The 57,671-nt window shown below is 68.3% G+C and carries 43 protein-coding genes, 1 tRNA gene and 5 pseudogenes (1 of these 49 running past the window's edge); 23 read left to right on the top strand and 26 right to left on the bottom strand.

The genetic code is table 11. The annotated features are described in order from the left end of the window. From ETD86_RS12490 to ETD86_RS12475, 4 genes and pseudogenes are all read left to right on the top strand, one after another. A protein-coding gene (locus tag ETD86_RS12490; protein ID WP_138666293.1) for a LysR family transcriptional regulator crosses the window boundary here: on the top strand, positions 1–739 show its 3' portion. 191 nt of this gene lie to the left of the window's left edge; 739 of the gene's 930 nt are visible here — the last part of the coding sequence; the start codon falls outside the window, past its left edge; its stop codon occupies positions 737–739. Between the two features lie 83 nt (positions 740–822). Continuing rightward, complete coding sequence (locus ETD86_RS12485) at positions 823–2,280, top strand: S1 family peptidase (RefSeq protein WP_138666292.1); 1,458 nt, start codon at positions 823–825, stop codon at positions 2,278–2,280. Between the two features lie 239 nt (positions 2,281–2,519). Beyond that, a tRNA-Ile gene (locus tag ETD86_RS12480) sits at positions 2,520–2,593 on the top strand. 460 nt (positions 2,594–3,053) lie between these two features. Then, positions 3,054–3,420, top strand: a pseudogene (locus ETD86_RS12475) (transposase); the annotation flags it as partial. An 80-nt stretch (positions 3,421–3,500) separates the two neighbouring features. On the opposite strand, the gene ETD86_RS12470 reads toward ETD86_RS12475, so the two are convergent. From ETD86_RS12470 to ETD86_RS12435, 8 genes are all read right to left on the bottom strand, one after another. Continuing rightward, entirely contained in the window at positions 3,501–4,739 is a 1,239-nt protein-coding gene (locus ETD86_RS12470) for an iron-containing alcohol dehydrogenase (protein ID WP_138666290.1), read from the bottom strand. 50 nt (positions 4,740–4,789) lie between these two features. Further along, the gene (locus tag ETD86_RS12465; RefSeq protein WP_138666289.1) at positions 4,790–5,230 is read right to left on the bottom strand and encodes an Ldh family oxidoreductase; all 441 of its coding nucleotides are present in this window, start codon (positions 5,228–5,230) and stop codon (positions 4,790–4,792) included. Beyond that, on the bottom strand, positions 5,227–6,687 hold the full coding sequence (locus tag ETD86_RS12460; RefSeq protein ID WP_138666300.1) for an NAD-dependent succinate-semialdehyde dehydrogenase: 1,461 nt from the start codon (positions 6,685–6,687) through the stop codon (positions 5,227–5,229). Before ETD86_RS12460 ends, ETD86_RS12465 begins: the two co-directional genes overlap by 4 nt. A gap of 275 nt (positions 6,688–6,962) precedes the next feature. Beyond that, the gene (locus tag ETD86_RS12455) at positions 6,963–8,039 is read right to left on the bottom strand and encodes an ABC transporter ATP-binding protein (protein WP_138666288.1); all 1,077 of its coding nucleotides are present in this window, start codon (positions 8,037–8,039) and stop codon (positions 6,963–6,965) included. Continuing rightward, complete coding sequence (locus tag ETD86_RS12450) at positions 8,039–9,106, bottom strand: ABC transporter ATP-binding protein (RefSeq protein WP_138666287.1); 1,068 nt, start codon at positions 9,104–9,106, stop codon at positions 8,039–8,041. Before ETD86_RS12450 ends, ETD86_RS12455 begins: the two co-directional genes overlap by 1 nt. After that, positions 9,106–10,017 (bottom strand): carbohydrate ABC transporter permease, encoded by a 912-nt coding sequence (locus ETD86_RS12445; RefSeq protein ID WP_138666286.1) that lies wholly within the window; start codon positions 10,015–10,017, stop codon positions 9,106–9,108. Before ETD86_RS12445 ends, ETD86_RS12450 begins: the two co-directional genes overlap by 1 nt. After that, complete coding sequence (locus tag ETD86_RS12440) at positions 10,017–10,967, bottom strand: carbohydrate ABC transporter permease (protein WP_138666285.1); 951 nt, start codon at positions 10,965–10,967, stop codon at positions 10,017–10,019. Before ETD86_RS12440 ends, ETD86_RS12445 begins: the two co-directional genes overlap by 1 nt. After that, on the bottom strand, positions 10,964–12,313 hold the full coding sequence (locus ETD86_RS12435) for an extracellular solute-binding protein (RefSeq protein ID WP_211370001.1): 1,350 nt from the start codon (positions 12,311–12,313) through the stop codon (positions 10,964–10,966). Before ETD86_RS12435 ends, ETD86_RS12440 begins: the two co-directional genes overlap by 4 nt. Positions 12,314–12,773: 460 nt before the next feature. Between ETD86_RS12435 and ETD86_RS12430 the strand changes: the two genes are divergently transcribed. From ETD86_RS12430 to ETD86_RS12420, 3 genes are all read left to right on the top strand, one after another. Further along, positions 12,774–13,517 carry a GntR family transcriptional regulator gene (locus tag ETD86_RS12430; RefSeq protein ID WP_138666283.1) on the top strand — a complete coding sequence of 248 codons (744 nt, stop codon included), beginning with the start codon at positions 12,774–12,776 and terminating at the stop codon, positions 13,515–13,517. An 87-nt stretch (positions 13,518–13,604) separates the two neighbouring features. After that, on the top strand, positions 13,605–14,174 hold the full coding sequence (locus ETD86_RS12425; protein WP_138666282.1) for a DJ-1/PfpI family protein: 570 nt from the start codon (positions 13,605–13,607) through the stop codon (positions 14,172–14,174). Positions 14,175–14,193: 19 nt separating this feature from the next. Then, positions 14,194–15,015 carry an alpha/beta fold hydrolase gene (locus tag ETD86_RS12420; protein ID WP_138666281.1) on the top strand — a complete coding sequence of 274 codons (822 nt, stop codon included), beginning with the start codon at positions 14,194–14,196 and terminating at the stop codon, positions 15,013–15,015. A 56-nt stretch (positions 15,016–15,071) separates the two neighbouring features. Here the strand turns inward: ETD86_RS12420 and ETD86_RS12415 are convergent, their stop codons facing one another. From ETD86_RS12415 to ETD86_RS12390, 6 genes and pseudogenes are all read right to left on the bottom strand, one after another. After that, positions 15,072–15,377 (bottom strand): hypothetical protein, encoded by a 306-nt coding sequence (locus ETD86_RS12415; protein ID WP_138666280.1) that lies wholly within the window; start codon positions 15,375–15,377, stop codon positions 15,072–15,074. 201 nt (positions 15,378–15,578) lie between these two features. Beyond that, positions 15,579–15,869, bottom strand: coding sequence for a hypothetical protein (locus tag ETD86_RS12410; RefSeq protein ID WP_138666279.1), 291 nt, complete (start codon positions 15,867–15,869; stop codon positions 15,579–15,581). Positions 15,870–15,876: 7 nt separating this feature from the next. Continuing rightward, positions 15,877–17,028 (bottom strand): inositol-3-phosphate synthase, encoded by a 1,152-nt coding sequence (locus ETD86_RS12405; RefSeq protein ID WP_138666278.1) that lies wholly within the window; start codon positions 17,026–17,028, stop codon positions 15,877–15,879. A gap of 55 nt (positions 17,029–17,083) precedes the next feature. Next, positions 17,084–17,851: pseudogene (locus ETD86_RS12400) on the bottom strand (sugar phosphate isomerase/epimerase family protein); the annotation flags it as partial. 2 nt (positions 17,852–17,853) lie between these two features. Next, positions 17,854–18,033: pseudogene (locus ETD86_RS12395) on the bottom strand (ATP-binding cassette domain-containing protein); the annotation flags it as partial. A 388-nt stretch (positions 18,034–18,421) separates the two neighbouring features. Then, positions 18,422–19,744, bottom strand: a complete 1,323-nt coding sequence (locus ETD86_RS12390) for an ROK family transcriptional regulator (RefSeq protein ID WP_246147872.1) — start codon at positions 19,742–19,744, stop codon at positions 18,422–18,424. A 241-nt stretch (positions 19,745–19,985) separates the two neighbouring features. Between ETD86_RS12390 and ETD86_RS12385 the strand changes: the two genes are divergently transcribed. The 7 genes from ETD86_RS12385 (at position 19,986) to ETD86_RS12355 (ending at position 30,845) form a co-directional block, all read left to right on the top strand. Further along, a complete protein-coding gene (locus ETD86_RS12385) occupies positions 19,986–21,266 on the top strand; it encodes an ROK family transcriptional regulator (RefSeq protein ID WP_138666277.1) in 1,281 nt (426 codons plus the stop codon). A 212-nt stretch (positions 21,267–21,478) separates the two neighbouring features. Next, a complete protein-coding gene (locus ETD86_RS12380; RefSeq protein ID WP_211370000.1) occupies positions 21,479–26,677 on the top strand; it encodes a ThuA domain-containing protein in 5,199 nt (1,732 codons plus the stop codon). A 72-nt stretch (positions 26,678–26,749) separates the two neighbouring features. Beyond that, the gene (locus tag ETD86_RS12375) at positions 26,750–27,388 is read left to right on the top strand and encodes a hypothetical protein (protein WP_211369999.1); all 639 of its coding nucleotides are present in this window, start codon (positions 26,750–26,752) and stop codon (positions 27,386–27,388) included. A gap of 98 nt (positions 27,389–27,486) precedes the next feature. Next, on the top strand, positions 27,487–28,524 hold the full coding sequence (locus ETD86_RS12370) for a COG1470 family protein (protein ID WP_170223040.1): 1,038 nt from the start codon (positions 27,487–27,489) through the stop codon (positions 28,522–28,524). After that, positions 28,521–29,231, top strand: a complete 711-nt coding sequence (locus ETD86_RS12365) for a hypothetical protein (protein WP_138666274.1) — start codon at positions 28,521–28,523, stop codon at positions 29,229–29,231. Before ETD86_RS12370 ends, ETD86_RS12365 begins: the two co-directional genes overlap by 4 nt. Beyond that, the gene (locus tag ETD86_RS55015) at positions 29,228–29,809 is read left to right on the top strand and encodes an RAD23 family protein (protein ID WP_170223035.1); all 582 of its coding nucleotides are present in this window, start codon (positions 29,228–29,230) and stop codon (positions 29,807–29,809) included. The genes ETD86_RS12365 and ETD86_RS55015 overlap by 4 nt, the downstream gene beginning before the upstream one ends. 454 nt (positions 29,810–30,263) lie before the next feature. Further along, complete coding sequence (locus ETD86_RS12355; protein ID WP_211369998.1) at positions 30,264–30,845, top strand: DJ-1/PfpI family protein; 582 nt, start codon at positions 30,264–30,266, stop codon at positions 30,843–30,845. A gap of 506 nt (positions 30,846–31,351) precedes the next feature. Here the strand turns inward: ETD86_RS12355 and ETD86_RS12345 are convergent. The 4 genes from ETD86_RS12345 to ETD86_RS12330 form a co-directional block, all read right to left on the bottom strand. Further along, positions 31,352–33,565, bottom strand: a complete 2,214-nt coding sequence (locus ETD86_RS12345) for a xanthine dehydrogenase family protein molybdopterin-binding subunit (protein WP_138666271.1) — start codon at positions 33,563–33,565, stop codon at positions 31,352–31,354. Next, positions 33,562–34,542: an FAD binding domain-containing protein gene (locus ETD86_RS12340; RefSeq protein WP_138666270.1), complete on the bottom strand. Its 981-nt coding sequence runs from the start codon at positions 34,540–34,542 to the stop codon at positions 33,562–33,564. The genes ETD86_RS12345 and ETD86_RS12340 overlap by 4 nt, the downstream gene beginning before the upstream one ends. Positions 34,543–34,550: 8 nt before the next feature. Next, entirely contained in the window at positions 34,551–35,201 is a 651-nt protein-coding gene (locus tag ETD86_RS12335) for a (2Fe-2S)-binding protein (RefSeq protein ID WP_138666269.1), read from the bottom strand. Between the two features lie 207 nt (positions 35,202–35,408). Continuing rightward, complete coding sequence (locus ETD86_RS12330; RefSeq protein ID WP_138666268.1) at positions 35,409–36,239, bottom strand: SDR family oxidoreductase; 831 nt, start codon at positions 36,237–36,239, stop codon at positions 35,409–35,411. A 272-nt stretch (positions 36,240–36,511) separates the two neighbouring features. Here ETD86_RS12330 and ETD86_RS12325 point away from each other — a divergent pair, with 272 nt between their 5' ends. Both ETD86_RS12325 and ETD86_RS12320 read left to right on the top strand, forming a co-directional pair. Beyond that, a complete protein-coding gene (locus tag ETD86_RS12325) occupies positions 36,512–37,411 on the top strand; it encodes a helix-turn-helix transcriptional regulator (RefSeq protein WP_138666267.1) in 900 nt (299 codons plus the stop codon). 302 nt (positions 37,412–37,713) lie between these two features. Further along, positions 37,714–38,022: pseudogene (locus tag ETD86_RS12320) on the top strand (transposase family protein); the annotation flags it as partial. 164 nt (positions 38,023–38,186) lie between these two features. Here the strand turns inward: ETD86_RS12320 and ETD86_RS12315 are convergent. Further along, on the bottom strand, positions 38,187–38,591 hold the full coding sequence (locus tag ETD86_RS12315) for a nuclear transport factor 2 family protein (protein WP_211369997.1): 405 nt from the start codon (positions 38,589–38,591) through the stop codon (positions 38,187–38,189). Positions 38,592–38,741: 150 nt separating this feature from the next. Between ETD86_RS12315 and ETD86_RS12310 the strand changes: the two genes are divergently transcribed. After that, positions 38,742–39,293 carry a TetR/AcrR family transcriptional regulator gene (locus tag ETD86_RS12310; RefSeq protein ID WP_138666266.1) on the top strand — a complete coding sequence of 184 codons (552 nt, stop codon included), beginning with the start codon at positions 38,742–38,744 and terminating at the stop codon, positions 39,291–39,293. 147 nt (positions 39,294–39,440) lie between these two features. Here the strand turns inward: ETD86_RS12310 and ETD86_RS12305 are convergent. Next, positions 39,441–39,635, bottom strand: a pseudogene (locus ETD86_RS12305) (hypothetical protein); the annotation flags it as partial. Between the two features lie 648 nt (positions 39,636–40,283). On the opposite strand from ETD86_RS12305, the gene ETD86_RS59070 reads away from it, so the two are divergent. Next, a complete protein-coding gene (locus ETD86_RS59070; RefSeq protein WP_281286900.1) occupies positions 40,284–40,409 on the top strand; it encodes a hypothetical protein in 126 nt (41 codons plus the stop codon). A gap of 307 nt (positions 40,410–40,716) precedes the next feature. Here ETD86_RS59070 and ETD86_RS12295 read toward each other — a convergent pair whose 3' ends face one another. Together ETD86_RS12295 and ETD86_RS12290 are read right to left on the bottom strand one after the other, a co-directional pair. After that, positions 40,717–41,562 (bottom strand): helix-turn-helix transcriptional regulator, encoded by an 846-nt coding sequence (locus ETD86_RS12295; protein ID WP_138666265.1) that lies wholly within the window; start codon positions 41,560–41,562, stop codon positions 40,717–40,719. A 43-nt stretch (positions 41,563–41,605) separates the two neighbouring features. Next, entirely contained in the window at positions 41,606–42,070 is a 465-nt protein-coding gene (locus ETD86_RS12290) for a YybH family protein (protein ID WP_170223039.1), read from the bottom strand. Between the two features lie 535 nt (positions 42,071–42,605). Here ETD86_RS12290 and ETD86_RS12280 point away from each other — a divergent pair. Next, positions 42,606–42,983 carry a sensor histidine kinase gene (locus ETD86_RS12280; RefSeq protein ID WP_138666262.1) on the top strand — a complete coding sequence of 126 codons (378 nt, stop codon included), beginning with the start codon at positions 42,606–42,608 and terminating at the stop codon, positions 42,981–42,983. A gap of 6 nt (positions 42,984–42,989) precedes the next feature. On the opposite strand, the gene ETD86_RS12275 is transcribed toward ETD86_RS12280, so the two are convergent. Next, the gene (locus ETD86_RS12275) at positions 42,990–43,979 is read right to left on the bottom strand and encodes a carbohydrate kinase family protein (protein ID WP_138666261.1); all 990 of its coding nucleotides are present in this window, start codon (positions 43,977–43,979) and stop codon (positions 42,990–42,992) included. Then, the gene (locus tag ETD86_RS12270; protein WP_211369996.1) at positions 43,976–45,145 is read right to left on the bottom strand and encodes a hypothetical protein; all 1,170 of its coding nucleotides are present in this window, start codon (positions 45,143–45,145) and stop codon (positions 43,976–43,978) included. The genes ETD86_RS12275 and ETD86_RS12270 overlap by 4 nt, the downstream gene beginning before the upstream one ends. 302 nt (positions 45,146–45,447) lie before the next feature. Between ETD86_RS12270 and ETD86_RS12265 the strand changes: the two genes are divergently transcribed. After that, positions 45,448–48,588 carry an AfsR/SARP family transcriptional regulator gene (locus tag ETD86_RS12265; RefSeq protein WP_138666259.1) on the top strand — a complete coding sequence of 1,047 codons (3,141 nt, stop codon included), beginning with the start codon at positions 45,448–45,450 and terminating at the stop codon, positions 48,586–48,588. Positions 48,589–48,795: 207 nt separating this feature from the next. On the opposite strand, the gene ETD86_RS12260 is transcribed toward ETD86_RS12265, so the two are convergent. Continuing rightward, positions 48,796–50,919: a tetratricopeptide repeat protein gene (locus ETD86_RS12260; RefSeq protein ID WP_138666258.1), complete on the bottom strand. Its 2,124-nt coding sequence runs from the start codon at positions 50,917–50,919 to the stop codon at positions 48,796–48,798. 1,214 nt (positions 50,920–52,133) lie between these two features. On the opposite strand from ETD86_RS12260, the gene ETD86_RS12255 reads away from it, so the two are divergent. Further along, positions 52,134–53,705, top strand: a complete 1,572-nt coding sequence (locus tag ETD86_RS12255) for a CDP-glycerol glycerophosphotransferase family protein (RefSeq protein ID WP_138666257.1) — start codon at positions 52,134–52,136, stop codon at positions 53,703–53,705. Between the two features lie 32 nt (positions 53,706–53,737). Here ETD86_RS12255 and ETD86_RS12250 read toward each other — a convergent pair whose 3' ends face one another. Beyond that, positions 53,738–55,870 carry a tetratricopeptide repeat protein gene (locus tag ETD86_RS12250; protein ID WP_138666256.1) on the bottom strand — a complete coding sequence of 711 codons (2,133 nt, stop codon included), beginning with the start codon at positions 55,868–55,870 and terminating at the stop codon, positions 53,738–53,740. Positions 55,871–56,119: 249 nt separating this feature from the next. Between ETD86_RS12250 and ETD86_RS12245 the strand changes: the two genes are divergently transcribed. Then, positions 56,120–56,497: a hypothetical protein gene (locus ETD86_RS12245; RefSeq protein WP_138666255.1), complete on the top strand. Its 378-nt coding sequence runs from the start codon at positions 56,120–56,122 to the stop codon at positions 56,495–56,497. A 440-nt stretch (positions 56,498–56,937) separates the two neighbouring features. After that, complete coding sequence (locus tag ETD86_RS12240; protein WP_170223037.1) at positions 56,938–57,576, top strand: TetR/AcrR family transcriptional regulator; 639 nt, start codon at positions 56,938–56,940, stop codon at positions 57,574–57,576. Positions 57,577–57,671: the final 95 nt, after the last annotated feature.

Below are 57,671 nucleotides of genomic sequence, written 5' to 3'. Positions count from 1 at the left end.
ACTCGTGCTCGCCAGGGCACGGGTACTCCTCCCCGCTGCCAAAGAACTGCAGGAGGAAGCCGTACGATTCGCCCACGCCTCTCCCAGCTTCCGCATCGGCGCCACGAACGGGCCGATACTCGGCGGCCTGGTCGACCGGCTCGCCGCGGAGCGCCAGGTCAGCACGTACACGTCCTGGTCGGCCCACGAGCTGACCGGCATGGTCGAGCTCGGCCGCCTCGATTACGTGCTGACGGGCGCCTGCGGCGACTCCGGCACCCCCACCGGCACGCTCGTGTGGGAGACCATCAGCCTCGACCCCGTGTTCTGCCTGGTCGCCGAGGCTCATCCCGTCGCCAGGGAGAAAGAGGTGGAGCTGGCCGGCCTCGCCCGCGAACAGTGGGCGGTGACACCCGGCGACGGCTGCTTCGCGGACTGCTTCGCGATGGCGTGCGCCCGGGCCGGGTTCACGCCCGGCACGATCTACGAGACGGACGTTTCGACGTGCACGCACCTCGCGCAGGTCGGCCGCGCCGTGGTGCTCTGCCAGGCCACCCACCAGGCCGCCCAGGGGCTCGTCATGGTCCCGCTCGCGGGCGCGCCGCTGCGCTGGCGGCAACTCCTCGGCCGCCACCCCACCACACCCGACGCCACCTGGGTGGTGGCACAGGCCAAGGAGGCCCACAAGGACGTCGTCCGCCGGAGCCCGGTCTACCAGGATTGGCTGGTACGAAATCCGGGGTACGGCACCGCGCCATAACACGGCGATAGGAGCAAAGTAGTACTCCTCCACTCCAGGGTCCGCCGTTACCGTGACGGCACCCCCCAGCAGAGGAGACCACCATGCTCCGAACTCCAGCGCTGATCGCGATCGCGATCGGCGCGTTAGTCGTGACGGCCACCCCCGCCGTCTCCGCCCCCGTTTCCACCGCCGGAAAACCACCCTCCGGCGTCGTGGACGCCCTGCAACGCGACCTCGGTATCACCGAGGACCAGGCCGTCAACCGCCTGGCGAACGAGGCCCGCGGCAACTCCGTCGCACCCGGCCTGCGCAAGAAGCTCGGCGACCGTTACGCCGGCACCTGGTACGAGGGCGCAGAGAGCACCTTCGTCGTGGCCACCGTCGACCCGGCCGACGCCGGCGAGATCACCCGGGCGGGCGCCGTGGCCCGCATCGTGCCCCGGACCTTGGCGCAGCTGACCACCGTGAAGACCGGCCTGGACCGGACCGCACCGCCCGCCGCCGTACACAGCTGGGCCATCTCCCCCCAGGACAACTCGGTCATCGTGGCCGCGAGCGACGCCGCGGCGGCACAATCCTGGATCACCGCCAGCGGCGTGGACGCCGCGGCCGTCAAGGTCGAGCAGTCGGCCGAGCGCCCGCGCCTGTTCTACGACATCCGGGGCGGGGACGCGTACTACACCTCGGAGGGCTACCGCTGCTCGGTCGGCTTCGCCGCCAGGCGCGGCACCCAGCTCGGCTTCACCACCGCCGGCCACTGCGGCGCCACGGGCGTGACCACGACCGGTTACAACCGGGTGGCGCAGGGCACGTTCCAGATCTCCTCCTTCCCCGGCAACGACTACGCGTGGGTCGCCACCAACTCCCAGTGGACCGCCCCTGGCGTCGTGAACGGCTACAGCGCCGGAATCCTCCCGGTACGCGGCGCCACCGTCACCCAGCCGCAGGGCTCGGTCTGCCGCTCCGGCTCGACCACGCAGTGGCGCTGCGGCACGGTCACCGCCCTCAACGCCACCGTCAACTACCCGGAGGGCACCGTGACCGGCCTGACGCGAACCACGGTGTGCGCCGAGGGCGGCGACTCGGGCGGCTCGTTCATCTCGGGCGACCAGGCCCAGGGCATGACCTCGGGCGGCTCCGGCAACTGCACCGTGGGCGGGACCACGTACTTCCAGCCCGTGGGCGAGATCCTCTCCGCGGGCGGCCTGACCCTGGTCACCGCCGGCGGCACCGACCCACCGCCGACCGGCTGCCAGAGCTACGAGGAGACGTACAACGGGTCGCTGACCTCGAACGCGAGCGCGTACCAGCCGAACGGCTCCTACTACCAGGCAACGGTGTCCGGCAACCACGCCGCCTGCCTCGACGGCCCGAACGGTGCGGACTTCGACGTGTACCTCCAGAAGTGGAATGGCTCATCCTGGTCCGTGGTGGCCCAGGGCGACAGCCCGAACCCCGACGAGACGATCAGCTACAACGGCACCGCCGGTTACTACCGGTATCGCGTGCACGCCTACAGCGGGTCGGGCGCATACACGCTGGGCCTGAACCGCCCATGACGGCCACTGACTAGCCCGTCAACCGAGGCCGGGACGCTGACCACGTCCCGGTCTCGCCACAGCCTGGATACGATCGACTCAGGGGTCCACCAACGTCGCCGCGCATGGAATGATGTCCGCGGAGCCTTGTCTCCCGTCCGGCCGGGCACCACAACCGGATCCGATGCTCTAGCCTTAGCCATGCGCGGGGCTCAGCATGATCCGCTCGGCCTGCGCGGCACGTCACACAATTGAATCCAGGGGCGGTAGCTCAGCCGGTCAGAGCATCGGACTCATAATCCGTGGGTCGTGGGTTCAAGTCCCACCCGCCCTACTCACCAACTCACCAACACCGCGTTCGACCTGGGGTTTCTCGGTTCTCGTCAGCCTCTTGGCTCGCTGTTGATCACGTTTGATTACTCGGTGGTTGCTCTTGTGTACGGACTGTGTACGGTGGTAGATCATTTAGGCCGCCATTGTCAGTTCAGACCCCGGTGACGACCATCAGAAGATCAAGCCAGAAGGTGTGCGCAGTGTCCCCGGTCAGAGATGGGCTGATGAGCGGTCAAGCCTTGTTCAAGCCGCCTCGTTGTGCTCACCAGGCGTTTCTGACCAGCAGATAAAAGATCCGCTGCTTCTCGCAGCGATCCTCTCGGCCCCTTAATTGCAGCACGGGCTGAGGATTGATCGACTGCATCACCTGCATGACAGCGCTGAGAACAAAGACGCAGGCCCGCCGAAGGATCGGCGGGCCTGCTGGGTTCGGTGGTTCAGGGGGCGGGGTCTCCGGTGTGGTGTTGGAGCGGGTCCGGATCATCCGGCGTGGCCTGGGCCGTCCGCGCACACGCCCCTCACACGTGCTGGCCGACAAGGCCTACTCCTCCCGCGGCAACCGCGCCTACCTGCGGCGGCGCGGCATCAAGACGGTCATCCCGGTCAAGAAGGATCAGGAGGCCAACCGCCGCAAGCGGGGCCGCAAGGGTGGACGGCCGCCCGCCTTCGACGCCGAGCGCTACCGCGACAGGAACACCGCCGAACGGTGCGTGAACAAGCTCAGGGTTACCGGGCGGTGGCCTCACGAACCGACAAACGCCATGTCATCTACGAAGGCACCCCGATGTCGCCTCGATCAGGATCTGGCTCCGAGACCCCGTCAAATGATCCACAGGACACGCCCTAAGGCGTAGCCGACAATTGCGATACCCAGGGGGCAGCGAACTCGTCGTCATCTGAAAGGCCCGTCACTGTCTCTGCTCCGGCGTCAGGACGTGTCGGGTCCGGTCCCCGAGCCAGGCCGCTTCGAGGATCGCGGTCAGGCTGGCGGTGTCGGTCGGGCCTGGATGGTTCTGGATCAAGCGGGTGACGCCACCGGCCATCTCCGCGAAGCGCGGGAGGTCGGCGCGTGCCACGCCGATGTCCGCCAAGGTGGTAGGGATGCCGATGTCGGCAAGGAGCCCATCGAGCCAGGTGAGGAACGTATCTGCGGCCTCGGCATCCGAGGCGTCGGTCACGTCGAGCCCGCACACCCCGGCGAGGATGGCCAACCGGTCGCCGATGGCATCCCTGGCCGCGTCCAGCGCGTAGGGCAGCAGCAGCCCGACGCCCAGGCCGTGCGGTGTGTGGGTGGCTGCGCCGATGGGGTACTGGAGAGCGTGCGGAGCCGCGTTGCCTGCGTGGGAAAATGCGAGCCCGGCTAGCATGGACCCATAGGACATGTCCGCGCGCGCGTCCTTGTCGCCTCCGTCCCTGACGACATGGGGCAAGCTGCGGGCGATCCGCTCCGCGGCCAGGAGCGCGTAGTGATCGGTGATCGGGTTGCGGCCGAGGAAGACCTGCTCCACCGGGTCGCGCGGTCCGTGGGCCCGGGGTCGCGCGGTGTAGCTCTCCACCGCGTGACAAAACGCGTCGATGCCGGAGTGGGCAGTGACGGTCGCAGGGCAGGTGTAGGTGAGCTCGGGGTCGACGATGGCGAAGTCGGGCACGATGTGGACGCTGGAGACCCCCACCTTCAGCTCGCGGTCCGGGTCGGTCAACACCGAGACGGGCGTGAGCTCGGAGCCGGTGCCTGACGTCGTCGGGACCGCGACGAGAGGCATCGTCGGCCCCGGCACCTTCGACTCCCCGTAGAAGTCGCGCGGCGTCCCACCGTGGCACCGGATGACGCCGACGATTTTGGCGAGGTCGATCACCGTGCCACCCCCGATGGCGAGGATTGCGTCGGCGTCCACCTCCGCGGCGACCGAGACGGCCAGGGCGACATCGGTGAGTGGCACGTCCGGAGTCGCGTCGGCGAACACCCCGACGACTTCGACCCTCTCCCGCACGGCGGCCACGATCTCGGCCACGCCCGGCTGCCCCAGAAGAACCCGGTCGGTCACGACGAGGACTCGCGAGCCACACTCGGCCACCACTCGTGGGATGTTCTGCGCGACCCCTTCGCCCACTATCAGCTGGCGTGGTCCGCGGACGGTCTCAAGCATGTCAGTGCCTCTCTGGAACGTCGGCGGTGATTGCTGGGCGGGCGTCCAGGTCACCTGCGAGACCGGGACGGCGTCGGCAAGGTTGGCTGCCGGGTGGCGCAGGCGCGCGCGCCGGGCTCCCAGACTCGGTCGTGCCCGGGCGCCCTCGGGTCCATCGCGATGAAGACGTCGCCCTTGGTGGGCTGGTCAGTCGGGTCGAGGGTCCCGCGGACATCGTCGCCAAGGGCGGTACGAGTCAAGGTCGCGACCAGCACCTCGATCATGAGCCCGAGGGCGTAGCCTTTGGGACCGCCGAAAGGGCTGATCGCCCCATCCACCGCCGCGGCCGCGTCTGTGGCGCGCACACCGGCGGAGTCGACGGCGTCCCCTGGTGCCAGCGGATCCGGGCCGACCGTGGCCCGGGTCCCGCCCCACGGGTGGAGGCCGGTCAGGTCATGTGCGCACAGGGCGCGGTGATCCTCGGCGGGCACCCGGAGCAGCAGGCCGGTCACGGTAGGTCGATCGCCGCGTAGGTGACGTCGAGGTACTCAAGGATGCCCTCGTGCGACCCCTCCTTGCCGATCCCGGACTGCTTCACGCCTCCGAACGGAGCTGACGGGTCCGAGATCAGACCACGGTTGATGCCGAGCATCCCCGTCTCTAGCCCCTCGGCGAACCGGAGCGCCCGCTGGAGGTCACGGGTGAAGACGTATCCGGCCAGGCCGTGCTCGGTGTCGTTGGCCTTCGCCATCACCTCGTCGTCGGACGTGAACGAGATGATCGGGGCCACCGGGCCGAAGATTTCCGCCTCCAGCATCCGCGCGTCTTCGGGCACGTCGACGAGGACCGTAGGCGGGTAGAAGTGGCCCGGCCCATCCGGACGCTCGCCGCCCACCAAGACACGGGCTCCGCGATTGACCGCGTCGGCGACGAGCTCGTCGATCTTGGTGACCGAGGCCTCGTCGATCAACGCCCCGACGTCCACGCCGTCGTCGAGACCATGGCCCACCGAGAGCGCGCCCATTCGCTTGGCGAAGCGCGCCGTGAACTCTTCGCGCACCGGCTCCTCGACGTAGATTCGGTTGGCCGCGATGCAGGACTCCCCGATGTTGCGCATCTTGGCCACCATGGCACCGTCGAGCGCGACGTCCAGGTCCGCGTCGGCACACACGATCAAGGCCGCGTTGCCGCCCAGTTCCATGGAGGTGCGCAGCACGTTGTCCGCCGCCTGTCGTAGCAGCACGCGCCCGACCTCGGTCGACCCGGTGAACGAAAGCTTGCGGGTCCGACGGTCGGCCAGCAGTGCTGAGACCACCTCGCCGGCACGCTTGGTTGTCACGACGTTGACGACGCCCGGGGGAACGCCGACCTCCTCCATGATGCGGGCCAGGAACAGCATGGTGAGTGGCGTCTGGGCTGCTGGCTTGGTGATCGTCGTGCAGCCCGCCGCCAGCGCAGGAGCGATCTTGCGGGCACCCATGGCCAACGGAAAGTTCCAGGGCGTCACGAAGACGCACGGTCCGACCGGCCTCGGCACGGTGAGGATGCGATATCCACCAGCGGGAGCGGTGTTGTAGCGCCCCTCGACGCGAACCGCCTCCTCGGCGAACCAACGGAAGAACTCGGCGCCGTAGGCCACCTCTCCCCGAGCCTCCGCGAGCGGCTTGCCCATTTCGAGCGTTATCAGCCGGGCGACCTCCTCGGACCGCTCGGTCAGTGCCCGGTACGTCGCGGTCAACAACTCTGACCGTTTTCGCGGCGGGGTCGCCGCCCACTCCGCCATTGCCTTGCTCGCCACGTCCAGAGCGGCGAGCCCGTCAACGACGTCGGCGTCCGCCACCTCGGCGATGGTCTTGCCGGTGGCCGGGTCCTCGACGACAAAGGTGGCTCCGCTGGCGGCGTCGCGCCAGGCGTCGCCAATCCGGAGCCGCCGGTGCTCGGGGACCAGGACGTTCATCGGGTCACTCATGGCGTCGCCTCCTGTGATGTTCTTGGTGATGTCCAGCGTGACCTCAGCGATCGCGCCACGCGCGTTGACGAACGGGTCACACGACCTCGTCGGGGCCGAGGTTGCCGAGCGGGTCAATGTGGCCTTGGCCCTGGCTGCAGGGCGACGCCCCGCGCCACCGATCGCCTTCTCGGGCCAGGGCTGCTTCAGCGTCGTCAGGCCGTGCTCACCGGTGACGGTCCGCCGAGGCTCGATTGCCACGTGCCGGCGCATATTGACGTCGCCGCCCCGCGCGATTACCTCCCGGCCTCGGACAGCGCCAGCCCGGTGCGCGCATCGAACACGTGCGCACGGTCCAGGTCGACCGTGACAAGCAGCCGCTCGCCCGGCGTACCGCTAACGGTGGTTCGTGCCTTGACCTTGAGGATCTCTGTCCCCACTCGGACGTCGACCACCGTTCGGTCACCGAGCGGCTCAAGGCCGTAGAGCTCACCCGACAACGACGCGTCCCCACGCTGCTCGACGGACAGGTCCTCCGCGCGCAGGCCCAGCAGCAGCGGACGACCGTCCTCAGCCGTGGTCCAGTGGGGCCGCGGCAGCGTCCAGCCTTCCGCCCCGACCAGACGGTCTCCCTCGGCGTGGCAGGCGAGCAGGCTGATCGGCGGGCTCCCGACGAATCCCGCGACCCACTGGTTGGCTGGACGCTCGTACACCTCGGTCGGCGTTCCGACCTGTTGCACCTTCCCCTCCTTGAGTACCGCGACCTGGTCGGCCATGGACAGGGCCTCGACCTGGTCATTGGTCACGTAGACGAAGGTTGCTCCGAGGCTCCGGTGGATGCGGGTGAGCTCGGTGCGCATCTCGACGCGGAGCTTGAGGTCGAGGTTCGTCAGCGGCTCGTCCATGAGAAACGCGCGTGGGCGACGGACCAGTGCCCGGGCCAGGGCGACACGCTGCATCTCACCGCCCGACAACTGCGCCGGACGACGCTGCAGCAGACGTTCGATGTGCAGCAGGCTCGACATCTGCTCGACGGCAGCGGCGATCTCGCTCGGAGAACAGCGGCGTGCCCGCAGCGGCGAAGCGATGTTCTCGTACGCCGTGTGTCGCGGGTAGAGGGCGTAGCTCTGGAAAACCATGGCCAGGTCGCGTGCGGCCGGAGTGTCACCGGTCGCGTCCCTCCCGTCCAGATGCACCGACCCGGCGTCAAGCTTCTCAAGGCCGGCGATCGCTCGCAGGGTCGTCGTCTTGCCTGCCCCGGAGGGCCCGAGCACGACGAAGAACGAGCCGTCCGGCACGTCCAGCGTCACCCCGTCCAGGGCCTGGACTTTGCCGAAGGACTTGCGCAGCCCGTGCACCGCCACGGTTCCCATCAGGCCACCAGCTCTTCCGTGCTCGCGTCGTAGACCGGCGGGGGCCCGCCGGTGTGCCGCAGCCCGACCGGTGCGTCAGCAGCGAAACGGACAGTCGGTGGCATCCGAACCCGTACGTCGCGCTGGCCGCCGTGGTCGACCACGTAGATGATTTCGTCGCCCAGCCACTCCGCCGAGACCACGCGGGCCGGGACCGAACGTTCCGCCCCTGGTTCTGTGACTTCCAGCGCCTCCGGCCGGACGCCTGCGACCAGGCAACGGTCGCGCGGCAGGCTTGGCGGTGGCGTGAGGACCAGTCCGCTCTTACTGCGCAGCTTCCCATCGGCCACCTCCACCTCAATCAGGTTCATCGGCGGGGAGCCGATGAACGCGGCGCAGAAAAGACTCGCCGGACGTTCGTAGACTTCCAGCGGCGTGCCGATCTGCTCGACGCGGCCCTTGTTGAGGATGGCGATTCTGTGACCGAGCGACATCGCCTCGACTTGGTCGTGGGTGACGTAGACCATCGTCGTCCCCAGTTCCCCCTGCAGGTGCTTGATCTCCGTGCGCATGTCCGCCCTCAGCTCCGCGTCCAGATTGGTGAGAGGTTCGTCCATGAGGAATGCGCGCGGTCGTCGCACCAGGGCGCGAGCGAGCGCGACGCGCTGCTGCTCCCCGCCGGACAGCCGGTGCGGCCGCCGGTCCAGGAGCGGACCGAGCCGCATCAGCCGGGCGGCCTCGTCGACCCGCTCGCGCACCTCCGCCTTGGGCAGTCCCTCGGCCCGCAGTGGAAACGCCAGGTTGTCGCGGGTTCTCAGATGCGGGTAGAGAGCGTAGAACTGGAACACCATGGCGATGTCGCGCTCGGCCGGCGGCAGGTCGTTGACCAGCGTGTTGCCGATGCGGATGTCGCCCGTCGTCTGCCTCTCCAGGCCGGCTATGGCCCGCAGCGTGGTCGTCTTGCCGCAACCCGAAGGGCCGAGCATCACGAACAGCTCGCCGTCGCCGATGGACAGGTCCACGTGATCAACTGCGACCGTCCCGTCCGGGTAGCGCTTGTGCAGGGCGGTGACCTCGATGCCCGCCATCAGCGTCGCACCGCCCCGAGCGTCACACCGGCGATGAGGTGCTTGCGCACCAGGTAGGCGAAGACGAGCACCGGTAGGGCGAACACCACGGAGGCGGCGGCCACGAGACCCCAGTCCACAGTGGTTCCACCGATGAGGCCAGCGATGGCGGGTGGGGCCGTCCGCACGTCGTCGCTGGAGGTGAGGAAAATGGCGAACACGAACTCGTTCCACGAGAAGATGAGTGCGAAGACCGCCGTCGCGGCGATGCCGGGCAGGAGCAGGGGAAGGGTGAATCGCCAGAACGCCTGCAAGCGGGTGTAGCCGTCGAGCATGGCGGCATCCTCGTACTCTGCGGGCACCTCGTCGACGAACCCCTTCATCATCCAGATCGTGAACGGGACGTTGAACGCGGCGTAGATGAGGATCAGGCCGAGCTTGCTGTCGATGAGTCCGACTTGGCGGTACATGAGGAAGATCGGGATCACGACCACCACAGGCGGCATGAAGCGGGTGGACAGGATGAAGAACAACTGGTCCTTCTTGGCCTTCACGCCGAAGCGTGAGTAGGCCCAGGCCGCCGGGACCCCCAGCACGGTGGCCAGCACCGTGGAGACCCCGGCGACCACGACGGAGTTGAGGAACGAGACGGACAAGGCCGAGCGACCGCCGCCGGAGGCGACGAACACGTCCTTGAAGTGGTCCATAGTGACCTTGAAGTCGAAGAACTTGGCCGGGATGGCGTAGACGTCCCGGTTCTCCTTGATGGACGTCTCGATCATCCACAGCGCCGGAAAGAGCATCACGACGGCCAGCACCGTCAGCAGCGCGACCTCCAGCACGGAGCGGCCCCGGCCGCCAAGGCGGCGCGCGGGTCGCGTGTGATCCCGGACAGGACCTGTCGGCACGACCTCGTCGACGGAGACGGCCATCAGTCCTCCTTGAGCTTGTTGAGGTAGCGCAGGTAGAGCTGCGTGAGGACGATGACGACGAGGACCATGAGGATCCCGTACGCCGAGGCGGTTCCGGTGTTGAAGCCCAGGAACGCGACCTTGTAGACGTGGAACGACAACGTCTCGGTGGAGACCCCCGGACCTCCGCTGGTGAGGATGTAGACGAGGTCGAACAGCCGGAAGGCCTCGATGGCCCTGAACAACACGGCGATGAGGAGCAGCGGCCACACCAGCGGAAGAGTGATGGTGCGGAACCGGAACCACTCGGACGCCCGGTCGATCGAGGCGGCCTCGTACAAGTACTTGGGGACCGCGGTAAGGCCGGCAAGTGCGATGAGCATGATGAACGGCGTCCATTGCCAGGTGTCGACCACGATCAGGGAAATCAATGCCGTCTGCTGCCGGGTGAGCCACTCCACCTGGCCCAGGCCGAGCGAGCCGAGCATGCTGTTGATCACGCCGAATTGCGCATCGAGCATGAATCGCCAGAACAGCCCGACCACGACCGGCGACAGCATCATCGGAACCAGGAACAGAGTGGTCAGCAGTCCTCGCCCGTGCGTGCGCCGTGAGATCAGGTAGGCGATGGCGAAACCGAGCACGGTCTGCAGGGTGACCGCGCCGACCACGTAGATCAACGTCGTCAAGGCCCTCAGGTGGACCTGCGCCGAGGTCAGGATGGCGGTGTAGTTCTCGAACCAGACGAACTGGGCGGGCCCCCCGCGAGTGGCCGAGTAGTCGGTGAAAGACAGGTACAACGCCCACAGCAACGGAAACACCGACATTGCGAGCAACAGCAGCAACGCGGGGGAGATGAAGCCCACGGCGAGCCAGCGGTCGCTCAGGCGGCGGGACCGACCCGGTGCAGGCGGCGTCGCGGACGCCACCTGCCCGGGGTGGTCGGTCGTCAGAGGGACGAGGTCACTCACAGTCCGCCGCCGCCCTTGCGGTTGCTGGCGTTGAGCACGGCCTGCTGCTCCTTGGCGATGTCGTCGAGCGCGTCCTTCGGCGTCTTCGCGCCGTTGAGAGCCGCGTTCACGTTGGTGTTCTCAATGTCGACGAGGCGCGCGTACTCGGGCACATTCCACATGTCCCGCATCCGCGGAACCGAGTCGGTGTACACCTGGTTGAACGGCTGGGCATTGAGGAACTCGGGCGACTCCAGGGCGTCCGTACGCGAGGGCACGCCACCGGCCGCGGCCCACTTCTTCTGGATGTCAGCCTGCTCGAACCACTTCATGAAGTTCAGGGCCTCCGCCTGCTTCGCCTCGGGCGAGTAGGCCGACACGTGCATCCCCATGCCGCCGAGAGGCACCAGGTTCGTCTTCTGGCTCGGCAGGGTGGCGAAACCCAGCTTCTCGAGAATCTGCTCCCGCGTGGCGCCGAGCGTCGACTGCTTCGGGTCGAGCAGGCCGCCGCTCGCGGCGATCCAGTTGAACGCGATGCAGGCCTTGCCCTGGGCGACCGCCGCGTTCACCTCGTCGATGAACCAGTTGCCGGAGCCCTTGGCGGTCAGCGGCTTCATCTTGTTGACCAGGACGTCCATCGCCTGCTGGCCGGCAGCGTCGTTGAGTACGCCCTCGATCTTGCGCTTCTTGGAGTCCCAGAGGTTGCCGCCGTAGACGCCGTTCACCGTGTTGTAGGTGACGGCCGCGGCGTCGGAGCCGTTGGCCTGGTGGAAAGCCAGCCCGCTGACGCCAGGGTTGTCCGCCTGGCACTTCTCGGCGACTGAGATCATCTCGTCCCAGGTCTGCGGTGGTTTGTCGCCGATCAGGTCCTTGCGGTAGATCATCGTCCAGGTGTCGCCGAGCAGCGGCAGTCCGTACAGGCTGGCGTTCTCGTCGCGCTTCCCGGTCTCCGCCTGGGGGAACTGGCCGTAGGCCGCCAGGAGGTACGGGTTGTAGGCCTTGACGTCGATGTTCTTCTTGACGAAGTCGGTGATGTCGAGGATGTTGCCGTTCGTCACGGCCTCGCCGATGTGCTGCGAGTCCAGGATCGGGATGTCGAAGTCGGTCTTGTGCGCGGCGAACTGGGTGAACATCGCGTCGTGCCAGTTCGCGTTCGGCACGGTGTTGACCTTGATGGTCACGTTCGGCCGCTGCTTGGTGTACTCCGCGTTCGCGAAGGCTTCCAGGGCGTGGGCGGGGGGCCAGTCGAACCAGATGAAGCTGAGGGTCAGCGGGTCCTTGGTGAGCTCCGGGATGGTCGCCGGCGCCTTGGGGGCGCTGCCGTCCTGGCCGCCGCCGCAAGCCGCCACGGCCGTGGCCACTAACATGGCCGCCGTCGCCAGCCGCACCTTTCGACCGGGAACGGACAGTCGTCCTCTTCGCTGTGGATACCGCATCTTCTTGCCTGCTTTCTGGTGGGGACCTCTGGAGCCTTGCTGCGTGCTTCGCCGAGCAGTTGCTGGGTTGTTCAGGCGTGTTGCCGGCTGTCGCAGGGGCTGACCCGCAGACCGGCGTCACGGGTACCCCGCGACGTGATGGGACTTCGAGCAGTCGAGAGGTCCTTAGGTCCTTGCGCGGCCCGGTGGCGAATCGAGTAGGACGTCGAGCATGCTCATGGGAGCTCCAACTGATCGAAGCGGAGCGATGGCGGGCGGTTCCCCGATGGGTGAAGGATGGCCGGCATCCGTCACCTTTCCTATACGATCCGAGTGGGAGCGTCAACATCCCGCAGTGTTGCGACCGATGTCAACAGGTTCCTGAAAACGTAAGAAAGGACCTCACGTCACGATGGACGACGAAGCGATGATCGCGCGGCGCCGTGGGGCCATGACGGGCGGAACGCCGCCGGGAAGATCTCGCGGCCGGCTTGCCGACGAGGTGTACGACACGCTGCTCGGACAGCTCATGTCGCTACGGATCGAGCCTGGCTCCCGCGTCACGATCGACGTCCTGGCGCGAGAGCTGGGGGTCTCGCAGACGCCGATCCGAGACGCTCTGAACCGCATGGAGGCCGAGGGCCTGGTCGTGCGGGTGCCCCATGCCGGCTATCGCATTCCCCCTCAGATCACCCGTCACCGATTCGAGGACATGCTCGAGCTCCGCCTGCTCCTCGAGCCGGCAGCGGCGCGCAGATCCGCAGAACGCGCATCGTTGAAGCAGGTGGCCGGTCTGCGACGAATGCTGGGGGAGATGGCGGAGCTGGAGGGGGGCGACGGGCTCATGGCCTATGGCGCCTTCGGGCTGCGCGACGCCGCTTTTCACGATCTCGTCGCCCTGAGCGCGGAGAACCAGGTCATCCGCGAAGCGCTCGCTCGCCTGCACACCCACGTGCACCTGTTCCGGCTCGCCCACGACACCCAGGTCACCCACTTGGCCATGGCCGAGCACGAAGAAGTGCTGGCCGCGATCGCCGCGCGCGACCCCGACGCCGCCGCCTACGCCATGCGTCGGCACATCCTGCTGTCCGGCGAGCGGTTCCGACGATTGTTCGACGAGGCCAAGGACGCGGACGCAATGGCGGTAGAGGCTTGACGGGCGGGCTGGGCCGAGGAATGCTAACTCAATCCGATCGGATCGGATTGGATCCACCTCACCCGCCCCAGATGCGAGGAGAAGCAGGTGCCCAGAGCGCTGCTCCTGACCGGCGACGCCGCCGAAGAGCTCGACACCATGTATCCCTACTATCGCGTGCAGGAGGGCGGCTGGGACGTTGACGTCTCGTCACGGACAATGCGTGACGTTCAGCTGGTCATCCACGAGTTCGACCCCAACTCCGACGCCTATGTGGAGAAGAACGGCCGAAAGTTGCCGGTCGACGTGCCCTGGGCCGAGGTCGACGTCGAGCGCTATGACGCCCTCATCATCCCTGGGGGACGTGCCCCCGAGTGGATCCGGGTCGACGCCGACGTCAGGCGCATCACCGAGCACTTCTTCGCGCGCAACCTCCCGATCGCGCTGGTGTGCCACGGCGCGCAGGTGCCAGCTGTGTACGGGCTGCTGAAGGGTCGAAAGACGGCGTGCTTCCCCCCCATCACCGGTGACATGGAGAACGCGGGCGCGACGGTCATCGACGCTCCCGACGTCGTGGACGGCAACCTCGTCTCCTGCCGGGGGTGGCCCGACATGCCGCAATTCGGCAGGGCGATGATGGAGGTCTTCTCGAAGTCCATCAACTCCGCATCGGCATGAGCACACCTGGCCTGTCCCGGTGACGGCACTTCGGACCGTCACAGTCGACGGCTCCCCCGTCCACGTCCTGGAGAGCGGCACCGGGCCCGCGGTCCTGATGCTGCACGGCTCCGGACCCGGTACGACCGGATCCGGAGCCTGGGCAACGACGGCACAGGCGCTGGGCACGTCCTGGCACCTGGTGGCTCCTGACCAGGCGGGGTTCGGCCGTACACCGATCCCAGCCGGCTCCAGGGGTGGGCTCCGGCTGTGGACGGAGCAGGCCGCGGGCCTGATGGATGCTCTCGGTGTCGAGCACTACGCCGTGGTGGGCCACTCCATGGGCGGTGCCGTGGCGCTGGCGTTGGCGGCCGCGCGTCCCCAGCAGGTCACCCGTGTCGTGGCGGTCTCGACGATGGGCGCCCCTGGGGCGCCGCTGTCCGCCGAGCTCGACGCGGTCTGGGCCGCCCCCGCCGACCCGCTCGGGGCACGAGACATGTTGAGTCGCCTCGTCCTCGACCAAGCGCTCGTGACCGAGTCGGCCGTCGCTGCCCGTGCAGCCGCGATGCGAGCGGGGGCGGCCGCATTCGCGTCGTTGTTCCCTCCACCCAGGGCACGTTGGGCCGACGACCTCACCCTCTCGGCGCAAACGCTGGCAGGGGTCCGCGCACCCGTGCTGCTCGTCCACGGCGCCGAGGACCGAGTCACCCCGCTCGGGACGGCAGCCCTGCCCCTGCTCGAACACCTGGCCGATGTCCGTCTGTACGTGCTCGGCCGATGCGGGCACGTGCCGGCGCTCGAACACCCGCACGACTTCAGGCGACTCCTGTCGTGCTTCCTCGGCCGGGAACGAGGTCCCTAATTGCTGCGACAGGTCCGCAGCCCGTGCTCAAACCACGGACTTCCCATCCGTAGGTTTCAGGTTCGAGCCCTGGGCGCACTACTGCCCGCGTAGGTGCTCAACGCGGTACCCGCGCCGCGATAGGCCTTACCCAGCTTGGCCCGCTCACCTGGCAGCGTCTGCAGCGCCTCGGCGTACTTGACCGCGTAATCGCCGCGCATGTTCAACGCCGAACTGTTGCCCGACACCCCGTTCAGCCGGGCCGTGTTGTCCTCGGCCGGCTTCGCCTGCTCCAACAGACGCGTCGCCAGCGCCCGCACCTGGACCGGATCCCCCGGAGCAGGATCGCCCGCCAGCCCGAGAGTCTCCCAACCACCCGGCATGTGATCACCCGCCTGCACAACCCCTGATGAGGTTCCGCGGAAATGTACGCAACCGGCCAAGCCCGCATCGACCCCGCCGGCGCCGACTTCTTCGCCGACATCCTCGACCGCGCCCTCACCGAACTCGGCCACCGCGGCACGGGCGGGCACTCCCGCTGAGCGACCAACGGCGCTCCTGCTCACAACGTCCGGCAGCCCGACTCAGGCAACGCCCCCGGTGAGGTCGGCCAGCCCTGGGAAGCTGGTGATGATGGCCGCGTCCGGATGCTGGGTGAAGGCCTCGCTGGTGGCCTCGGCGAGTTGGTCGGCGACGCGGCAGGCCGCGAATACCAGGAACAGATTCCCGGCGGCCACGCCTGGGCCTACGGCGGTCTCGCGATCAAGCCTTGAGAACGGCGCCCCGCCGATGGCCGCCCCGGCGATCACGTCGCCGGGTACCGACAGCGCGGCCGGTGCCCGGACCAGCTCGATCAGATCGCGGAGCGCCGTCACCGTGTCGTCACCGCCCCTCCCCCGACGAGCCGAGCGCGTCGACCGCGGCCCGCAACGCCTGCCACTGCTCCGCCAGCCCGTGCGGCACTTCTCCGAGGGGGTCCTTGAAGAAGAAGGCCAGTTCGGTGAGCGGGCCCGTGCGCCCGGCTCGGTGAGCGGCCGCGGTCAGCCGCGCCAGATCCAGGACCAGCGGCGCGGCCAGCGCCGAGTCGCAGCCGTGCCAGGTGAACTCCATGCGCATGCGGATTCCGAGGAAGCCTTCGAAGGAGATCAGGTCCCAGGCGGTCTTGAAGTCGTCGAGGTCCTCGACGAAATCGATCCGGGTGTCGCCCTGCGGGACGTAGCCGAGCGTCTCGGCGAGCACACGCTGTTTGCTGGCGGACTTGGCCGCGTTGGCCGCCGGCTCGGCCAGGTTCGCGCCGTCGCCGCCGCCCAGCAGGTTGATCCCGGACCAGGTGCGCACCTTCAGGTTGCGCAGGGCGAACATCGGAGCGAGCACCGACTTGACCAGCGTCTCACCGGTCTTGCCGTCGTGGCCCGCGTACGGGAGCCGCTCCTTTCTGGCCAGGGTGTCGAGGGCGGGCAGGCGGGCGCCGGTGGAGGGCGTGAAGTCGACGTACGGGCAGCCGGCTCGCAGGGCGGCGTAGGCGGCCAGGGCGCTGGGCGGCAGGACGGGCTCCGGGCCGTGCAGCGCGGCCCGCAGCGCGTCGAGATCGGTGTGGGCGGGATGCGGTCGCGGCGCGGGTTCGGTGCTCGACACGTTGATCACGACGACGCGGTCCAGCTGGTGCCGCCGGCGGAAGCGGTCCAGGTCGGCGCCGATGGCGTCCGCGACCTCGGCCTGGGTGTCGCGGACCGGCAGGGGCCGTACGTCCTGCTCGACCCCGGACAGCGCGTCCCGCACGGCCCCGGCCAGCCGGGCAGGAACGATTCCCGCCTCGGCCAGCGCGGCGGCCTTCTTGTCCAGGGGGATCGAGGAGATGTCGTGGCCGCCGAAGACCAGCTCCCCTATGCCGGGGAGGGCGTCGCTGTGCAGTCCGGGCGTCTCCAGGACGCATCCGGTCGAATCGGCCAGGCCCGCCCGCACCGCCAGCGCCCCGAGCACGCTGGTGACGGCGACCGATCCTCGTGCTCCGATCAGCCATACTCCGGTTGTCATCTGTCTCCTCTCGCTATCGTTCGCCGGGACGATGGGATGCCCCCGGCATGAGCTGTTACTCAGAGGAGAAAGCGGCGTCGAAGGCCGCGGCCGGTGGGGTGATGGCGTTGAGGGAACGGATGTAGGCAAGGGATTCCGGCGCGCCGTGCAGCCGGTCCATGCCCGCGTCCTCCCACTCGATGGAGATCGGGCCGTCGTAGCCGATGTGGTTGAGCGCACGGAAGCACGCCTCCCACGGCACGTCGCCCCGGCCGGTGGACACGAAGTCCCAGCCGCGCCGGGGGTCGGCCCAGGCCAGGTGGGAGGACAGGCGGCCGCGCCGTCCGTCGCGGGTGGCCACGCGCGCGTCCTTGCAGTCCACGTGGTAGATCCGGTCGGCGAAGTCGAGGATGAAGTTCGCCGGGTCCAGGTCCTGCCACACCATGTGCGAGGGATCCCAGTTCAGGCCGAATGCCGGCCGGTGCCCGATGGCCTCCAGCGTCCGCACGGTGGTGTGGTAGTCGTAGGCGATCTCGCTGGGGTGCACCTCGTGGGCGAAGCGCACCCCGACCTCGTCGAAGACGTCGAGGATCGGATTCCACCGGTCGGCGAAGTCGGCGTACCCCGCCTCGATCATCGACGGGGGCACCGGCGGGAACATCGCCAGCGTGTGCCAGATCGACGAGCCGGTGAAGCCGACGACGGTCGTGACGCCGAGCGCGGCCGCCGCGCGGGCGGTGTTCTTGATCTCTTCGGCTGCGCGCCGCCGTACGCCTTCGGGCTCGCCGTCGCCCCAGATGCGGGCGGGCAGGATGCCCTTGTGGCGCTCGTCGATGGGGTGGTCGCTGAGCCGTCCAGCAGGACCTCGCCCTCGTCGGGCTCGTGGGCACCGGAAAGGATCTTGATGAGCGTGGACTTCCCGGCGCCGTTCTGGCCGAGCAGGCAGTGCACCTCTCCGGCCCTGACCTCGAGGTCCACACCGTCCAGAGCGCGCACGCCGGGGAACTGTTCGACGATTCCTCGCATCACCAGCAGAGATGACGCGTCGGACGGTGACCGCGACACAGGGGGCCTCCCTCGGTTCGGTGTGGCCGTGCCCGCCTGATGGCCCCGCCCGCCTGACGGCGCCGGTTGGCACCGCCGCGACGGCACCGAGGTCGGCGTGAACGGTGCCGGTGCGGCTCCGGATGACCGATCAGGCGGGCGGGACGTTCTGGGTGGGAAAAGGGCACGGGAAAAGGGGCACGGGGACTTCCCGTCCGCCTGACCGCGTGCCCCATGACCGCGGCACGCGGGATGGGCGGGAGGTGCCGAGGCGGCGCGGAGCAGGACGGTCAGGCGGACGGGAGGTTCAGGGAGCAGGCGGGTAGATCGGACCGCGTGGCGGACACGCCGGTCAGGGTGGGTGTGGCGATCAGGCCATGGGGGTTCCCTCGATAACCCCGATGGTGGGAGGCATTCGGATCGAGATGCTTGTGGGGTCGGACAGCGCTCGTTCGACGACGACTCCGGCCGCTCCGCGTGAGGCGGCGCCGAAACCGAGGTCGGAGGCGACGAACCGGCAGCGTTCGACGGCGTTGCTCATGCCCAGGCGTGCCAACGCCTGGTGGGCCGCGGGGATGAGCAGGTCGGCGAGCCGCGCGAAGTACCCGCCCAGCACGATCACCCGTGGGTTGAAGAGGTTGACCAGCATGGCCGCCCCGATGCCGAGCCACCGGCCCACCTCCGCGACGGCGGCGTCGACGCGAGGGTCTCCTTGGGCTCGTCGCTGCTCGATCTCGGCCAGCCGCTCCTCCGGGTCGCGGACGAGTTGCGGGCCGGCACCGTACGCGCGGTCAGGTGTGGCCATGCGGACCAGCGCGGCCAGCCCGACCTTGGTCTCCCAGCAGCCGACCCGGCCGCAGCGGCACGGCTCGCCGGAGGGATCGATCATGACGTGGCCGACCTCCCCCGCGAATCCGTCCGCTCCGCTCAGCAGGCGGCCGCCGGAGATGACGCCGCCGCCGACGCCGACCTCGCCTGTGAGGTAGACCAGGTCGGAGGTGCCGGCCGCGACGCCCGAGGTGTACTCGGCCAGGGCGGCGAGGTTGGCGTCGTTGTCCACCGTGACGGGGATGTCTCCGGCGATATTCGCCTGGGACAGCCACTCCGCCACCGCCACCCCGCGCCAGCCGAGGTTCGGGGCGACGACGACGATGCCGGTGGTGGTGTCGATCAGGCCGGGGACGGCCACGATGATCCCGGCCGGCGTGACCCCGAGCCGGTCCAGGTCGGCGACGATCCTCTCGGCCATGCGGGCCAGCTCGCTCAGTGAGCGTTCCGGGCCGGAGCCCATGGCGTCGAAACCGATGCGCCTGTCGATGATCACTCTGCCGGCCAGGTCGGTGGCGATCGCGGCGATGTAGTCGACGTTGACTTCCATGCCGAGGGCGCCGACCTGGGAGCCGTCCAGGCCGAGTGCGACACCCGGGCGGCCGACGGAGCCCGCGTGCTGCGGCCCCATCTCCTTGACCAGTCCGCGCGCCTGTAACTCGCTCACCAAACTCGTGACGGTGGCCTTGTTCAACCCGGTCGCGGCGGCGACGGCCGACCGCGTGCACGGGCCGCGCGCGCTGACGTGACGGAGCACGAGGGCGAGGTTGGAACGGCGCACGGTGGCCTGATCCGCGGGAACTCCCGCGGATCCGCCGCGACCCATCGAGTCGGTCGTGTGGCCGTCGGGCCGGCTGTGGTCCACGCTCCTCCTCGATTAGTTCGGATGGCTAGCCGAATTAAAAGCACGAGTTCCTGCGAGCACAAGTATTAAATCGTTCGTAACTTGCATAACGTTCCGATAACCGAGCGAGAAAAGTGGCTGAAGTGCACGGAAGTGAGCGATGCCAACTCGTTACGGATTTGAGGGGTGCGTGGTCTGACATCGCCGTGTTACAACCCTGATTAATTGATCTCAGAGACAAACAAAGGGGCAGGTGGTGCTGGTGACGTACAGGGCGTCCCGCTCCCGCGCCCCGGGCGGCACCGCGCCGACGGGTTCCGCCACGCTGCGCCGGGCGAACCTCTCGGTGGTGCTGCGCGAGCTGCGCGACCACAGATCCCTGTCCCGTGCCGAGATCGCGCAGGCGACCGGGCTGCACCGGGCCACCGTCTCCAACCTCATGGCAGAGCTCCTGGAACGGCGGCTGGTGCGGGAGGTCGGTGTCGAGCACGTGGGCGCGATCGGGCGTCCCAGACGGGCGGTGGCGCTGCACGGCGCGCACGTCGGCGCCCTGGGCATGGAGATCAACGTCGACTACATCGCGGTCCACGGCACCGACCTGAGCGGCCGGAGCCTGGTCGAGCGCCGGGTGGTCCACGACGCGATGGGCAGCGGCCCGGACAGCGCCGTGCGCCGGCTCGGGCTCGTGGCCAAGGAGGCCGTGGAGGCGATGCGGCGGGCCGGAGCGGTGCCGACCGGCATCGCGGTGGCCGTCCCCGGACTCGTGGACGTGACACGCGGCGTCGTGACACTCGCACCGAACCTCCACTGGCGCGACCTGCCCTTGGCCGAGCGGCTGGGCGCCGTACTCGGCCGGGCGCGCGTGCCGGTATGGGTGGACAACGATGCGAACCTCGCCGCCCTGGCCGAATACACCTCCGGCGTCGCCGCCGGCACGCCCCACCTGGTCTATCTCACCGGAGAGGTGGGCGTCGGCGGCGGCATCATCTCCGGCGGCGAACTGCTGCGCGGAGCGGACGGATTCTCCGGCGAGGTCGGACATCTGCGGGTCGACCCGAACGGCGACCAGTGCGGCTGTGGCCGCATCGGCTGCTGGGAGACCAAGGTCGGCCTGGCCGCACTCGTCCGCGCGGCCATGCCCGAGCAGGCGTACGGGTTGCCCGGCATGCCGGGTCCCGATCCCGGCGAACGGGTGGCCGACATCGCCAGGGGCCTGGCCTCGGGAGACCGGCGGATGATGATGGCGGTGGCACAGGTCGGCGAGTGGCTCGGGCTCGGCGGCTCGATCCTGGCCAACCTGTTCAACCCGCGAGTGATCGTCATCGGCGGCTACTTCGCCTCACTGGCCCAGTGGCTGCTACCGCACGCGCAAGATCAGCTGCAACGGCTCGTGGTGGCCGCTCCCGCCGCCCCGTGCCGATTCGTCGCCTCCACGCTCGGCTTCGGCGCCGCCTCCCGCGGCGCCGCGAGCATGGTGGTGAACCACCTCATCGACGACCCGACGACGATCACGGACTCGCTCCCCAGGCCGGCACCTCACTGACGGCCCCACAGACCTGGAGACGGCACCCTCCAGCAACCCGCAACATCCGCTACCACCAAAGTGGCAACAAGCGCGGCGGCGCGCGCCTGACGTCCCCCCGGTCAGGAAGGGTTTTCATGTCACCACGTCATCGAACGTGGGCCAGGCTGCTCAACGCGGCCCTGCCAGAAAGCGGACGACGCCCGAGACGCCGAACCGCGACCACGATGGCCATGGCCCTCGTCGCCCCCCTCATCACGCTCCTCGCGGCTCCCGTGAGCGCGGAGGCCGCTGCTACGGCGGCGGAGCCCGCCTTCAAGGTGCTCGTCTTCTCGAAGACGACCGGCTTCCGGCACGACTCGATCCCCGAGGGAATCGCAGCCGTGCAGAAACTCGGCCAAGAGAACAACTTCGCGGTCGACACCACCGAGGACAGCGCCCTGTTCACGGACCAGAACCTGGCGCAGTACCAGGCCGTGGTCTTCATGTCCACGACCGGTGACCCGCTGGGCACGCAGGCCCAGAAGGACGCCTTCCAGCGGTACATACAGAACGGCGGCGGGTTCGTGGGCGTCCACGCCGCCGCCGACAGCGGGTACAACTGGGCCTGGTACGGCAAGCTGGTCGGGGCGTACTTCAAGCAGCACCCGGCGATCCAGCAGGCCACGGTCAAGGTCGAGGACCCGGCGCACCCGTCGACCAAGGATCTCCCGACGACCTGGTCCCGTACCGACGAGTGGTACGACTACCAGGCCAACCCGCGCAGCGCGGTTCACGTCCTGACGTCGATGGACGAGAAGTCCTACACCGGCGCCACGATGGGCGCCGACCACCCGAACACGTGGTGCCAGGACTACGACGGCGGCCGTTCGTGGTACACCGGGCTCGGCCACCTCAAGGAGAACTACAGCGAGCCCAACTTCCTGAAGCTGCTTCTCGGCGGCATCCAGACCGCCTCCGGCGCGGTCAAGGCTGACTGCTCGGCCTCGCAGAGCAGCAGCTTCGAGAAGGTCACGCTCGACGACAACACGTCGAACCCGATGATGGTGGACGTCGCCAAGGACGGCCGGGTCTTCTACATCGACCGGCTCGGCGAGGTCAAGATCATCAAGCCTGCGGGCGGGACGGTGACGGCGGCGAAGCTGAACGTCTTCACCGCCAACGAGAGCGGCCTGCTCGGGCTGGCGCTCGACCCCGGCTTCGACTCCAACCACTGGGTGTATCTCTACTACTCCCCCACCGGCACGAACGTCGACCGGCTGAGCAGGTTCACCGTCACCGGTGACACCCTGGACATGACGAGCGAGAAGAAGATTCTCGACGTCCCGGTGCAGCGGGCCGAGTGCTGCCACCACGGCGGCGGCATGGTGATGGACCCCAAGACCGGCAATCTGTGGCTGGGCACGGGCGACAACACCAACCCGTTCGCCTCCGACGGCTACACGCCGATCGACGAGCAGTCCGGCCGCTCCAGCTGGGACGCCCAGCGCACCTCGGGCAACACCAACAGCCTGAGCGGCAAGCTGCTGCGGATCCACCCTGAGGCCGATGGCACCTACACCATCCCGGCCGGCAACCTGTTCGCGCCGGGCACGGCGAAGACCAAGCCGGAGATCTACGGCATGGGCTTCCGCAACCCGTTCCGCATAGGTCTCGACCCCAAGACGGGCCACATCATGCTCGGTGAGTACGGCCCCGACGCCAACTCGGCGAGCGCCACCCGTGGTCCGCAGAACACGGTCGAGTGGAACCTCGTCTCGAAGCCGGGCAACTACGGCTGGCCGTACTGCGTCGGCAACAACACCCCGTACGTCGACTACAACTTCGCCACCAAGCAGTCGGGGTCGCCGTTCAACTGTGCCGCGCCGGCCAACGACTCGCCGAACAACGACGGCCTCTCCAGCCTGCCGCCGGCGGTTCCGGCGACGATCTGGTACCACTACGCGGCCGACCCGCAGAACTTCCCGGAGCTGAACGGTGGCGCGCCGATGGGCGGCCCGGTCTACCGCTCCGACCCGAACCTGCAGTCGGACGTGAAGTGGCCGGCGTACTGGGACGGCAAGGCCGTCTTCGGAGAGTGGAACAACGACAAGGTGTGGTCGTTCCAGCTCGACGAGAACGGCAGCAAACTCGTCGAGATGAACCCGATCCTCGGCTCCCTGTCCTTCAAGAAGCCGATGGACATGAAGTTCGGCCCCGACGGCGCCCTGTACATGATCGAGTGGGGCTCCGGCTTCGGCGGCGACAACGCCGACTCCGGCATCTACCGCATCGAGTACACCAAGGGCACCCGCCCGCCGATCGCCCGTGCCACGGCGGACAAGACCGACGGGCCCCTGCCGCTGGCCGTCACGTTCTCCAGTGAGGGCAGCCGGGACCCGGACGGCAAGACGCTCACCTACGCCTGGGACCTCGACGGAGACGGTGACACCGACTCCACCGACCCCAACCCCACCTTCACCTACGAGGAGGGGGGCGATTACAGCGTGGTCCTGACCGTCAAGACCCCCGACGGCAAGACCGCCAACGCCAGCGTGGCGATCAGCGCGGGCAACACCCGGCCCACCGTCTCGGTGAACGTCCCGCCGAACGGCGCCTTCTTCGAGTTCGGCGACCAGGTGAAGTTCAAGGTCACCGTTTCCGACCCCGAGGACGGCACGATCGACTGCGACAAGGTCCAGATCCAGGCGATCCTCGGTCACGACAGCCACCCCCACCCGCTCGACCAGCTCAAGGGCTGTGAGGGCACCCTGCAGACCCAGCAGGTGGGCCACGGCGAGTACGACAACCTCTTCTACGCCATCGAGGCCAGCTACACCGACGGCGGCGCCGGCGGCGCCAAGCCGCTGACCGGGCGGGGCCAGGTCCTCCTGCAGCCCAAGCGCAAGCAGGCCGAGCACTTCTCGCAGACCGGCCGGGTGCCCGACGGCAAGGGCACCGACGCCGCAGGTGTCCAGGCGGAGACCACGACCGACACCCAGGGCGGCAACCAGCACATCGCGTTCGTCCAGGACGGCGACTGGTGGTCGTTCGACCCGGTGAACCTGTCGAACATCACCGCGATCCGGCTCCGGGCCTCCTCGGGCGGCGCCGGCGGGACCGTGCAGGTCCGGGCGGGCAACCCCGAGACCGGCACGCTGGTCGGCTCGGTCGACGTGACGCCCACCGGCGGCTGGCAGACGTTCACCGACGTCACCCTCGACCTGACCAGCCCGCCGACCGAGAGCGGACCGCTTTACTTCGTCGTGCGCAAGCCGGCGAGCGCGGCCGACAACGCCTACCTGGTCAACTTCAACTGGGTCTACTTCGTCGGCAAGGGCGCCACGGACAACGAGCGTCCGGCCGTGACCGCGACGGCGACCCCGGCGACGGGCGTCGCTCCGCTGAAGGTCGACTTCAAGGCGACGGCCACCGACCCCGAAGGGGACCCGATCACCTACAAGTGGAACATCGGGGTGACCGGCGCGCCGGAGCCCACCACAGCCGAGGCGAGCTACACCTACACCGCGCCGGGCAACTACACGGCCGTGGTGACCGTGACCGACGACAAGGGCGCGTCGGCCACCGCCCAGGTCCCGGTCAAGGTGGACGCGCCGGCCACGGTGTGCTTCACCGGCCGTTCCGACGACTTCCTTGGCAGCCAGCTCAACCGTGACCGCTGGTCGGTCATCCGGGAGAACCAGGACCTCAAGGTCGCGGACGGCAAGCTCTTGATCCCGACCTCGACCACCGACATCTACAGCACGGGCGGCAACACGCCGAACATCGTCCTACAGCCGGCGCCGTCGGGTGCCTGGACCGCCACCGCAAAGCTCACGCTGGACGCGCGTGACGCGTACCAGCAGGCGGGCCTGGTCATTTACGGCGACGACGACAACTACGCCAAGATGGTGCTCCAGGCGCGGTCGACCTCGGGTCCCAACCACGCCAGCCGCATCTTCCAGTTCATCAGGGAGGAGAACGGCAGCCCGAACGAGGTGTCGCAGAGCAACACGGCCGACCTCGGGGACTCCTACCCCGACACGGTGTACGTGCGGTTCATCAGCGACGGCACCAACATCACCGCCCACTACTCCTCGGACGGCACCACGTTCACCGCGATGCCGCAGACCAAGCCGCTCGCCGGGATCGCCAACCCGAAGATCGGCCTTCTCTCGCTGGCCGGGGCCAACCACCCGGTGGTGGACGCGTCCTTCGACTGGTTCCACATCACGCCGGACGACAAGGCGACGGCGCCGGACCCCGACGACGAGTTCGCCGGCACCGCGCTCGACGCCTGCCGCTGGAACGCGGTCGTGCGCCCCGACGCCACCGCGGCGCGCGTCGGCAACGGCAAGCTGGAGCTCGACACCACGGCCGGTGACATCTACGGGACCACCAACAGCGGCCCGAAGAACTTCATCCTGCAGACGGCGCCGAGCGGCGACTGGACGCTGGAGACCAAGCTGGACGCCTCGGCGCTCAACGAGCGGTACCAGCAGGGCGGCCTGATGGTGTACGCCGGTGACGACGACTACGTGAAGCTCGACTTCCTCACCACCAACGCCGCGGGGTCGGCGGCGGCGCGGAGCATCGAGCTGCGCAGCGAGGTCGGCGGAACCGTGCAGAGCCCGCAGCCGCAAGTGAACAACCTCACCAGCGGCGTGTGGTGGCTGCGGCTGAAGAAGGCGGGCACCACCTTCACCGGCTCCTACTCCTCCGACGGCCAGACCTGGACGGATCTCTCCGCGACGGTGGCGAACACCGCGGTGGCCACCGGCGCGAAGGTCGGCGTGTACACCATCGGCACCACCCAGTCGGCGTCGAAGACGGTCACGTTCGACTACTTCCACCTGACCAACGGAGGGTCGGACGAGGACGAGACCCCGCCGGTGACGACGGCGACGACCGATCCGGAGCAGCCGGCGGGCGGCACGTTCACCGGTCCGGTGTCGGTCACGCTGAAGGCCACCGACGAGGCCGGCGGCAGCGGGGTCGACAAGACCGAGTACCAGCTCGACGGCGGCGGCTGGACCGCCTACACCGCACCGGTCACCGTGACCGGCGACGGGCAGCACGAGCTGAACTACCGCTCGGCCGACAAGGCGGGCAACGTCGAAGAGGCCAAGACGCTGACGCTGACGATCTCGGCGCCCGCGCCGCAGGTCAAGCTGACGGTCTCCGCCTCGTCCCGCTGCATCGGCACCTCGGCGTACGTGGCGGTCACGGCCGTCAACGGCTCGGACGTGCCTTCGACGGTGACGCTGACCACCCCGTTCGGTTCGAAGACCGTGGCCGACGTGGCCCCGGGCAAGCAGGCGTACCAGTCCTTCAACAGCCGGGCCGGGCAGATCGACGCGGGCACGGTGGCCGTGAAGGGGACCGCGACGATCGGCGGCGAGCAGGTCACCTCGTCGTACGACGCCACCTACCCGGCGCTCAGCTGCCGCTGACCGCCGACAGCAGAACCGGGGCCGGCCGGCCGAGCAGCCGACCGGCCCCACCCCCCTCGATGGAGCGAACACATGAAAATGAACAGGACTACGCACATGATCGCCGCGGCGATGCTCGGTGTCGCGCTCGCCGCCGGCGTCGGCGTGGCCGGTCCCGCGGTGGCGGACGACGACCCCGACAACGGCATCGACGTATCGGTGACGATCGAACCCAACACCACGCCCGGTCAGGTGTCTATGACCGTCGCCGACAACGGCGGAGTGGCGCTGCAGGAGGACGGCTCCAACGCCGCCGCCCGCCAGTTCGTCGGCACCCTGCCGACGGTCACGGTGACCGACACCCGCCGTCCCGAGGAGATCCCCGCCGGTGACTTCTGGGCGGTCGTCGGCCAGGCCAGCGAGTTCACCGCGACGAGCGGTTCGGCGCCCGCCATCGGCCCGCAGTACCTGGGCTGGCGGCCGCGCCTGCTGAGCGACTCCTCCTCCGGGGCGGTGGAGGCCGGTGAGCCCGTCTCCAGCGTCATCTCAGACGGCTCGGGGGCGCCCACCGTCGGTCTGCAGGGGCAGGAGCTGCTGGTGTCGACGGCGAACTCCGCCGACGAGATCGGCACCTGGCAGGTCAACGCCGACCTCGCGCTGCGCACTCCCGCCGACGTCGCCGCCGGCGAGTACCACTCGACTCTGACGCTTTCCCTCTTCAACCAGTCCTGAACCCGAGGCAGGACGCCATCGCCCGCTGTGGTCGTCCGGGACCTGCGCCGGCCTGGCGCGGGTCCGGGACGACCACGATGAGACTGGAGACACCTCTGTTGACCACAAGCCGTTCGCGAGGCGCCCTCGCCCACCTCGCCGTCTTACCCGCTGTCGGTGTTGCCCTGCTGGTCGCCGTCCTGGTCACCTCGGTCGCGTTCGCGACCCCGTCCGACGCCGACACCACCTGGTCAGTCGTTCCGGCCAACGCCGAGGGTCCTGACGGCCGCAGCGTCATCGACCTCGAACTCGCCGGCGGACAGCAGGTGGTCGAGCATGTGGCGGTCATCAACCGCTCCACTCAGCCGGTCGACTTCGCGATCGACGCCAACGACGGCTACCTGACCTCCAAGGGCTACTTCGACATGCGGCCCTCGGACGCGAAACCGACCGACGGCGGCTCCTGGGTAGCGGTTCCCGAGAAGGTGACCATCGCCGCCGGGGCCACCTCCGTCGTGCCGGTGACGGTGTCGATCCCCCAGAACGCGACGCCTGGCGATCATCCCGCAGGTGTGACGGCGTCCCTGGAGACCATCTCCGGTCAGGTACGGGTCCAGAACCGGGTGGGCGTCCGCCTGAACATCCGCGTCACCGGCGACTACGTGGCCAAGGTGGCAGTAACCGACGTGCAAGCCCAGTACACGGGATCGTGGAATCCGTTCGCCGCCGGATCCGTCGAGGTGACCTATACCGTGGCCAACGTCGGCAACGTCCGGCTGGTCACGGACAACCGGGTCCTGACGTCCACGTTCGTGGGCGAGAACACCTGGAGTGACCCGTCCGCGGCCAATGCCAGGGAGCTCATGCCGGGCGGCAGCCGCACGTTCGTCGCACGGGTGCCCGGCGCCTGGCCGCTGGGTCCCATCGGCACGACGGTCACGGCGATCCCCTCGCCCGCGGGCAAGCCGATCCCGGGCGTCACCGCCCAGCGGATGGCGATCGACACCACGGTCTGGGCCCTGCCGTGGCCGCAGCTCGCCCTCCTCGTCCTCCTCATCCTCGCCCCCTTCGCCATCCGGCTGGTCGCCGCCTGGCGCCGCAAGCGCATCGAGAAGCTGATCATGCTCCACAGCAAAGGCACGCCTCAGGAGGCGTGAGCGACATCGACATCCGCCCTCAGGAGGTGGCGACCATCAACCGACCCAGGCAACCGGCCCCCGCACAGGGTGCGACGTGGGCCCGCGTGCTCGCCCTCGCGGTCGCGTTCGCGCTCGGCGCGATCGTCGCCGGCGGTGTGGTGTTCGCGCTGACCCGGCCGGACTCGATCAAGCAGACGGCCGACCGGCTCCGTGCCGAGTCCGCCCTCCGCGACAGAACGCAGATCAAGACCCTGACGGAGCTGGCCCGCAGCACGCGGGGTCGGCTCCTCCCCGTGCTCGACGGGCTGAGCCGGGCCATGCCGACCGACGGCACCGCGGGGCCCGTCGCGGTGACCGCCGCCGACGTCGAGACCTGGGAGCAGGCGGCCGCCGCGGCCGTCCAAGGCTTCGCCGACCCGCCGTCCGGCGAGACCGCCACCAACGTGGCGCGGTCGAGTCTCGCCTCCGCCGTACGGCAGCTCGCCACGACCGTCGACACCTACGCCGCCGCGCGGGGTCTGACGGGACCGGCCCGCGCCGCCGCCATGGACCTGGCCGTACGGCAACGCGCCGACGCGCTCTTCACCTGGTCGATCGGAGCCACCGCTCTCGACGCCCTGAACATCGACGCGGGCTACGGCCACCAGCACGTGTTCCTACCGACATCACCCGGCGAAGGGGCACTCACCCCCGACACCGAACCCGAGGGGAGTCACGACTCGTGAACAAGGCACCGGCATACGTTCTCACCGTCCTGCTGACCGGGCTCATGCTGGTGCTCGGCGCACCGGCGGCCTCCGCCCACGGCGGGCCGATCAAGCTGGAGGTGACGGGAGACGGCGCCGACAACGTCAACGTGCTGGTCACGTACAAGAAGGACGGCCATCCCGTAACGGAGATCGTCGAGGCCACGCTGAAGGCGACCTCGGCAGACGGCCGTTCCTTCGGGCCGGTGCCGCTCAGGTCGGCGCCCGAGGGCCAGAACCTCTACCACTCCGCGGAGCCGCTGCCGAGCGGCGAATGGCGGGTCACCGTGACCGCGACCGAGCCCTCCAAGGCGAAAGCGACGGTGAAGGTGAAGGCGGGCGTTATCGCCGCCTCACCCGTGGCGGCGACTGCCCCCGCATCGGGCCAGGCGACGGCGCCCGCGCGGAACAAGGCCGCCGCGCCGGCGACCGTGATGGACGACCAAGGTGCGATGGGGACTCCCCTCAAGATCGGCATCATCGTCCTCGTGGCGCTCGTCGCCCTCGCGGCCTGGATCGCCCTCGCCTGGCGGCACCGCATGGGCGTCCGGCGCTGAATTCGGCCGGCCGGGGATTGGCGATACAACAGAAGGCGCAACCGACCAGCACCTCGCCGGGGCTGGGGGGTGGGCTGAGCAACCTTCACCCCGGCGCGGACCAGCGCGACGAGGTGAGGGGCAGTGACCGCACGCCGGCGGGCCGGGGCCGACTCGATCAGCTCGAACGCCACAACCCGCGCCTCTTCGAGGAGGTGATGTACCTGGCAGGTCGGCGTGCACCGCATCGACGGACGCGTCCGGCAGGGATCGCCTCGGCGCTATCCGGAAGGGAACGGATGGCCCGCAGCGCGCGGCGCAGATCGCCGGCATCGCCGGGTTGGCTCGACCGCGACGATGTCGGCCCCCAGCGTGACCAGGAAGATGGTCAGTTTGCTGGTTCCGCGCTTCCGACGGAAGAACTGGACTCCATGTACCCCGTCTTGCGGCTCCGGAAGGGGGTCATGAGGCGATCGTGGCCGCCCCTACCACGCGCGCGGTAAAGCTGCTGGTCCACGACTTCGAGCCCGGCTGGGACGCCTACACCGAGAGGCCCGGCCGTCAACTGCCGGTGGATCTCGCATTCGCCGACGTGCGCCCTGAGGACTACCAGGCGCTGGTGATCCGGGACGGCCGCGCGCCGGAGTACATCCGCGCCGATCCCGACGTCTCCCGTATCGTTCATTACTTCTTCGAGCGCGGCCTGCCGGTGGGCACGATTTGCCACGGCCCGCAGGTGCCGGCCGCGCTTGGCGTGCTGCGCGGCCGTACCACGGCGGCCTTCCCGCCATTGAGGACCGACATGGAGATGGCGGGTGCGACCTTCGTGGACGCCCCCGACGTGGTGGACGGCGCGATGGTCGCTGTCGTGGCTGGCCAGACCTGCCTGAATGGTCGCGTGCCTTCATGCGCGTGCTGGAAGGCGCGAACGTGTCGTTGTAGGTGGTTCGGTCGTGCCCTCACCCTGCGCCACCAGATCACCGTCCTCGAACGCCGGCTCGGCTCTGACATCAGGGTGAGATATGCCCCGGAAGACCACCGAATCCTGCTGCAGTGAAGATCACTCAACGCCACCACCGATTACGGGCCAGAGCCACTTCAGTGGTGTATCTCGATCTTGCCTGATTAGCGGGTAGTCGGGGTCAGGCGGCCTTCGAAGGTGATGGCGAAGGCGTTCAGGGCGGCTTTCCAGCGGGTGATCCAGCGTTTGCGAACCCTGTACCGGGCAGCCCCCGCACCGCCGCGCGCAAGCCGGACACCGTCTGGACTCACATGAACAACGTCCAGCCCACCCTCCTGCCTGGTCACAACGCTAGGCCGTCCTTGCTGGTTTCAAATACCGCTGGAGGGTGCGGCGGTCTTCGTGACCGGACAGGTTCATCAGGTCGGCCTCGGTAGCGCCGTCCTCACTGTCGGCGGCTGACCGGGTCAAGGTCGCGGGCGGCGCGAAGGGAGCGTCCAGGGCTGGGCGCGAGCAGTCGCCGGACGGTCGGAGCGCCCCGGCGATCGGTGGTCCGCGAACCCATTGCCGGCAAGCTCAGCCGGGGCCTTCGCCCGGGCGGCTTAGAGCAGCGCCTCGGCGGTGATGGGCAGGTCGCGGACGCGGCGGCCGGTGGCGTGGAAGACCGCGTTGGCGATGGCGGGCGCGACCCCGACCTTCACGATCTCGCCGAGGCCCTTGACGCCGATGGGGTCGGCGTGGGGGTCCTCCCCTTCCAGATAGATCGCCCGCAGGTCGGGTACGTCGGCGTTGACGGGCACCAGGTAGTCGGCGAGGTTGGCGTTGACGATGCGGCCGTCGCGGTGGTCCGTGACGGTGTGCTCCAGCAGCGCCATGCCGATGCCGCCCACCATGGCCCCGAGCGCCTGGCTGTCGGCGAGCTTGGGGCTGATGATCCGTCCCACGTCGTAGACGCCGAGCATTCGCCGCACCCGCACCAGGCCCAGCCGCCGGTCGACGGCCACCTCGGCGAACACGGCGCTGTAGGCGGAGGTGGAGAACTGCTGCTCCGCCGCCGGGGAGAAGGCTCCGCGTGCTTCCAGGTGCGTACGGCCGTTCCGGGCCAGGAGTTGCTGGTAAGTTTCGCCGCGCGCGGGGTCGCTGCCCAGGTGAAGCCGGCCGTCGCGGACGATGACGTCGCCGGCGTCGACGCCGTGCAGCGGGGACCGCTCGTCCTCGACGGCCAGCTTGATAGCGCTCTGCCGTAGTTTGTCGCAGCCGTCCTGGACGGCCGATCCGACGCTGGCCATGGTCAGCGAACCGCCGTGCGGCGGGGCCGGCGGCAGGTCGGAGTCGCCGAGCTCGAAGCGGACGGTGCGCATGGTGAGGCCGAGAGCGTCGGCGGCGAGTTGAGACATGGACGTGTAGGTGCCCGGGCCCATGTCGCTGGCCGCGGCCTGGATCAGGGCAGTGCCGTCGGCGTCCAGCCTGACGTGGGCCTCGGCCGCACTGCGCAGGGTGTCGTAGCAGCCGCTGGCCACGCCGGTGCCGACGAGCCAGTCGCCGTCCTGCGTGGAGCGCGGCCTGGGGTCGCGCCGATCCCAGCCGAACTCGCGGGCGCCGACGCTGAAGCACTCGCGTAGCCGCCGGGTGGAGAACGGTCGCCCGTTCGACTGGTCGGTTTCCGGTTCGTTGCGCTGCCGCAGTTCGATCGGGTCGATGCCCAGTTCGTGGGCGAGCTCGTCCATGGCCGATTCGATGGCGAAGGCAGCGGTGGAGAAGCCGGGGCCCCGCATGAACGTCGGCGTGTTCACATCCAACGGCAGGGTCCGGAACGTCTGGCGGACGTGGGGCGTGGCGTAGAGCATCTGCCCCAGGACTACTGTGTTCTCGGCGAAGTGCTCGTACGTGGACGTCTCGGCCCGGAGGTTGTGGAGCATCGCGGTCAGTCGTCCGCTCCGGTCGCTGCCCACGCGGACCGTGTACTCGCACGCGGGCCGGTACCCCACCCCGTAGTACAGCTGCCGGCGGGTCAGGACGAGCTTCACCGGGCGCCGGACCTCACGGGCGGCCAGGGCCGCGATGGTGACGTGCGGCCAGGTCCGCAACGCGTTGCCGAACGCGCCGCCGACGAACGGCGAGATGACGTGCACCGACTCCTGCGGGAGGCCGAACACGGCGGCCAGTTCCGCCCGCGTGCCCAGCACCCACTGGGTCTTGTCCCAGACAGTGAGACTCAAGCCGTCCCATCGGGCGATGGTCGCGTGCGGCTCCATCGCGTTGTGGTGGTTGCGAGTGGCCCGGTAGGTCTGCTCCAGCCGTACCTCCGCGGAGGCCAGCGCCTGCTCCGGGGCGCCGCGCTCGTAGTCCTGGGCAGGCATGGGGTCGTTGACCGGTCGTGTGGTCGTAGCCAGGTCGGTCGAGGACTTCCCGGCCCGGTACGAGACTTTCACCAGGTCAGCGGCGTGCTGCGCGGCCTCCAGTGTCCTGGCCACGACCACGGCGACCGGCTGCCCGAAGAAGCGGACCCGATCGTCCTGGAAGACGTGCAGCCGTTCGCCCACCTCCGGGTCCAGGAAGGCCCCCGGATTGTCGCGGTAGGCCAGCTTGGGCGCGTTGAGATGGCTGATCACCTTCAGCACGCCGGGCTGGGCGAGGGCGGCGCGGACATCGATGCCGGTGATGCGCCCGAGCGCGATGCCGCTGTCGACGACCACGGCATGGACCATGCCTTCGACGTCGTGGTCGGCGGCGTACGCGGCCTGGCCGGTCACCTTCAGCCGTCCGTCCACCCTCGACAGCGGCGCTCCGACGGCCGCCTGCGGCTGAGGGCTCACTCGGTACCTCCTACGATGCGCAGCTGGCGTTCGACCGTGCGTTTGAGCAGGTCGACCTTGAAGCGGTTGTGTTCCAGGGGGCGCGCTCCGTCTGCCGCCCGCTCGGCGGCGCGCGCCCACAGGGCCGCGGACGGCCGTTCGCCGATGAGCCGGCGCTCGACGGCGGGCAGCTTCCACGGCACGGTGCCCACGCCTCCGGCGGCGACCTTCGCCTCCCGGATCACTCCGTCTCGTACGTACAGGGCGACGGCGGCGGAGGTGAGCGCGAACTCGTAGGACTGCCGGTCGCGTACCTTGAGGTAGCCCGACTGGAGCGGGCGGGGATGGGCCGGGATCTCCACGGCTGTGATCAGCTCCCCTGCCCGGAGGGCCTGTTCACGGTTCGGGGTGCGGCCCGGCTGGAGCAGGAAGTCGGAGAAGGCGACGCTGCGCTGCCCGTCCGGGCCCAGCAGATGCACGGTCGCCTCCAACGCCGCGAACGCCACGGCGACATCGGAGGGATGCGTGGCCGCGCACTGGTCCGAAGTGCCCAGGATCGCGTGTGTACGGTGGAAGCCGTCCCGCGCCGCGCAGCCCGAGCCGGGTTCGCGCTTGTTGCAGACGGCCGTCACGTCACGGAAGTACGCGCACCGCGTGCGTTGCATGATGTTGCCGCCGATGGTGGCCATGTTGCGCAGCTGGGCCGACGCGCTCAGCTCCAGTGCCTGCGAGATCACCGGGAAGGTACCGCGTACCTTTGGATCCGCGGCGGCCTCGGCCATCCGTACCAGAGCGCCGATCCGCAGCCCCCCGCGCGCGGTGACCATGATCTCCCGCAACGGCAGAGCACTGATGTCGACCAGCGTGCCGGGGCGCTCGACAGTCTCACGCATCAGGTCGACCAGCGTGGTACCGCCCGCGATGTACCGGCCGCCGCTCCGGCCCGCCGCGAGGGCGGCGCGAGTGTCGGAGACCTTGGTGTAGGAGAAGGGGTACATGGGCTCCGTCACTTCCCGTGTGCGGCCTGGCCGACGGCACGCACGATCTTCACGTAGCATCCGCAGCGGCAGAGGTTGCCGCTCATCCACTCCCGGACCTCCGCCGCGGAGCCGGTGCGGCCCTCCTGGATGCAGCCGACGCCGGACATGATCTGCCCGGGAGTGCAGAAGCCGCACTGGAAGGCGTCCTGGTCGATGAAGGCCTGTTGCAGCGGATGCAGGTCACCGTCGCCTGGGGCGAGGCCCTCGATCGTGGTGACCTCGGCACCCTCCAGCCGCACCGCCAGCGTCAAGCACGAGTTGACCCGCCGCCCGTCGACCAGGACCGTGCAGGCCCCGCAGGCGCCGGCGTTGCAGCCCTTCTTCGAGCCGGTCAGGCCCAGTTGTTCGCGCAGCAGATCCAGTAACGAGGCGCGGTTGTCGACAGTGACGGTGTGCCGCTCGCCGTTGACGGCCAGCGAAAGGCGGCCGCTCGGCGGCGTCCCAGCGGCGACGGCTTCCTCGGCCGCCAGCACGGGCGCCGCGACGGTGGACCCGCCCACCACCACGGCGCCGCCGACACCGGCGGTCATGGCGGCGATGACCGTGCGCCGGGTCGGCTCGAATTCGGTGGATACGGCCGCCGCATCCGAAGGTTCGGCCAGTATACGTTCTTCCATGAAAGGCCCTCTCCGAGAGGTGTAGGTCACGGGCAGGTGTCAGGACCTGTTCCGTTCTATGGAGCCCCGCTGGGCCGGCTCGGCGAGGTCCGTGCTCTCGCTCCCGTCCGGGGACAGCCGTACGCCGCGGGGAGGCCGGTGAGCCTCCGGCCGGTGGAACGCGGCCGGTCCACCGGCCGCGCTTTCTGTGGTCGAACGAGACCCGGGTCAAGCAGCGGGGCGGCTGCCCATGGCCGCTTCCGAGACGTGATTCCACTCCTCCCAGCTCGCGATGCGCTGCGCGTACTCCTCACGCATCCAGTCGAGCAGGCCTGCGCCGAGGAAGATCCGCAGCGGCGGTTCCTCGGCATCGACGACCTGGAGGATGGCTGGGGCGGTCCCCTGCGGGTCGCCAGGGGTCACCCCGCTCCAGAACGTGTCCACGGCCTCGCGCACACCGTCGTAGACGGGCAGCTGTTCGGCGCGCACGGCCGAACTTCCGCCCCAGTCCGTGGCGTAGCCGGTCGGCTCGACAATCGTGACCTTGATGCCGAAACCGCGGACCTCGCCGGCGAGAGCCTGGCTCATCCCTTCCAGCGCCCACTTGGACGCGTTGTAGATACCGACACCGGGGAACGCGCGCAGCCCGCCGATGGAGGAGACCTGGATGATGTGGCCCGAGCCCTGCTCGCGCAGATACGGCAGGACGGCCTGGGTCACCCACAGAGCGCCGAAGACGTTGGTCTCGAACTGGTCGCGCGCCTGCTGCTCGGTGACCTCCTCGGCCATGGTGAACAGGCCGTATCCCGCGTTGTTGATGACGACGTCCAGCCGCCCGAAGTGGTCGTGGGCCGTCTTCACGGCCAGGTCCACGGCGGACTTGTCGGTGACGTCGAGCGCGATCGGCAGGACGTTGCCGCCGTAACGGTCGACGAGGTCGGTGAGGGTGGCGACGTTGCGGGCGGTGGCGGCCACCTTGTCACCCCGGCCGAGCGCGGCCTCGGCCCAGACGCGGCCGAATCCTCGCGAGGTTCCGGTGATGAACCAGGTATGAGACATCAAGAGCTCCTAGAAGAAACTGGCGGGGCAGGCCGCGACAGCGCGTCTGCCCGAGGTGCTGATGGGGAAGAAGCCGGACGGCCGCGTGATGCGGTCCCCACGTGAGATCACTCAGGCACCGTGCTGATCGGCGCTGGTTCCCGTTCCGGCCGGACATCGCCAAGCCTGCCGTTCGTGCCCGGGAACAGCCATCCGCTGCTTTGGCTACCTTCCGTCTTCCTACTGCTGGCAGTGGCAGGCACGACGGTTGCGGATGGGGCAAACTGGACAGCATGCCAAGCCTCACTCCCTCCGGAGATGGGTCGGCTGCCGGCCTCGATCGGCGTGCCGAGCTCAGCGAATTCCTGCGCAGCCGCCGAGCCCGGCTCAAGCCCGCCGACGTCGGCCTGCCCGACTACGGACGGCGACGGCGGGTGCCCGGGCTACGCCGGGAGGAGCTGGCACAGGTGGCGGGCGTGTCGGCCTCGTACTACACCCAGCTCGAACAGGGCAACAGCGCCAACGTGTCGGTGGAGGTCCTGGACTCCATCGCCCGCGCCCTGCGGCTGACCGAAACCGAGCATGCCTACCTGACACACCTGGCCAAGCCCACCCGGCAGCGGGCGAACAAACCGTCACCGCGGACCCAACGGTTGCGCCCCGCCATCCAGCAGCTTCTCGACACGATGACGGACGTACCCGCGTACGTGTACGGATTCCGCATGGACATCCTCGGCTGGAACCGGCCGGCCGCCGCGCTGTTCGGCAACTGGGCCGAGCTACCGCCCGAGGAACGCAACTGGGGCCGGCTGATCTTCCTCTCGCCCGGCATGCGTGAGGTGTTCATCGACTGGGAGCCCAAGGCGAGCGGTATCGCCGGAATGCTGCGCATGCACGCCGGCAGCCATCCCGAAGATCCGCAACTCGCCTCGCTGGTGGGCGAACTGTCGGTGCGCAGCGAGGAGTTCCGCCGCTTGTGGGCCGCGCACGAGGTGCGTCGCAAGAGCCATGGTGTGCTGCGGATGAACCATCCGCTGGTGGGTGAACTCACCCTTTCGTACGAGATGTTTCCCCTACCCGACAACCCTGACCAGGTGCTGGTCGCGTACCACGCGGAACCAGGCTCCGAGTCCGCCACGGCCCTACGGCTGCTCGCCAGCTGGGGAACGGACGCGACGACACCGGTCGGCTGAATCCAACCGAGACAGGTCCCCGCCACGTCTCCCGCCTCGGGTTTCCACGGCGGCGAGCCGGTGCGGGCACCGTGATCCGTCAGCCGTCCGCACCCTTCCGGTGCAGCCCCCGAGGAATAGTGTCTCGATGAGCAAGATCATCCTCATCGCCGGCGCGTAGGACAGCACTTCCCCATCTGCACGCGCCGCTTGCCAGCGGCATCCCATTGGGTGGCTCGGAATGGCTGACGAACCGGTTCACCAAGTGCGGGACCACAGCAGGGCGTTCCGGTTGGCGCGCCGTGCGGGTATGCGCGGCGCACCTAACCCTGCCCGGCTCGGTCCACGACCTGACCGCAGCCCCAACGCACGACATCATCGAGGCACTGACCAGCGCAGACGTGATGACCTTCGCCGACAAGGGCTATCAAGGTGTCCGCGGCAGCGTGCGCACTCCGTTCAAGCGGCGCCGCTTGAGGCCGAAGCTGTCACGCCGGCAGAAGACCGTGAACCGCGCCCACGCGAAGATCCGCGCCCGCGGCGAGCGCGCGATCGCCACCCTCAAGACCTGGAAGGTGTTGGTCAAGCTGCGCTGCAGCCCACGCCGGACGACCACGATCGTGCAGGTTGTCGGACCCGGCGGTTTGACCTCACGTCGTAGCAGCTCAGGTGGCCGGTGTGGACCGCCGGCGCGAGCGGGGTGGTGGACGCCGTCGGCGAGGTTCGAGGCCGAACCGCCCAGCGGCGCGGTTCTTTTATGCAGGTTAGACGGTGACTCACCAATTGAGTCACCGTCTTAGGGCCTTGTCAGCTGTGCGCAGAGGGCGTCGAGTGTGTTTGTGGCACGAGCGAGCCCGAGATGGTCGATGTAGTCCCGCGACTCGACGATCAGCCCTTCGCGGATCCGGAGGACGATGATGCCTGGCGTGGCCCAGCCCGCGTCGCCGCGGTAAGTGAACTCGCCGATGACCACCTCGGGGTCGGCAGTGTGATGGACTCGTACATCCTCAACGCGAAAGCCTGCCAGGCCAGCCGACGCCGCCGCGGCGAAGTGCTGTCGGAGTGCTTCGCGGCTGAGCATCGGGGTGTCGCCGAGTGGGGCCATCGGGTGCCGCACGTCAGTCTCTTCGGCGTAGAACTCGGCCAGCTTGTCGACCTGGTCGCGATCACCGTTCTGCAGCCGGCAGGCGCCGTCGAGCATGGCCCGGAATATGTCTTCGGGGGTTCGCATCGTGGTTACCCTTCTATCCGGAGTCTTCACTCCGAATAATACGGAGTCAAAACTCCGGATAGCAAGCGTTGGTACCGGGGCCCTACGGGAGCAGGACTCCCGGGGAGGGAAGATGGTGGGATGCGGAGCGACGCGCGGGCAAATCGGGACCGGGTGCTGGCCGCGGCCGAAGAGGTCTTTGGCGAGTCCGGCAACGCCGGCTCGACCGAGGAGGTCGCGCGCCGGGCCGGTGTCGGAATCGGCACCGTCTTCCGACACTTCCCGACCAAGCGGGCGCTGGTCAAGGCCACGATCGTTCGGCACCTCACCCTGCTCGCCGAAACAGCGCGGGCGCGGGGCGAGGGCGGCGAGGCCGGGGCGGCGTTCCGGGAGACGTTCCGGGAGATGGTCTCGGGCGCTCCGGCGAAGCTCACGCTCGTCGCGTTGCTGGAGGAGCCCGCCGACTCGACAGGCTCCGCTGACGAGGTGGAGGCCGCGGCCACTATGGTGCGCGAAGCCGTCGAGGAGTTGCTCTCCCGCGGCCAGCAAGCCGGTGAAGTGCGCGCGGACGCAACGGTAGATGAGGTCTACATGCTGATCAGAGCGCTGGCCAACGCCCGGGGCGACCGGACCGTCGTGGACAGAGCGGTCGACATAGTGCTGGACGGCCTGTCCCCGCGGCGTTCCGAGTAGCCACCCCGCGCAGTCTGCGCACCTTCCTGGCCCTGAACCGCGGCGGCGCCGGTAGGTCGCCCCTCAGGCGCGTGGCCGGCGTACGGCGTGGACGGCGACGCCGAGGGCGAGGCTTCCGGCGCCGGCGAGCACGGACTCAGCCGGCGGCCGGGTGTAGGCGCCGCCGTTGCGCAGGTGAGCCAGGGCGAGCAGGGCCTGCCGTCCCACATCAAGGCGCCGCCACCGAGACCGACGCTGGTTGCGGCGGTTGTGGATGCGATCGGCCAGGTGGTTCAGGGTCCGGCTGGACCACGAGATCGTTGACGGGTAAAACAGTACAGACGACGCTCCCGGTCGGGGCATCGGGTTTTGCTCGATTTGTTGTCTTACCCGGAGCCTCGCCCCCATCGATATGCGGCTCCCCCTACCCGGGCTGACCTGCAAGACCAGGTTGGAAAGGCTCAAGTGGCGTTAGCGAGCAAGGCGGGCCGGACGAGGGGGCCGGACGGCTGGCCGGACAGCGACGGCGCCGAGCGTGATTCGGGCTGGCCGGGCGACTCCGGTGGAGACGGCGAAGAGCAGTCGTCCAAGCTGAACCGGTTCCGCGCAGCGCGGTGGAACCAGTCGAACCCGCTGAGCTGCGACTACGGCAGTCCGCAGTCCCCTTCTGGGGTATTCCGGCCGCTCCCGAGTCAACGCCACACTGCCAAGCGGATCTTCGATCGGCTCGATGAGCACGCTGCGGCGGGCATCTCCTATGGGATGGTGCGGGCCTATGTCGCCACGCGGCGGCGGGAGATACGCCTGGAAGAGGGCGCGGGCCGCCGGAGCAGACGTTCGTGCCGCAATCGCACTTGCCTGGGGCAGAAGCCGACGTCGACTTCGGCGACGTGGCAGTGCGCCTGGGCGGACGGCACGTGACCTGCTACCTGTTCTCCTTCCGGCTGTCGTACTCCGGCAAGGCGGTGCACCGACCATCTCAAGCGGCCAAGAGGCGTTTATGGAGGGCACGTGCACGCCTTCAGCGTGCTGGGAGGCGCGCACCGCGGCAAAGTGCGCCACGACAACCTCAAGGCCGCGATCGCCCGAGTGCTGGGCCTGTCCAGAGCGCGGGTCGAGACGCAGCGGTGGCGGTGATACACACTCGATCTTTGCGGCCCACGTTCCTGATCCATGTGTTCTCGCCAGCGCTCGCCGGGGGCGCCGACCACGGTGACGGCTAAAGAGGCGACTGTCGCTAACGCGACCCGCATCATCAGCTTGAACGCATGCTCCCATGTCCGGGGGGCCGTTGCGGATCGGCGCGCGGGGCTGGGACAACCAGCTCTGGCGGCCCGGCGACGGCCCTCCCCATCCGATCGCCCTGGATCACCATGCTCGACGTCCGCATCGTCATCCGGCACCACGGCGAGGAGCCGGATCGAGGTCGGCTGCCAGGCGCTGTTCACCGAGGACTTCGCGGTGACCCCGGGACAGTGGGCTGGTCCGCGGGGAGGAAGTTGTAGATCACCAGTCCGAAACCGGCATAGGCATCGAGGCTGAGCGCTTCGTACTGCATGCGGACGCGCCCCGACCCCGGCACCGCGAGGTCCTTGACTCCTTGCCCGAGGTGACCGACCTCGTTGAGGTCCCAGATCGCGGCGAAGTCCGGGCTCGATGAGTACAGGTCGCCGATCAGGCGGTCGGCTTCCGGGGAGGTGAAAGCCCACCGGCCGAGTTCGAGGCGGAAGGTGGCGACGGCGAGCTTCGCCTCGTGCCACCAGCCGTCGACCCGGGCACGGGCGGCCGGATCGGAGAACAAGATCCGCAGTACGTTGCGCCGGCCGATCGGGATCTGGTCGTAATCGGTGAGCAGCGAGGCCGCGGCGGCGTTCCACACCACGACATCCCAGGCCGCGGACTTGATGTACGCAGGGCACGTAATGGCGTCTACCAACCGCTGGAGCCGCGCGAGATCCTCCTCCCCCAGCTGCTCGACCGCGGGTCCGGCGCGGCCGAAGGCGAGGAGGTGGACGTGTTCTCGTTCGTCGGGACGGAGCTCCAGCGCGTCGCAGACGGCGTCGAGGACCTTCGCCGACGGCACGCCGCCCCGGCCCTGTTCCAGACGCGTGTACCACTCGACGCTGATGTTGGCTCGCGCGGCGATCTCCGAGCGGCGCAGACCGGGTGTGCGGCGCCGGTTCGCGGGCCTGTCGACATATCCGGATGGGTCGAGGTATCTGGACGGGTCGAGTTGTTCCCGCCGCGAACGGAGGAACCTGCCCAGCTCGTTGTCGGTCAGACCGCGCATAGCGCTCTTGATCCTCCCACATCGAGCTGGGTGCGGTCGCGTCCTATCGTTGTGCCATGCTCGGGACGAGGCCCATCAGAGACTGCCCGGTGGCGAAGTCGGTGGGCCAGGACACGTGATCATGGATCATCAACCACTCGTCATCGATGAGGCGGAAGCAGTTGGTCTGGCGAACCCAGGTGTCGATCGCGGTCCCGTTCATGACGCCGGCAAGGTGCACCATCGCCCGCATGAAGGCGAGGTCGCCGCCGGCCTGGATCTCGAGGTCGGCGAACTCTAGTTCGATCCCGCCCTCGAAGGAGGCGAAGAACCGCACCCAGTTCTCTCGCCACATCTCACCGCCATGGAACTCCAGCGGCGGCATGAGGTCGAACGCGGTGAAACCGGTCGGCGCGTAGAAGGACATCATCGCGTCGACGTCCTTCGCTACGAAGCTTCGCTGCCATGCGAGGACCTGCCGCCTTACCTGCTCTTCTCTGGAAGGGCCCGGTCCATTCGGGGTGGTCATCGTCGTCTCCATTCCGGCTCGCGTTTCAAGCCCAGGACTCCACTTTCGTGAGTGGCACCGCCGTCAACCAGCCCCGCTTTATGGTGGTATATCCGCTACCCCCTCGCGCCCCGGCGATGATCCAGCCTTCCGTGAAGAAGAGGAACAGCGTGCAGCCCGTCGTCGTCTGCGGGACGTGCGAGGCATCGCAGCAGGTTTGGCCCCTGTCCGGTGCCAGAACTGACGCAGGGCGTCTGACCTGGTCTTCTAGGCTTGGTTCCCGTGCTGTTTCAACTTCTGTATCTACTCGCGGTCAGGGTGTTCGGTTGGCTGGTGCTGCTCTCCGACCTGGTCATCTGGGTCACCTCGGGGACTCGTCGTGTGGTCACTCTCCAGCATCCCGACCCACCGGTCGCCATGCCGGAGCGTTCCGACCCTGATCACGAGGTCGAAGGACTACGGCTCCGGGACTTATGGCTGTACCGAATCGCTCCCGAATCGTGACTTTCAGCACTTCCCTGACCTTGCCCCGGCCTTCCCAGGATGGGCAAAACCAGTGATCATCGGCCACGCCAGCCGCGCCAACGTCACCGTTGACGTCACGGCCTCCGATCTGGCGCTGACGGTGGCCGACAACGGCGTCGGCGTGGCCGCGGGCGAGCAGGGAAGGCGCAGCGGTCTGCACAACATTGACGAGCGCGCCGCCCGGCTGGGCGGCACCGCCGAGCTTGAGATCCCGCCCGGCGGCGGCACTTTGGTGCGCTGGCAAATCCCTCTCTCAAACGGGCCTGTGAAGTCCCATGGCGGCATTCAGGCGGGAGGTCAGGCGCCACTCCGTCGGGCGTCCCCCGCTTCCACGCGTTCGCGCTACCGCCAGGCAACCCCGACCTGCTGCCCGGCCGCTCCTGGCCTGATGGGGCCACAGCCACGCTGAGGCGCTTCAAGGCCGCGTCTGGTTTGAGTCATGCGAGGCCGAGCCCCGACGCGCGGTCATACGCTGGCTGTCCCAGCGCCCGAGGAACATGGCGACAGGGTGGCTTTCCCGAAGCTGAGCCAACTCCACGGCCGTCAGCGAGGTCGCACCAGGGAAAGTGTCACCTACTTTCCAGCCGGCGTGAAGCACCGCGTCCTCAAGTGCCGCCATGGGGTTCCCAGTGGCGAGCCAGCTGTGGACGAACGACGCGAAGAGTGCGTCCCCGGCCCCCGCCGTGCTCACAACTCCGCGTGGTGCGATGGCCACGGCCTCGACCAGGGAACCGTCGGTCAGCCCCATGACGCATCCTCGCCCACCAAGACCGACGGCGGCAACCGCACACCCGGGATAGCGCTGGAAGATCTTCGCCACCCACTGTCTCGGGGGGCAGGGCAGCCGTTCGTGGCTGCAGAAGATGATGTCAGCGACCTCCAGCCAAGGCCGGTTGTACGCGTCGTCCACATCCGTGATCAGATGGACGTCGACCGCGATCGGCACATGCCGTTCACGTGCGTGTTCCAGAAGGGGCCGGACGAACGCGGTGTTGGTGAGGACGGCGAGGTCAGCGCCATGCAGTAGGCAACGGAACACCTCGACGGGGTATTCGACGGTGTTGACGGCGGCGACATACGGATGACCTGAGCGTCGTCCATTCGAGGCCACCAGTACAACACCGAGGGAGGATCGTGGTGCCGTCACCACTCCTGGCCCCCACAGCCCTCGGGCACGCAGCGACGTGTTGATCGCCTCTCCTGCGAGGTCCTCCCCCACGAGGGTACAGAGACGCGCTTCGTCGCCAAGGGTGTGGACAGTGCTGGCGATGTGGCAAGCGGCCCCAGACACCTCGACTCTCATCCATTCGGGGAACCTCTGCGACGCGTACGGCAACGGGAAATCCGGCACCGGCATGGCCATGTACAGGCTGGTGACGCCGGCTACAACTATTGTGCTGCTCATCTTCTCCCCTTGAAGGCCACATGGCCGGAAACACCGATCAGATAAGGCGCGGGCACCGGATCTGCCCTCGGAACTGTGAGGGGCTGCGGCAGCCGCATCAGCCGGTACATCAGACGCCGCATGTTCCGATCGAAGCGGCCTGGTGCCGAGGTGAGCCGTGCCACTACCCGAGCGTGCCGTCCCGGATGATGGTGAGCGGCGGCCCAACGCAGTTGGGCCGGCAAGGGCTGATCCAGCCGGAGCCGGGGTGCTGTCGAGGCAAGAAGTCCCCCGGCCGACTCCGGATCCACGTCGTCTCCCGCATCGCCCACCAGTAAGACGGAGGCACCGCAGACCGTGCCGTACACCGCTGCCGAACCGTGGTCGCCCACCACGTGGTCGGCGGCAACGAGGACACCGCGCCAATCCGCTTCGGGCGGTACCAACGCGAGTTCGTACCTGAGGCAGTCGGCCAGCCAGGTACGGATCTGCCAGATGCCGTGACCAAACCAGATGTTCGGATGAAGAAGGGCGGCGATGCGGTAACGGTCGCGGGGAAGCTCAGTCAGCATCCGACGAAGCAACCCTGGGTGTCGGCCGAAGAGAGAACCCGGCCCCCAGGTGGAGGTCACCGCCACGAGCTCATGCTCGTCCCGCACCCGCAGAGCCCGTCGATAGGCGCGACGCTCACATGAACTGGCGACCAAACGATCATGGGAAGCGTCGCCGACGACTTCGGCGACCGCCACAGCTTCTGGGCAACTCCGCGCCAACCGCCCACGTTCCGCGTCGTGAGCGAGCACGATGGCTGACGGAACCACTGTGCCGTCGCGGACCAGTTCCTGAGCACTGAGTCCGTACACGCCGCGAGCCGCGACGGCTCCGCCGTCCAGCCGGCGGCTGACCAGTTTGTTGTAACCGGCCCCATGCGGAATGACCACGAGAGGTGCGTGGATGTTCTCGATCCCCCCATATGCGGCACAGATCGCGAGGTCGAACTGCTCGCGGACGGCCAGGTGCCACGGGAGCGTCACTCCCCCGATACGCCTGAGCAACTCGGCCACCCCGTTGCTGAAAACATCGGGCCCTATCGTGAAGACCACCTGGACCCGGAGATCGGCGGCGAGAAGGCCCACAACGTCCAGCAAACGCTGGCCTGACGTGACCGTATGGACGATCACCAGCACCGTCCGCCGACTACGGCGCGTCACCCAGCGCGCCGCATCCGGCCCAACCGGCACGCGGTACCCCTCTGAACACGGCATCGGACTTTCGACCCCCTGTCACCGACGGCGCGGTTTCGCATCGCCCTATTCGCCTGGCCGTAATCCCCGTTCAACGGCTCTATCCGAGAATCCCTCAGATTCCTGGACAAATCCTTGCAACAACCGTGACATGCAAAAGTCAGGCAACGGATGCCATATGGACCGATAACCATGTCTGCGGGAAACTGTCGGCGAGGGGCCCTTTGATCACTGGAAGGACATTCATGGAGTTCCGAATACTCGGCTCCGTGGAGTTATGGGCCGACGGAGAAGCATGCGAGCTCGGCTCGGCCAAGGAACGGCACGTGCTGGCCGTCCTGCTTCTGACTCCTGGACAACCCGTGTCCATCGAAACCATGATCAACCGGGTTTGGGACGACGCACCCCCGTCCAAGGCACGCGAGAGCGTCCACAGCTATATCGCACGCCTGCGCAGCCGTTTGAACCGGCGGCTCGACAGCACCGGGGCACGGCTGAGCTCTCGTTCCGGCGCTTACGTGCTGGAAACCGACCCCCAAACGATCGACCTGCATCGCTTTCGTCGGTTGAACGCACAGGCACGGGCAATCTCGGACAGCGGGGATCCGGAAGACGCGCTGCGATTACTCCGGGAAGCGGAGAGCCTGTGGCGAGGCGATCCACTTTCCGGCTTGTCCGGGGAATGGGTGACGAAGCTGCGGACAAGCCTGGAGAGCGAGCATCGCGCCGCAATCGGCATGCGGCTGGCGATGGAACTTGACATGGGCCGTCACGCCGAACTGGTCGGAGAGCTGTACGGCCTCGTCCACCAATATCCCTATGACGAGTCGTTCGTCGAGCATTTGATGATCGTCCTCTATCGGTGCGGACGTCAGGGCGAGGCGCTGGAGGCCTACCATCAGGCAAGTCACCGCCTGGTCAAAGACCTCGGAGCCGAGCCAGGACCCGTTCTGCGCGGAACGTACGAGCGGATACTGCGTGGCGATTCCGATCTGGCCACACCGCCCGCACACCACCACGTTGCCGCAGAGCCACTCACTGACAATCTGCCTCGTGACATCCCGGACTTCACCGGGCGAGAGGCGGAGATGAGCCACCTGTACGACGAGCTGGAGCGTTCCCCTTCAACGGCGATGATCAAAGCCATAGACGGAATGGCCGGCGTCGGTAAGACAGCCCTCGCTGTCCACATGGCTCATGAGCTGGCAGACCGCTATCCGGATGGGCGGTGGTACTTGCATCTTCGCGCCCACGATCCCCACCAGCCGCCGATCGAACCCGCCCAAGGTCTCGAAGTCCTGTTGCGGCTCTTGGGGGAGGATCCTCAGCGGATCCCAGAGGCGCTGGAGCAGCGTGCCGCACTGTGGCGCGCGCGGCTCGCCAACCGTCAAATGTTGATCGTGCTCGACGACGCGGCCAGCGCCGACCAGGTGAGACCCTTCCTTCCGGGGAGGCCCGGTAGCCTCGTGCTGATCACCAGTCGGCGGCGGCTCGCCGGATTGGAGGGGGTACGCCCGCTCTCGCTGGACGCGCTCATGCCGCCTGAGGCGGCACTGCTCTTCCGCCGGATCGTCGGTCAGGAGCGACGGCTCGACGCCGGTGACGTCAAACAGCTCGTCCACCTTTGCGGCCACCTCCCGCTCGCGGTCACGATCATGGCGAATAAGCTTCGCCACCGGCCGGCGCGAGGTGTCGGAGACCTGGTGGTGAAGCTGTCACGCCCCAAGGGCCAGTTGGTTGAGATGTACGCGGGAGACAGCGACCTTCTTACCGCATTCGATCTGTCATACCAGGAATTGTCATCGGAGCGGCGGAAGGCGTTCCGCCGCCTTGGACTGCATGTCGGTGCCGACCTCACCATCGGTGCGGCCGCCGCGCTGATCGGATGCGATCCTACGCAGGCGGAACACGCCCTGGAGGAGTTGATCGACCGTCATCTTGTGGAAGAACCGAACTCCGGACGGGTCTGCTTCCACGATCTTCTGCGAGCGTACGCCCGGGAACGTGCCACCGAGGAGGAGCCCGCAGAGGAGCCACAGAGAGCTGTCCGCCGGCTCCTCGATTTCTACCTGTACGCCGCCGACCGAGCCGACCGCGTTCTCTATCCGCACAGGCGCCGCGACAACGTGAGTGTCTCGCACCCGCCCGATTCGCCGTCCGTTGACAGTCCGCGTTCCGCCGCCGAGTGGCTGCGTGCCGAGCGGGTCAACGTGCTGATGTGTGTGCATTACTCCGCCGAGCACGCATATCCCGTGCATGCGATCCAGCTTTCGCAGGCGATCGCGACGTACCTGGAACGCTCAGCGCACTGGGAGGACGCCGCCCGCGTTCACGAACTGGCCCGCCGGGCCTGCCAGGAAATCGGTGACCGCGGGGGAGAAGCACGCGTGGAACTCGAGCTCAGCCTCGTGCGAAGCCGCACGGGCCACTACGCCGAGGCTTTCGAACGCGCCGGCAAAGGCCTCAGCATCTTCCGCATGCTGGGCGACCGGCGCGGCGAGGCGGATACGCTCGATCATCTCGCCCGCTTGTCGTGGCTCTCCGGGCACAACCGGGAAGCGCTGGGATACGCGGAGAAGGCGCTCGCGTTGTTCTGTGCGATCGCCGACCGGCACGGCGAAGGCAATGCGTTGCTGCATTCGGGCATTGCGCTGTCGTACCTGGGACGCGCAGAGGAGGCCATGGGGGTCTTCGAGACCTCACTCGAGATCTCGAACGAGACGGGCGATATCGCCACGAAGGCAATGGTTTTGAACAACCTGGGCGAGCTGCATTTCAACCACGGCGACTATCGGAACGCGCTGGCGCTCTTCAGGGAGGCACTCGTCATTCTGCGCGAAGCGGGCTGGCGTCAGAACGAGGCCGTTGCACTCAATAATATTGCCAATTGCCTTGAGCGCGAGGGACGCCGCGCCGAGGCGCTGGTTTTCTACCGTGAGGCGTTGACAATATATCGGGAGACCGGTGACCGGCGGCACGAAGCCGACACACTCAGCAATATCGGATCGACTTATCTGGGCATGGATCTCAACGCCGAGGCGCTGATCCATTTCCAGAAGGCCCTTTCCATTGCGCGGGACATAGGCGACCCGTACGAATCGTCGCGCGCACTCCAGAGGATCGGTGACAGTCAGCGGCACAGCGGCCAGTTCACCCTCGCACGGGAAACCTACGAGCAGGCACTGACCCTCGCTCGTGAACTCGGCGACCCGTTTCTTGAGGCCAGCTCACTTCTGGGGCTGGGTGAAGCACTCCTGTGCATGCACGGAAGGAAGATCGCGGAGCGATCGTGGCGCCAGGCCCTCACGATCTTCGAGCGCCTCGGCGCTCCGGAAGCAGAATCCGTACGAGAGCGCCTCGACATCCCGAGGACGGCCGGTGCATAATTGCCCAAGATCTGCGGAAGGCCCGCTTACCAAACGAGTGGGACACTTCCTTCGGGGGCAGTATTTTGTGTCCACGACAACCCAAAGAGGGAGAAATGCCCCTTTTCATGTGGTTCATTATGATGGGATAACCAGGCAGTCATCCCATCTATCACATAAAGGCCATCGTCTACCAACGATGGCCTTTATCTATGTCCCCCAACAAACTTAAACATAACGGTCAAACGTATCAAGGCGTGCTTTGATCCTGACATATCCGATAGATCCGTCCTGGTCTATCGATTCCAGTGCCGCCTCGTACATCCGTCTCGCCTCGTCTCTCCGCCCGGTGCGCTCAGCCAGATTTCCCAGCCCCTCCAGGGCTGCTGCCATGCCGGCTGAAGACCCCAGCTCGGACATCGTCTCGAGCGCGGCGCGCAGCTCCCGATCCGCTCGGTCGTGATCTCCCGCAGCGGTATGGGCATAGCCGAGAAAGATCCCCACACGAGTCCGGTTGTAGGAGTCGTCCACGCCTCGTAGCAGGTGCCGCGCCCGCTCCAGGTGGACCACCGCATCCAGACCGCGGTCCTGTGCCAGGAGCACGCCCGCCAGATCCATCCGTGCTAACGCGGCCTTCCGGCCGGCACCCAACACCTGATATGCGGCGATCACATCCGTGAGCCGGGCGATAGCCGCATCGCGGTCACCGCGCCCAGCGGCGACCAGCCCGAGCCTGTGCAGCGAACCGACCTCCCTCTCCCGTTCACCGAGCCGTCGCCAGATCTCAAGCGCCTCCTCGAATCGCGCGACGGCCTCATCGCGGCGTCCGAGGGCATTGAGGCTGAGTCCCAGGCGGTTCAGCATCTTCCCCTCGGCGTACTGGTCTCCGCAGGAGCGGGCGGCGGCCAGTCCTGTCTCCTCCACTTCGACACGCTCCACGTGATGGCCCATGAAGAGGAAGAGTGCCCACATGGAGTCGGCGAGTTGCCACGCGGTCACCTCCCGTCCGCACTCGTACGCCAGGGTGACGGCGGCGCTCAAGTTCGCACGTTCTGACTCCAGCCATTCAAGCGCGTCCTCCGGACCGCCGAAGTCCGTCACCTCGGCGGGAGGCGGTTCGGCATCTCGCGGCAGCCCGGTGCGGTACGGCCGCAGCCTGCGTTCCGCGCACGCGGCAGTGGCGAGATACCAGCCGAGCAAGCACCCAACGGCGCGATCCCGGGTTTCACGCTGCTCCTCGGCCTCGACCAGCAGAGAAGCGTGCGACCGGACCAGCGCGTGATGAAAGCGGTAGCGCCCGTCGGCTATGTCCGTCAACAGGTTGGCGTCAGTCAGCTCCCCCAGCAGCCGCCTTGACTCCATCCTCGAGATGCCGGCCAGCGCGGCTGCCGCATCACCTCCGAACCTGTCTCCGGGGATGAGACTCAGCAGCCGGTACAGCCGGGCGGTATCAGGGCGGAGCGCGCGGTAGGAGAGGTCCAGCGCAGATCTCAATGCCACATCGTCTCCGATCGTCAATGCGGCCAGGGTCCTCTGCTCCTCGGCCAGCGCGGTGACCATCTCGCGGAGCGGCCAGTTCGGACGCGCGGCCAATCGGGCCGCCGCAACGCTCAAGGCCAGCGGCAGGCGCATGCACAGCTCGATCAGTTCGGAGGCCGCCTCGTACTGCTGTTCCAGCCGGTCGCTCCCCAAGGCGTCGCGAAGAAGGGCAAGACTCGCCTCGGCGTCGAACCGATCGACGTACACGCCGCGCACTCCCTGCATCAGCAGGCCCGCCAGCCGGTATCTACTGGTCACCACGGTGACGCTCGCCGACGAAGCCGGAAGCAGTGGCCTCACTTGAGCGGCGGTCATCGCATCCTCGAGGAGTACGAGAACCCTCTGGTCCTGAGTCACCGTGCGATACAGCGCCACCCGCTGCGGCAGCTCTCCGGGTATGAGATCCGTCGGGACGCCGAGGGAGTGGAGAAAGTCGCCCAGCACCTCGTGAGGGGCCGCCAGTCCGACGCCGGAATGCCCGCGCAGATCGGCGTATAACTGCCCGTCCGGGAAGTGCGGGCGAATCTGGTGCGCCCAGGCCACGGACAGCGCGGACTTTCCCACGCCCGCGGGGCCCGTGATCAACACGGTTAGCGGGACATCCGTCGCCTCCTCCCGCAGCGCGTCCAGCTGGGCGATGGCGGCTTCGCGATCGACCAGGCGCGGCCGTGGCGGAAGCTGACTCGGCACGGGCAGTGACACCGTCTCATGGAAATGGACGCCGCCAAATACGTCACGCGCCTGGACTAATGGACCGTGAATCACCCCTGTCACATCATTATGGACGGCATCGGGCGGCTTTCGCTTCACCATCACATCGTTTCGACACCAATCCCTGGCTGGATGTCGTCACCCCTCCGCACACGCTCATGCGGCTTGGGATAGAGACACATGAGCAACAATGACGGATCCTCCATGTGCACTGCAATCCTCCAGGGATTATGTACGGCAGGCGACCTGCATTCCACTGCCGCCGTAAATAGCGAAACAACATTCGCGTGACCGGCCATGCCTTTCCGGGGCTTGGCACCGGAGCCATCGTCTCGGTCACCTCTGCGAGCAGCCGGTCGTTCAGCCCGCCTCCAGCTCACGCAGGCCTCATCCCATGCAACCCGGCCACGCGCGCCGCGAGCGTCAGAATGGCCAGTGGCAGGCCCGCGCAGAGCCGTACCAGATCGATAGTGGTCTGGAGCTCGGCCACCGCGGGACAGACGCCGGCGGCCTGGGAGGACGGCTCCAGGTAGTCACCTCGTCGAACTGCTCCAGATCCAGGAAACGGCTCCGTCCAGGCGCAGTTCGGTGAGGTCATTACTCGTGGTGACCAGGATCAGGCTGCCAGGAGCCTTCGGGACGAGAGGCCTGACCTGCGTCGGTTCCGTGGCGTTCTCGATGACCACGAGGATCGGCCGGAGTCCCGCACGGCTGCGGAAGCTGTTGGAGCGCTCTGCCAGGTGCGGGGCATGTGCTCGTTCTTGATGCTCAGGCCACTGAGGCAGGAGCCCACCATGACACCAACGTCGGCGGGACCCTGACCGGCACCGAAGTCGGCGCAGACCACGTGAAGATCTCCAGCAGGGAAGCGGACGGCGGAAAGGTAGGCGAACTGGCGTACGGCGACAGGAGCAGGGATCTGCCGTGGGACCGGCAGCGGCGATTCAGCAGCCCCGCGCACACCGCCGTGCAAGTCGCCGGCCACCTGGATCACCGTATGGGCGTGGCCGCCGTACTCGTTGCCTTGCCGACTTGCTCGACGTCCTCGGAATCACGCACCTCACGCTCCCTGTCGGGCTCAGGCACATGATCGACGGAACCGTCGCTACTCGGCATGGGAGCCGTCGGCAGCCGGCATCAATCGGATGGGAGGATTTGCCTGGCGATAAGGTGAGGTCCTCAGTGGAATTGCGCCGTGCGGTTCCCAAGGTGTCCCGGTCGGAGTGGCGGTGAGCGGCGAAGGTTGGCTTCAGGTTCCGATAGGGCCGGAGGCTCGCCGTTGGCACACGATCTCACCTGCGCGCAACGTTCTCGCTGTGGCGCGTACGGTGACCACCGCCGGCCGGTTGCTGGAGATGCTGCCGCCGCTGTTTCGAGCGGATCGCCGCGTTCAGGTGCTGTTCACCGTCGGCGGCGGGTCGGCGTTCGACGACGGGGTTACCGATTACCTGCGCGAGGTCCAGGCCCGTACCGTCTCGTGGGCACAGGCCGTCGACACGCCGTTCGACCTGGCCATCTCCGCCAGCGCCAACGGCGACCTGCACCGGCTGAAGGCGCCGCTGCTGCTCGTGCCGCACGGCGCCGGGCACAACCGGCTCATCAGGTCGGCCGACGGCAAGAGGTCCGGGGTCTCAGGCCTTGCCCGGCAGCAACTGGTGCGGGAAGGGCGGGTGGTTCCGGCGGCCATCGCGCTGTCGCACCACGAGCAGGTGGCCCGGCTGGCGCGCGACTGCCCCGAGGCGATCCCCCGCGCCGTGGTGACCGGTGATCCGGTCTTCGACCGGATCGTGGCGAGCGCGGAGCAGCGCGACCGGTACCGGCAGGCACTCGGCGTCGGTGACGATCGCAAGCTGGTGCTGCTGACCTCGACATGGGGCGAGCACTCGCTGCTCGGCGCGAACGGCGATCTGGTGGCTCGCCTCGTCGCCGAGCTCCCCTTCGACGAATACCAAGTGCTCCTGGCCGCGCATCCCAACATCTGGTACGGCCATGGCGGTCTGCAGGTACGGCTGTGGTTTGCCGACGCTCGCGAGGCGGGACTGATGCTGCTGCCTCCTCAGCGGGGGTGGCAGGCGGCTCTCCTCGCCGCGGACGTCATCGTGGGCGACCACGGATCGGTCACGTTCTACGGTACGGCTCTGGGCCGTCCCGTCCTCCTCGCGTCCTCCGGACGTGAGAGCGAGGAGTTGGACCCCGACTCCCCCACGGCCGCCTTGTGCCGGGCGTTGCCCCGGCTCGATCCGCGGCGTGGCCTTCAGCGGCAGCTCGAGATCATCATGGCCGGCCATCGGACCTACGACGAGGTGACAAGACGGAGCCTGGGCATGCCGGGCCAGGCGGAGAGCCTGCTGCGAGGCCTGGCCTACCGGTTGATGGACCTTCCGGAGTGCGGCCCCGTCCCCGTCTCCACACCACCGGCTGAGCCGTTGGCGGAACGGGATGAGGTGCTGGCTTTCCTGGTGGAGACCGATGCCCGGGACACGTCGGTAGCTCTGCGTCGCTTTCCCATCGTCCCCGGGCACGAGCCGGACGACCAGATTCGGGAGATACATCTCATCGTGGATGCCCGCACACTGGATCGGCGGCTTCTGGAGAGTGCCGCGATCATCATCCGCGATGCTACAGCGCCGGGCTGGGCGGAGGAGACATTGCGTCGCTACCCGGGTTGTCATCTCGCCGCAGAGATCATCCATGCGAGGTTGGTTCACCTGACGCTGCGGGACGGGCGCCGGCTGCACGTCTCCGTATCGGGCCGTCCACCCGATCCTTGGTGCCTGCCGTCCGCTGTGTACGGCTGGTTGACGGACGGCCGTGAGCCGGAGGACATCGCCATCCAGGTGGGTGGGCAGGTAATCCGCACCAACGTCACCCCCCCCCGGCCCTTTTGAAGCTCGATTCAGCTCGTAGCCTCCAGGCAGGATCAGCTCGTGGCGGCCAGCCTGGCTCGCAGCACGTCGGCCTTGGGCACGTTGCCCGAGGCCAGGCAGACCGCAAGGGCTCGCCCCAGGTGTGCCCTGGCGCTCTCCCGGTCGCCGACATCGCCGGCCAGCTCGGCCAGCAACTCCCATGCCTCCATCTCGCGCACCGGCACACCGCTCTCGCTCAGGAGGGCCGCAGCCGTCTCCGCCGATCGCACAGCCCGCTCATGGTGGCCGAGCCCGCGATGGGCCTCGCCCAACCCTAGGTGGATCCGGCCCTGGCCGGCCCTGTCACCAGCTGGCATGCCGGGCAGCGCGCGTTCGAGGGCCGCGATCGCCTCGCTGTGCCGGCCCGCTCGGTTGTGGGCCAGGCCAAGATGGTAGCTCTGCAGGCCGACCCCTCGGGCGTTGCCTGCCTCCTCGTGAATGGCCAGCGCTGCGGCGAAATGCTCAACGGCCTCGTCCGGCTCGCTCTGGGCCAGGGCCGCGCGGCCCAGTGACTCCAGGACCACCGCCTCCATTCTCCGGTCGCCCGCCGCCAGAGCCGCCTGACGCGCGTGGCGGAGCTCCTCGCGCGCCTGATCGTAGGCCCCGAGCTCCACGTGAGCACGGGCCAACTGGTTGCGCATCCTGGCCTCCACGGCCAACTCCCCGATACGCAGCGCCGCCTCCACACCCAGCCGGTTGATCTCCAGCCAGTCCGCGTAGTAGCCGCGGTCATGATGGAACGGCCACAACGCCTCGGCAACCTGCCAGACGACATCGTCCCATTCGCGGGCTGCCGCCGCTCGTACGATGGCGAGCACGTTCATGCGTTCCGCGTCGAGCCAGTCGAGGGCCTCGCCGCGTGCCCGGAACGGCCGCCCCACGGCCGACAGCCGCCCCTGCTGGTCGGCTAGGCGCAGGCGAGGCCCCATCGCGGCGTCGGCGGCGACCACCTGTCCCAGGTACCATTCCGTCACCCGCCGCAGCGCCGCCTCCCGTTCCCTCGCGGACTCCCGTTGCCGCCCGCAACGAACCGCGTGCAGCCGGACGAGGTCGTGGAACCGATAGCGGGCCCCCTCGATCTCTTCGATGAGGTTGGCGTCGAGAAGAGAATCCAGCGCCCGATCCGCCCGATCCGCTCGATCCGCTCCGTCCGCCAGGACGACTCGGACCACGCCGAGTGGAAAGTCGGCACCGGGGATGGCGCTCAGCAGGCGGTAGAGGTGGGCCGCCCCCTCGGGCAATCCCTCGTATGCCGACTGGAACACCGCCTCGACGATCGCTCTGCCCTCCGTTGCCAGGTGATCGAGACGTCGATCGGCATCCACCAGGTCGCCGACCATTCGGGCGATCTTCCAGGCGGGACGTTGCGCCAGACGTGCTCCGGCCACGCGCAGCGCGATCGGCAGTCCGCCGCACAGTCGTACCAGCTCGCCGGCCCGATCGTGCTCCGCGGCGACCCGATCCTCGCCCAGCATGCCGGCGAGCAACGACACTCCCTGTTCCTCCTCCAGCGGTGCGATCCTGACCGGCTTGGCACCGGCGACGAGCAGTTCGCCGAGCTGGCGGTGGCTGGTCACGACCACCGCGCTGCCCGTGGAGGCGGGACACAGCGGAGTGACCTCGGCGGCGTGCTCGGCGTCGTCCACGAGCACCAGCAGCCGCAGGTCGGCCGTCAGGGAACGGAACATGCCCGCGCGCTCTGACAACTCGGCCGGGATCCACGACTCGTGAACGCCGAGCGCGCGCAGGAAGCCCGCCAGGACTCCGCTCACCTCCGCGCCGCCGCGATGACGCAGCGCCTTGAAGTCCACGTACAGCTGGCCGTCGCGGAAGCGCTCCTGCGCCTGATGCGCCCACAGGTGACTGACCGCGCTCTTCCCCACCCCCTTCAGACCGCTGATCACCGCGACCGCGGGTCCCGAGTGGAGAACGCCGTCGAGCAGCGCCAGTTCCTGGGTCCTGTTGACGAAATCGCGCGGCCTGGCGGGCAGCTGCCGGGGAATCCGCGCGGGGGACGGGGGTGGGCTACCGATGTTGACCGTCCCGATATTCCTGGCCTGCACTACTCCGCCGGACACCTGCCCGGACACCTCATTGCGTGTCCCGGCGTCGTTCGTTTCCTCGTCATCGCCGGGACCGTTCACCATGTCCGCCTCATCCGTGAACCGCCTTCACATGGCGTGCTTCAGGAATGTTCCCGCCAAGCCGGGTCGCCGCAAGGCCGCCACTCATTGTCAACAAATCCCTCTTTGTCCACTTTCAGGCAAATATGTCCGGATCAATGAAGGCGATGAGATGCTGCCAGTCATATCCAATCAGCAATTCACGCCGAGCCAAGCCCGCCTCTCGCGAACAAGTCCTACGCTGGAGGAAATCTCCTTCGCTAGAGAGGCGCGATGGACCCGAGTGTCATTCCCACCCTGGCAGCGGTCATCTCGGCGATAATCGGCGGTGCCGCGGGCGAAGCGGGCAAGAATGCCTGGACCTCTCTGACCGCGCTCATCCGCCGTCGCTTCGCCGACGACGACGCCGTCACTGCCGCCATAGAACGCGCGGAAACCCGCCCCGCCGAGGAAACGGCGGAAATCATCGCGGGCCGCGCCGCAACGGATCCCGCATTCGAGGAGGCACTCCACCGTTGGACCGTGGAGACCGCACGCCTGGTCCAGAGCAAGCACGACGTGTCGAACACGATCAGTGGCAATGCCCGGATCAGCGGCCCCGTGCTCCAGGCGGGCGACGTCTTCGGCTCGATCAACCTAGGTAAGCCATAACTGTCCGGCCTGGAGCCGAGCACACTGCTGGCAGACGGCACCGGGTCAACGACAGCAGACCTAAGGCGTGTCCCGTGGATCTTTATCGGGGATTCTCCGTAGAACATCCGTGTGGATGAAGAGTGTCTGAAGCGTCACGATCTGGCCCATGAGGAGTGGGAATGGCTGGTGCCGCTCCCGGTCGACCCGCGGTAGGGCGATCGATGGGCCGATCAGCGGATGGTGGTCAACGGCTGTGCTTCCGGACGTGGCCGTTTCTCATCGCAAGTGCCCTGTTCTGCAGGGTGTGTTGGGCGCGGGATGACTGGCTCACCCTCGGCGCCGATCCCATTGGCCCCGGCTCAGCCTGAGCCGCTCCGCCAACCTACCCGGTCTCCAGCACGTCCGTCTCGTTCGTCTCGGCTCCTGGCATTGCGCCGCCGGTGGCGCTTATTGCTCACGTGAGCAATAGCGGGCATGGCACCCGTGTGCGGCTCACCGCCGAGGCCCGGCGAGCCCAGATCGTGCACAGCGCGATCGAGGTCATCGCCGAGGAGGGCTACGGCGCGGCGACGTTCGCCCGGATCGCCCGGTACGCCGGGCTCGCCAGCAGCGGGCTGATCTCGTACCACTTTGCGGAGAAGGCGGACCTCATGCGCGCCGTCGTGACGGCGGTGTTCGGCACGGCATACGACGCGATCCGCCCGCGGATGGACGCGCAGCACTCACCCTCCGCGGTCCTGCGCGAGTTCATCCTGGCCAGCGTCGAGTTCTACGCCGCGCATCCGCATGCGATCGCCGCGCTCACCGCCGTACGCGGCAACCTGCGCCGGCCCGACGGCCGCCCCGAGTTCGGACCGGAAATCCACGAACCGGAGCTCGCCGAACTGGCGGGCTACCTGCACGACGCCCAGCGGGCCGGGGAGATGGTCGCGTTCGACACCCGTGTCGTCGCGGTCAGCCTGCGCGCCGCCCTCGACGGCGCGGCACTGGAGATGTCCCGGCCCGGACACCCAGATCCCGCCCACTACGGCCGCGAGCTCGTGCGGCTCTTCGGCGCCGCGACCGGCCGCCAGACGGAGGAGACATGCCCGCCCTGATCCTGTTCCTGCTGGCACCACTGCTCTCGGATCGACGGCTCCGTCCAGGACGGCAGCGCCCTCCTGCACTGGGACCACCGGACACACCCCACCGT

This window comes from Nonomuraea turkmeniaca, from assembly GCF_005889735.1.
GTDB lineage: Bacteria > Actinomycetota > Actinomycetes > Streptosporangiales > Streptosporangiaceae > Nonomuraea > Nonomuraea turkmeniaca.
This window is presented reverse-complemented; position numbering and strand designations above follow the sequence as displayed.

Bases quoted from the DNA above. Each gene is read 5' to 3' on its own strand.
- ETD86_RS12485 (WP_138666292.1), top strand. From the start codon at position 823: ATGCTCCGAACTCCAGCGCTGATCGCGATCGCGATCGGCGCGTTAGTC.
- ETD86_RS12470 (WP_138666290.1), bottom strand. From the start codon at position 4,739: ATGCTTGAGACCGTCCGCGGACCACGCCAGCTGATAGTGGGCGAAGGG.
- ETD86_RS12460 (WP_138666300.1), bottom strand. From the start codon at position 6,687: ATGAGTGACCCGATGAACGTCCTGGTCCCCGAGCACCGGCGGCTCCGG.
- ETD86_RS12455 (WP_138666288.1), bottom strand. From the start codon at position 8,039: ATGGGAACCGTGGCGGTGCACGGGCTGCGCAAGTCCTTCGGCAAAGTC.
- ETD86_RS12450 (WP_138666287.1), bottom strand. From the start codon at position 9,106: ATGGCGGGCATCGAGGTCACCGCCCTGCACAAGCGCTACCCGGACGGG.
- ETD86_RS12445 (WP_138666286.1), bottom strand. From the start codon at position 10,017: ATGGCCGTCTCCGTCGACGAGGTCGTGCCGACAGGTCCTGTCCGGGAT.
- ETD86_RS12435 (WP_211370001.1), bottom strand. From the start codon at position 12,313: ATGTTAGTGGCCACGGCCGTGGCGGCTTGCGGCGGCGGCCAGGACGGC.
- ETD86_RS12430 (WP_138666283.1), top strand. From the start codon at position 12,774: ATGGACGACGAAGCGATGATCGCGCGGCGCCGTGGGGCCATGACGGGC.
- ETD86_RS12415 (WP_138666280.1), bottom strand. From the start codon at position 15,377: ATGCCGGGTGGTTGGGAGACTCTCGGGCTGGCGGGCGATCCTGCTCCG.
- ETD86_RS12405 (WP_138666278.1), bottom strand. From the start codon at position 17,028: ATGACAACCGGAGTATGGCTGATCGGAGCACGAGGATCGGTCGCCGTC.
- ETD86_RS12380 (WP_211370000.1), top strand. From the start codon at position 21,479: ATGGCCCTCGTCGCCCCCCTCATCACGCTCCTCGCGGCTCCCGTGAGC.
- ETD86_RS12375 (WP_211369999.1), top strand. From the start codon at position 26,750: ATGAAAATGAACAGGACTACGCACATGATCGCCGCGGCGATGCTCGGT.
- ETD86_RS12340 (WP_138666270.1), bottom strand. From the start codon at position 34,542: ATGTACCCCTTCTCCTACACCAAGGTCTCCGACACTCGCGCCGCCCTC.
- ETD86_RS12335 (WP_138666269.1), bottom strand. From the start codon at position 35,201: ATGGAAGAACGTATACTGGCCGAACCTTCGGATGCGGCGGCCGTATCC.
- ETD86_RS12330 (WP_138666268.1), bottom strand. From the start codon at position 36,239: ATGTCTCATACCTGGTTCATCACCGGAACCTCGCGAGGATTCGGCCGC.
- ETD86_RS12325 (WP_138666267.1), top strand. From the start codon at position 36,512: ATGCCAAGCCTCACTCCCTCCGGAGATGGGTCGGCTGCCGGCCTCGAT.
- ETD86_RS12315 (WP_211369997.1), bottom strand. From the start codon at position 38,591: ATGCTCGACGGCGCCTGCCGGCTGCAGAACGGTGATCGCGACCAGGTC.
- ETD86_RS12310 (WP_138666266.1), top strand. From the start codon at position 38,742: ATGCGGAGCGACGCGCGGGCAAATCGGGACCGGGTGCTGGCCGCGGCC.
- ETD86_RS12295 (WP_138666265.1), bottom strand. From the start codon at position 41,562: ATGCGCGGTCTGACCGACAACGAGCTGGGCAGGTTCCTCCGTTCGCGG.
- ETD86_RS12290 (WP_170223039.1), bottom strand. From the start codon at position 42,070: ATGACCACCCCGAATGGACCGGGCCCTTCCAGAGAAGAGCAGGTAAGG.
- ETD86_RS12275 (WP_138666261.1), bottom strand. From the start codon at position 43,979: ATGAGCAGCACAATAGTTGTAGCCGGCGTCACCAGCCTGTACATGGCC.
- ETD86_RS12265 (WP_138666259.1), top strand. From the start codon at position 45,448: ATGGAGTTCCGAATACTCGGCTCCGTGGAGTTATGGGCCGACGGAGAA.
- ETD86_RS12260 (WP_138666258.1), bottom strand. From the start codon at position 50,919: ATGGTGAAGCGAAAGCCGCCCGATGCCGTCCATAATGATGTGACAGGG.
- ETD86_RS12250 (WP_138666256.1), bottom strand. From the start codon at position 55,870: ATGGTGAACGGTCCCGGCGATGACGAGGAAACGAACGACGCCGGGACA.
- ETD86_RS12245 (WP_138666255.1), top strand. From the start codon at position 56,120: ATGGACCCGAGTGTCATTCCCACCCTGGCAGCGGTCATCTCGGCGATA.